This is a genomic window from Pseudomonas sp. RIT357, from assembly GCF_000632245.1.
Taxonomy (GTDB): Bacteria; Pseudomonadota; Gammaproteobacteria; order Pseudomonadales; family Pseudomonadaceae; genus Aquipseudomonas; species Aquipseudomonas sivasensis.
Genome location: NZ_JFYX01000002.1, coordinates 167,856 through 225,526, shown reverse-complemented (window position 1 = coordinate 225,526; position 57,671 = coordinate 167,856). Strand labels below are relative to the sequence as shown.

At 59.2% G+C, this 57,671-nt stretch carries 46 protein-coding genes and 3 pseudogenes (1 of these 49 only partly in view); 21 read left to right on the top strand and 28 right to left on the bottom strand.

The features are described 5' to 3' along the window. Positions 1 to 60: 60 nt before the first annotated feature. From BW43_RS23235 to BW43_RS23245, 3 genes and pseudogenes are all read right to left on the bottom strand, one after another. Positions 61 to 711: a hypothetical protein gene (locus BW43_RS23235; protein ID WP_032884693.1), complete on the bottom strand. Its 651-nt coding sequence runs from the start codon at positions 709 to 711 to the stop codon at positions 61 to 63. 578 nt (positions 712 to 1,289) lie between these two features. Next, on the bottom strand, positions 1,290 to 2,201 hold the full coding sequence (locus BW43_RS23240) for a restriction endonuclease (protein WP_081797595.1): 912 nt from the start codon (positions 2,199 to 2,201) through the stop codon (positions 1,290 to 1,292). Between the two features lie 27 nt (positions 2,202 to 2,228). Further along, a pseudogene (locus tag BW43_RS23245) lies at positions 2,229 to 2,774 on the bottom strand (type I restriction endonuclease subunit R); the annotation flags it as partial. A gap of 587 nt (positions 2,775 to 3,361) precedes the next feature. On the opposite strand from BW43_RS23245, the gene BW43_RS23250 reads away from it, so the two are divergent. The 5 genes and pseudogenes from BW43_RS23250 to BW43_RS23265 all read left to right on the top strand — a co-directional run bounded on the left by BW43_RS23250 (position 3,362) and on the right by BW43_RS23265 (position 9,363). Continuing rightward, on the top strand, positions 3,362 to 4,294 hold the full coding sequence (locus BW43_RS23250) for a chemotaxis protein CheV (protein ID WP_032884688.1): 933 nt from the start codon (positions 3,362 to 3,364) through the stop codon (positions 4,292 to 4,294). A 75-nt stretch (positions 4,295 to 4,369) separates the two neighbouring features. Further along, positions 4,370 to 5,485: an HD-GYP domain-containing protein gene (locus BW43_RS23255; protein ID WP_081797593.1), complete on the top strand. Its 1,116-nt coding sequence runs from the start codon at positions 4,370 to 4,372 to the stop codon at positions 5,483 to 5,485. Positions 5,486 to 5,617: 132 nt separating this feature from the next. Further along, a pseudogene (locus BW43_RS29485) lies at positions 5,618 to 6,880 on the top strand (HAMP domain-containing protein); the annotation flags it as partial. Continuing rightward, on the top strand, positions 6,875 to 7,780 hold the full coding sequence (locus tag BW43_RS29480; RefSeq protein ID WP_371260674.1) for a methyl-accepting chemotaxis protein: 906 nt from the start codon (positions 6,875 to 6,877) through the stop codon (positions 7,778 to 7,780). The pseudogene BW43_RS29485 and the gene BW43_RS29480, both read left to right, overlap by 6 nt. Positions 7,781 to 7,929: 149 nt before the next feature. Continuing rightward, a complete protein-coding gene (locus BW43_RS23265) occupies positions 7,930 to 9,363 on the top strand; it encodes a glycosyltransferase family 39 protein (RefSeq protein ID WP_032884684.1) in 1,434 nt (477 codons plus the stop codon). Between the two features lie 19 nt (positions 9,364 to 9,382). Here BW43_RS23265 and BW43_RS23270 read toward each other — a convergent pair whose 3' ends face one another. Continuing rightward, complete coding sequence (locus tag BW43_RS23270) at positions 9,383 to 9,871, bottom strand: TIGR00645 family protein (protein WP_005791582.1); 489 nt, start codon at positions 9,869 to 9,871, stop codon at positions 9,383 to 9,385. A 165-nt stretch (positions 9,872 to 10,036) separates the two neighbouring features. Between BW43_RS23270 and BW43_RS23275 the strand changes: the two genes are divergently transcribed. Next, positions 10,037 to 11,860: a hypothetical protein gene (locus tag BW43_RS23275; RefSeq protein WP_081797591.1), complete on the top strand. Its 1,824-nt coding sequence runs from the start codon at positions 10,037 to 10,039 to the stop codon at positions 11,858 to 11,860. Between the two features lie 6 nt (positions 11,861 to 11,866). On the opposite strand, the gene BW43_RS0127195 is transcribed toward BW43_RS23275, so the two are convergent. Further along, positions 11,867 to 12,184, bottom strand: a complete 318-nt coding sequence (locus BW43_RS0127195; RefSeq protein WP_032884774.1) for a hypothetical protein — start codon at positions 12,182 to 12,184, stop codon at positions 11,867 to 11,869. A gap of 298 nt (positions 12,185 to 12,482) precedes the next feature. After that, positions 12,483 to 14,921 (bottom strand): Lon protease family protein, encoded by a 2,439-nt coding sequence (locus tag BW43_RS23280; protein ID WP_032884683.1) that lies wholly within the window; start codon positions 14,919 to 14,921, stop codon positions 12,483 to 12,485. A gap of 267 nt (positions 14,922 to 15,188) precedes the next feature. Here BW43_RS23280 and BW43_RS23285 point away from each other — a divergent pair, with 267 nt between their 5' ends. The 5 genes from BW43_RS23285 to BW43_RS23305 all read left to right on the top strand — a co-directional run bounded on the left by BW43_RS23285 (position 15,189) and on the right by BW43_RS23305 (position 19,162). Continuing rightward, positions 15,189 to 15,677 carry a DUF3015 domain-containing protein gene (locus BW43_RS23285; RefSeq protein ID WP_027605327.1) on the top strand — a complete coding sequence of 163 codons (489 nt, stop codon included), beginning with the start codon at positions 15,189 to 15,191 and terminating at the stop codon, positions 15,675 to 15,677. A 92-nt stretch (positions 15,678 to 15,769) separates the two neighbouring features. Then, a complete protein-coding gene (locus BW43_RS23290; RefSeq protein WP_032884682.1) occupies positions 15,770 to 17,623 on the top strand; it encodes a DUF4105 domain-containing protein in 1,854 nt (617 codons plus the stop codon). Between the two features lie 149 nt (positions 17,624 to 17,772). Continuing rightward, positions 17,773 to 18,078, top strand: a complete 306-nt coding sequence (locus tag BW43_RS23295) for a chorismate mutase (protein WP_032884681.1) — start codon at positions 17,773 to 17,775, stop codon at positions 18,076 to 18,078. A gap of 159 nt (positions 18,079 to 18,237) precedes the next feature. Further along, positions 18,238 to 18,594 (top strand): hypothetical protein, encoded by a 357-nt coding sequence (locus tag BW43_RS23300; RefSeq protein WP_032884679.1) that lies wholly within the window; start codon positions 18,238 to 18,240, stop codon positions 18,592 to 18,594. Positions 18,595 to 18,664: 70 nt separating this feature from the next. Then, positions 18,665 to 19,162 (top strand): GreA/GreB family elongation factor, encoded by a 498-nt coding sequence (locus BW43_RS23305; RefSeq protein WP_032884678.1) that lies wholly within the window; start codon positions 18,665 to 18,667, stop codon positions 19,160 to 19,162. Here the strand turns inward: BW43_RS23305 and gdhA are convergent. Beyond that, positions 19,159 to 20,496 carry an NADP-specific glutamate dehydrogenase gene (gene gdhA, locus BW43_RS23310; RefSeq protein WP_032884677.1) on the bottom strand — a complete coding sequence of 446 codons (1,338 nt, stop codon included), beginning with the start codon at positions 20,494 to 20,496 and terminating at the stop codon, positions 19,159 to 19,161. The genes BW43_RS23305 and gdhA overlap by 4 nt on opposite strands. A gap of 349 nt (positions 20,497 to 20,845) precedes the next feature. Beyond that, positions 20,846 to 22,510 carry an energy-dependent translational throttle protein EttA gene (ettA, locus tag BW43_RS23315; RefSeq protein ID WP_032884676.1) on the bottom strand — a complete coding sequence of 555 codons (1,665 nt, stop codon included), beginning with the start codon at positions 22,508 to 22,510 and terminating at the stop codon, positions 20,846 to 20,848. 285 nt (positions 22,511 to 22,795) lie between these two features. On the opposite strand from ettA, the gene BW43_RS23320 reads away from it, so the two are divergent. Beyond that, complete coding sequence (locus BW43_RS23320; protein WP_032884675.1) at positions 22,796 to 26,647, top strand: bifunctional diguanylate cyclase/phosphodiesterase; 3,852 nt, start codon at positions 22,796 to 22,798, stop codon at positions 26,645 to 26,647. 221 nt (positions 26,648 to 26,868) lie between these two features. Next, on the top strand, positions 26,869 to 28,122 hold the full coding sequence (glyA, locus tag BW43_RS23325; RefSeq protein WP_032884674.1) for a serine hydroxymethyltransferase: 1,254 nt from the start codon (positions 26,869 to 26,871) through the stop codon (positions 28,120 to 28,122). 185 nt (positions 28,123 to 28,307) lie between these two features. On the opposite strand, the gene yjiA is transcribed toward glyA, so the two are convergent. From yjiA to BW43_RS23340, 3 genes are all read right to left on the bottom strand, one after another. Further along, the gene (gene yjiA / locus BW43_RS23330) at positions 28,308 to 29,267 is read right to left on the bottom strand and encodes a GTPase (RefSeq protein ID WP_032884673.1); all 960 of its coding nucleotides are present in this window, start codon (positions 29,265 to 29,267) and stop codon (positions 28,308 to 28,310) included. Between the two features lie 148 nt (positions 29,268 to 29,415). Then, entirely contained in the window at positions 29,416 to 29,613 is a 198-nt protein-coding gene (locus BW43_RS23335) for a YbdD/YjiX family protein (protein ID WP_003176208.1), read from the bottom strand. Positions 29,614 to 29,628: 15 nt separating this feature from the next. Beyond that, a complete protein-coding gene (locus BW43_RS23340) occupies positions 29,629 to 31,695 on the bottom strand; it encodes a carbon starvation CstA family protein (RefSeq protein WP_032884672.1) in 2,067 nt (688 codons plus the stop codon). 174 nt (positions 31,696 to 31,869) lie between these two features. Here BW43_RS23340 and BW43_RS23345 point away from each other — a divergent pair, with 174 nt between their 5' ends. After that, complete coding sequence (locus BW43_RS23345; protein ID WP_032884671.1) at positions 31,870 to 32,238, top strand: PilZ domain-containing protein; 369 nt, start codon at positions 31,870 to 31,872, stop codon at positions 32,236 to 32,238. A 4-nt stretch (positions 32,239 to 32,242) separates the two neighbouring features. Here BW43_RS23345 and BW43_RS23350 read toward each other — a convergent pair whose 3' ends face one another. Genes BW43_RS23350 through katB form a run of 4 tightly spaced genes read right to left on the bottom strand, consistent with a single transcriptional unit; the run spans position 32,243 to position 36,524 of the window. After that, complete coding sequence (locus tag BW43_RS23350; protein WP_032884772.1) at positions 32,243 to 32,968, bottom strand: hypothetical protein; 726 nt, start codon at positions 32,966 to 32,968, stop codon at positions 32,243 to 32,245. Between the two features lie 16 nt (positions 32,969 to 32,984). Continuing rightward, on the bottom strand, positions 32,985 to 34,352 hold the full coding sequence (gene radA, locus BW43_RS23355) for a DNA repair protein RadA (protein ID WP_032884669.1): 1,368 nt from the start codon (positions 34,350 to 34,352) through the stop codon (positions 32,985 to 32,987). Between the two features lie 35 nt (positions 34,353 to 34,387). Continuing rightward, positions 34,388 to 34,927, bottom strand: a complete 540-nt coding sequence (locus tag BW43_RS23360) for an ankyrin repeat domain-containing protein (RefSeq protein ID WP_032884667.1) — start codon at positions 34,925 to 34,927, stop codon at positions 34,388 to 34,390. 55 nt (positions 34,928 to 34,982) lie between these two features. Then, positions 34,983 to 36,524 (bottom strand): catalase KatB, encoded by a 1,542-nt coding sequence (katB, locus tag BW43_RS23365; protein WP_032884665.1) that lies wholly within the window; start codon positions 36,522 to 36,524, stop codon positions 34,983 to 34,985. Between the two features lie 287 nt (positions 36,525 to 36,811). Here katB and mscL point away from each other — a divergent pair, with 287 nt between their 5' ends. Further along, a complete protein-coding gene (gene mscL / locus BW43_RS23370) occupies positions 36,812 to 37,228 on the top strand; it encodes a large-conductance mechanosensitive channel protein MscL (protein WP_032884664.1) in 417 nt (138 codons plus the stop codon). Positions 37,229 to 37,274: 46 nt separating this feature from the next. Here the strand turns inward: mscL and BW43_RS23375 are convergent, their stop codons facing one another. After that, positions 37,275 to 38,051 carry a ferredoxin--NADP reductase gene (locus BW43_RS23375; RefSeq protein WP_032884663.1) on the bottom strand — a complete coding sequence of 259 codons (777 nt, stop codon included), beginning with the start codon at positions 38,049 to 38,051 and terminating at the stop codon, positions 37,275 to 37,277. A gap of 371 nt (positions 38,052 to 38,422) precedes the next feature. Between BW43_RS23375 and BW43_RS23380 the strand changes: the two genes are divergently transcribed. After that, complete coding sequence (locus BW43_RS23380) at positions 38,423 to 39,133, top strand: LuxR family transcriptional regulator (RefSeq protein ID WP_032884662.1); 711 nt, start codon at positions 38,423 to 38,425, stop codon at positions 39,131 to 39,133. Positions 39,134 to 39,289: 156 nt separating this feature from the next. Then, complete coding sequence (locus tag BW43_RS23385; RefSeq protein WP_032884661.1) at positions 39,290 to 40,414, top strand: class I SAM-dependent methyltransferase; 1,125 nt, start codon at positions 39,290 to 39,292, stop codon at positions 40,412 to 40,414. A gap of 69 nt (positions 40,415 to 40,483) precedes the next feature. Here BW43_RS23385 and BW43_RS28105 read toward each other — a convergent pair whose 3' ends face one another. The 3 genes from BW43_RS28105 to BW43_RS23395 are packed head-to-tail and all read right to left on the bottom strand — an operon-like array spanning position 40,484 to position 43,112. Beyond that, positions 40,484 to 40,651 carry a DUF2474 domain-containing protein gene (locus tag BW43_RS28105; RefSeq protein ID WP_081797589.1) on the bottom strand — a complete coding sequence of 56 codons (168 nt, stop codon included), beginning with the start codon at positions 40,649 to 40,651 and terminating at the stop codon, positions 40,484 to 40,486. 12 nt (positions 40,652 to 40,663) lie between these two features. After that, positions 40,664 to 41,671: a cytochrome d ubiquinol oxidase subunit II gene (cydB, locus tag BW43_RS23390; RefSeq protein WP_032884660.1), complete on the bottom strand. Its 1,008-nt coding sequence runs from the start codon at positions 41,669 to 41,671 to the stop codon at positions 40,664 to 40,666. Between the two features lies 1 nt (position 41,672). Beyond that, positions 41,673 to 43,112 carry a cytochrome ubiquinol oxidase subunit I gene (locus tag BW43_RS23395; RefSeq protein ID WP_032884659.1) on the bottom strand — a complete coding sequence of 480 codons (1,440 nt, stop codon included), beginning with the start codon at positions 43,110 to 43,112 and terminating at the stop codon, positions 41,673 to 41,675. A 317-nt stretch (positions 43,113 to 43,429) separates the two neighbouring features. On the opposite strand from BW43_RS23395, the gene BW43_RS23400 reads away from it, so the two are divergent. Together BW43_RS23400 and BW43_RS28720 are read left to right on the top strand one after the other, a co-directional pair. Beyond that, positions 43,430 to 44,677: an MFS transporter gene (locus BW43_RS23400; protein ID WP_032884658.1), complete on the top strand. Its 1,248-nt coding sequence runs from the start codon at positions 43,430 to 43,432 to the stop codon at positions 44,675 to 44,677. A gap of 182 nt (positions 44,678 to 44,859) precedes the next feature. Continuing rightward, positions 44,860 to 45,048, top strand: a pseudogene (locus tag BW43_RS28720) (MFS transporter); the annotation flags it as partial. Positions 45,049 to 45,189: 141 nt separating this feature from the next. Here the strand turns inward: BW43_RS28720 and BW43_RS23405 are convergent. The 4 genes from BW43_RS23405 to BW43_RS23420 form a co-directional block, all read right to left on the bottom strand. Beyond that, complete coding sequence (locus BW43_RS23405) at positions 45,190 to 47,373, bottom strand: xanthine dehydrogenase family protein molybdopterin-binding subunit (RefSeq protein WP_032884657.1); 2,184 nt, start codon at positions 47,371 to 47,373, stop codon at positions 45,190 to 45,192. Beyond that, positions 47,370 to 48,359 (bottom strand): xanthine dehydrogenase family protein subunit M, encoded by a 990-nt coding sequence (locus BW43_RS23410; protein ID WP_032884656.1) that lies wholly within the window; start codon positions 48,357 to 48,359, stop codon positions 47,370 to 47,372. Before BW43_RS23410 ends, BW43_RS23405 begins: the two co-directional genes overlap by 4 nt. Continuing rightward, positions 48,356 to 48,862 (bottom strand): (2Fe-2S)-binding protein, encoded by a 507-nt coding sequence (locus BW43_RS23415; RefSeq protein ID WP_032884655.1) that lies wholly within the window; start codon positions 48,860 to 48,862, stop codon positions 48,356 to 48,358. The genes BW43_RS23410 and BW43_RS23415 overlap by 4 nt, the downstream gene beginning before the upstream one ends. A gap of 96 nt (positions 48,863 to 48,958) precedes the next feature. After that, a complete protein-coding gene (locus tag BW43_RS23420) occupies positions 48,959 to 49,405 on the bottom strand; it encodes a DUF4879 domain-containing protein (protein WP_032884771.1) in 447 nt (148 codons plus the stop codon). A gap of 188 nt (positions 49,406 to 49,593) precedes the next feature. Between BW43_RS23420 and BW43_RS23425 the strand changes: the two genes are divergently transcribed. Then, the gene (locus tag BW43_RS23425; RefSeq protein WP_032884654.1) at positions 49,594 to 50,889 is read left to right on the top strand and encodes an NCS2 family permease; all 1,296 of its coding nucleotides are present in this window, start codon (positions 49,594 to 49,596) and stop codon (positions 50,887 to 50,889) included. Then, positions 50,886 to 51,965 carry a tRNA (uridine(54)-C5)-methyltransferase TrmA gene (trmA, locus tag BW43_RS23430; RefSeq protein ID WP_032884653.1) on the top strand — a complete coding sequence of 360 codons (1,080 nt, stop codon included), beginning with the start codon at positions 50,886 to 50,888 and terminating at the stop codon, positions 51,963 to 51,965. The genes BW43_RS23425 and trmA overlap by 4 nt, the downstream gene beginning before the upstream one ends. A 143-nt stretch (positions 51,966 to 52,108) precedes the next feature. Here trmA and BW43_RS23435 read toward each other — a convergent pair whose 3' ends face one another. From BW43_RS23435 to BW43_RS23455, 5 genes are all read right to left on the bottom strand, one after another. Then, entirely contained in the window at positions 52,109 to 53,425 is a 1,317-nt protein-coding gene (locus BW43_RS23435; RefSeq protein WP_032884652.1) for a TolC family outer membrane protein, read from the bottom strand. Next, complete coding sequence (locus BW43_RS23440) at positions 53,422 to 54,741, bottom strand: HlyD family type I secretion periplasmic adaptor subunit (RefSeq protein WP_155989937.1); 1,320 nt, start codon at positions 54,739 to 54,741, stop codon at positions 53,422 to 53,424. The genes BW43_RS23435 and BW43_RS23440 overlap by 4 nt, the downstream gene beginning before the upstream one ends. 2 nt (positions 54,742 to 54,743) lie before the next feature. Continuing rightward, complete coding sequence (locus BW43_RS23445) at positions 54,744 to 56,480, bottom strand: type I secretion system permease/ATPase (RefSeq protein ID WP_032884650.1); 1,737 nt, start codon at positions 56,478 to 56,480, stop codon at positions 54,744 to 54,746. 176 nt (positions 56,481 to 56,656) lie between these two features. Next, the gene (locus BW43_RS23450) at positions 56,657 to 57,280 is read right to left on the bottom strand and encodes a heme acquisition protein HasA (protein WP_032884649.1); all 624 of its coding nucleotides are present in this window, start codon (positions 57,278 to 57,280) and stop codon (positions 56,657 to 56,659) included. 103 nt (positions 57,281 to 57,383) lie between these two features. After that, a protein-coding gene (locus tag BW43_RS23455; protein ID WP_032884648.1) for a TonB-dependent receptor crosses the window boundary here: on the bottom strand, positions 57,384 to 57,671 show its final stretch. The gene runs 2,463 nt beyond the window's last position; only the last 288 of its 2,751 coding nucleotides appear in the window; the start codon falls outside the window, past its right edge — the gene reads right to left on this strand; it ends in the stop codon at positions 57,384 to 57,386.

Below are 57,671 nucleotides of genomic sequence, written 5' to 3'. Positions count from 1 at the left end.
CGCCAGCGCCATGGAAGTCATTTCAACTGCAACTGCAACAGTTGCAATTGAAATTATCGGTTACCGCATTTTTGCGTCCAACGCTGCCGTGTTGGAATCGGCAAATATCTTCTGAAGGTTGCTTTCACTCAGCCCACGAGTGGCAGGATAACGATCAAGTATCTCTGCGATGACATCCGCCTGATCGTAGACAGGACGTCCCGGCTTGAGCACCAGATCAAGAAGAGCGGCTATTGTCAGGTATTGGGAAGGCTTCACATCGGCTGGTGTTACAACGCCGCCGGCGAACGATTGGACCAGCTCTTCAATGTCCGAAGTTTTGAAAAGCAAATGGCAATTGGCAGGAGAAAATTTGGTAGCCCAGTCGACGCTATGGTAAGCCTCTGCCTCGGCGCGCTCGATTTGGCGCACCTCACCCGAGATTTCAAGTGCTATCTCGCGATTGCCAGCCGCCTCTATTATCCCTCTCGGATTGATGATCTGACCTTTACCGACGCCATAGACAGTAAAGAACCGCTGACCCAGCTCATCTATGAGACCTTCAGCGCACTCGCCCTTCAAACCATCAACGTTCAGATATGCGGCGCACCGGCCAGCATCGCATTGCGCCAGCAAGTCTTTGTCCGAAAGCTGAACGCCGGCCTCATCCTTTAACCAAAGCAGTGCTTGATCTACACTCAGCCACTGCAAACCAATCAGATCTTTCCGCACGTCGGGCGTCCTCGTCGAATAACTACGATGCGGAGCCTACCGCATTTTCTCCTTGGTCCTTGCTTCCTATGCGCAGTTTAGAAAGCGTCAAAGGATGGGGTTGAGTGTCGTCCATCTATTGGTCACTAGGCCGGATGTATTCCAAAATGCATTCCAAGCGCCATCTACAAAATATAAATATATCTACAAATCATACAGTTAGTGATCGGATTCAAATTACCCCGGCTCCACCACTTCAACATCTAAAGACGTCCACGGACGTCTTTTTTTGTGCCTGAAATCCAGTGAAATCAGGGCTTTCGCCGCCATTACCTTCCGTAGACGACTTTTGAGCTTCACCGGTTTTGGTCTTCCCAGCTTCCCGAAGCTAATCTTGGGAATACCAAATGTGGAATGGAGTTCTTCTCGTGCGCACTCAAATTACACGTATTTCCGACCGCCAGCTCAAAGCCTGTGAAGCGTGTGCACCCGGCTCCGAATGATCAAGACCGCCTACAGGTAAGGCGAGCAATTGAAGCACTTCACATACAGCAACACCACCGAGTTGCCTTGACTGCTCCTGCAGGCCAGGTTCCAAGTCACTCGCCCGAGAAGTAATCACTGTCGAGTTGCTTCACCTCGTAAACATCCTTAACGCTCACGCCTAGGTTGTTATCTACCATCAATCGCGCCAGCTCAACACCGTCGATCAATACCACTTTGATGTCCAGCCCCAGCGCCGCAATGCGAGCCCCTTCAGAGAACTCAGAGGTAGTGATGAACACGCCCTTACGCGCACGCTGGCGAGTCAGTGCGCCGATAAACTTGTCAATCTCCGGGCGATGCACCGTATTGGCCCAGCGCTTGGCCTGCAGATAGATAACATCGAGGCCAAGCTTGTCTTCTTTGATGATGCCGTCGATACCGTCATCATTGGTCGCTTGGGTAGCCTTACCAGCCTCTTTACGCGAACCGCCGTAACCCATTGCGATCATAAGATCGACTACCAACTGTTCAAAGAAGCTGGGGGTGGCCAACCGGACTTGCGTCAGCAACTCGTCTGCCAGGGACTGCATGAGGGTCTGATGCGCCTCGGCCAACTGTTCGTCTGGCGTGGTTTCGGAAATACCCACGTTCAGCAGGGAGGGAGCGTCAACTGATTGCGGTTTGGCCGTATGGAAGTCCGCAAACTCAGGAAACTGCTTCAACCAGCTCACAGTGATGCGCTGCGGACCATTGGTCAAAGCATCAAGGCCACGAGGGGTAATTTGCACCATGCCTTTGGCCGGAATGCATAGCAGCCCGGCCTTATTCAAATAGGTACGAGCCCAGCCCACTCGGTTGTTGATCACCGTCTGCTGACCAGAGGGTAGGCGCTCCTTGCGTTCGTCCTCGGTCAATTGGAATTGATCAGCGACCCTCTCGCGCAACTCATTGAGCGGCAGCGGCGCACCGCTCTGCACGGTGCTCAACACTGGGCGCATCACACTTTGAAAATCCGGAATTGCCACTGTTTCTCCTTAATTTTAGCGGCTGCTTTAGGCGCCGCCCACGCGAGCCTCATCGAAGGAAGCCGCGGTCTTGAGCATCTTCAAAATCACCAGCGCAAACGCGCGGCTCTTCGTTTCGTTATCCAGTACTTCCAGCGAGAGTTTCTCGTGTTCAGTCATAGCATCTAACACTGTATCGAGGACGCGTTTGGGAAAAAGGCCGTGCATCACTTGATCCACCGAATGGTTGTTCACCTGGGCCATCACATCTTCCTGACGGCTGATACGCTGGGCGATGCCAGTAAGGAACTGCAGCTGGTCGTCGTCCCTCACTTCGGCACCAAAGATATCGTTAAGCGCCTCAATGATTTCGGATAAGCGCTTCTTCTCCGGCTCATGCGGCTTACCGCTCCCCACGTCACTGCCGGGTTTGACGGTGTATTTGCCCGTCTCTTCGTTCAGGCGAAGCAGGTGTTCGGCGCGCTTACTCAGACGGTAGTGGCTCAGTTGCAACTCACCCACATCCACGTCGTCCTCTAGCAGGCGATCTACGCGCAGCAACGGGTACAGATGCTTGGCGTACACGCACAGCTGCAAGTTTACCCCGTAGAGCTCGCGGCCGGTCACAGAGGCGATGGCCTATTTTCACTCGGTTCCCATGACTTAAAGGTGCTACGGCCGTACTCAAACGTATGGCCAGCAACGATACGTCTGCTGCAACGCGTTCTCAAAATCGGGATTAGCAATCTATGTTGGCTTAGCCGACAAGAAATGGATCAGCCCGCCTAGCCATTTGAGTAGCGGGTTTTCTAAAACGACTGATCGTCTCAGTCCTACCTCCCCCCCTCCCCTCACTGAAACCATGACCACCAGCCAGCCCTTCGAACTCGACAGTACTCACCGCCACACGCCGCTAGCCGAAAGCTGGACGTGGAACACATGAGGCGCCATAACTTTGCTGAATCCTGGCTTCCAATCTTAATCATTCTCAACACTTAAACTAGCAAGTTAGCCAACTAACTAATTCAAACATCCACTTGAATTGCTCATCATCCGCTTGGCTATCGCTTTAACGATTAACCTAAAAAGTATTTCGCTTTCACATATATTTTACATTCCCCTACATATGATAATGTCATTACGACATCAACGCTGTTCCAACCAGAATCAAAGGGGTGTGTATGGCAGGTGTAATGGCATCCGTTAACAGCCGTACACAACTGGTCGGTCAGAACAGACTGGAATTATTGCTATTCCGCTTTAACGACCAACAGCTGTATGGCATTAACGTCTTTAAAGTCAGAGAAGTTATTCGCTGCCCTAAGCTATCTCTACTACCAAAGTCTAATAACAACATTTGTGGCGTTGCGAATATCCGTGGTGCTTGCATCCCCATTCTAGACCTTGCAATGGCTACCGGGCTGCCCGGCATCACAGATAAAGAAAGCGCTTTTATCATACTTACGGAGTACAACAACCGAGTTCAAGGTTTCTTGGTGTATGCAGTTGAACACATCGTTAACTTGAACTGGGAAGACATTCATCCGCCTCCCAAGGGCAGCGGTGACAACAATTACCTGACGGCGGTTACCCGTACCGATGATCGTCTGGTTGAAATCATCGATGTAGAAAAGGTGCTGACGGAAATCTCGCCCTCGTCCGAGGAAATTTCGATTGGTGTGGTGGATGACGCGGTCAATCAACAGGCTCGACACCTGCGAGTGCTGACCGTGGATGACTCGATGGTTGCGCGTAAACAGGTGACCCGCTGCCTGGAGACAGTGGGTGTCGAGGTCGTCGCCTTGAACGATGGTCGCCAGGCGCTGGATTACCTTCGGGCCATGCTTGACGAGGGGCGCAACCCGGATGAGGAGTTTCTGATGATGATTTCAGATATCGAAATGCCGGAAATGGACGGTTATACGCTGACCGCCGAAATCCGCAGCGACCCACGCATGGCCAAGTTGCATATCGTGCTGCACACGTCCCTATCGGGCGGTTTCAACCAGGCCATGGTCAAGAAAGTCGGGGCCGATGACTTCCTCGCGAAGTTTCGCCCGGATGACCTGGCAGGTCGCGTAGTCGCACGAATCAAGGCCGTGAGCCCTACCTGAAAGGCAAAACGACACTGCTCAAGCCAAGGAGGCTGATGAACAACGTATAAAAAGACCATCAACAGAGGGCATACCATGTTGAAGTGCAATGAACTCGATCTTCAGGCGCCTGATGGCGAGGCAAAGCCATTCTGGCGGGGCGGTGAGCCGTCGCAGGCGCCGTGCGCCTTGGGCTGCGGCGCTAAACCGGTCGCTACGGCCCCAGCGGCTGCGCCAGCAGTCCCAGCCATCCCCACATCGATGCAAAACGAATTAGTCGCCGCACAGGAAATCTGTAGTCGCGCTAAAACCGCCGTTGTCGAGATGTTCGGCCATGCCCGCATGGGCCGGGCACTGGAGCTTGAGCACATCAGTGCATTGGTGGAAGACATTTCGAGCTCTATCGCCCGCCACCCTAATGCCTTTATCAGCCTGGCACGCCTGAAAAGCATCGACGACTACACCTACATGCATTCAGTCGCCGTGTGTGCGTTGATGATTGCCCTCGGCAATCAATTGGGCCTCTCTACCGCACTGATTCGTCGCGTCGGCATGGCCGGGCTGTTGCACGACATCGGCAAAATGGCCATACCGGGCGCCATTCTCAACAAGCCTGGCCGGTTGAGCACTGACGAATTGCAGTTGGTGCGTACCCATCCACTGGAAGGGGAAAAAACCCTGCAAGCGACCTCGCAGATGTGCGAAATGGTCGTGGATGTGTGCCTGCATCACCACGAAAAAGTCGACGGCACCGGCTACCCCCATCAGTTGGTAGGGGACCAGATCAGTCTGGTGGCTCGGATGGCTGCGGTGTGCGATGTCTACGACGCAATCACCTCGGACCGCTCCTACAACCAGGGCTGGGACCCCGCCGTCGCCATCCAGCAAATGTCCACATGGGAAGGGCATTTTGATGACGAGGTATTCCGCGCGTTTTTAAAGTCCGTGGGTATTTACCCGGTCGGTTCTATCGTTCAATTGAAAAGTGGCAGTATCGGTGTAGTGATAGAACAACATCCCGAGTCGTTACTGACACCAAAAATCAAAGTGTTCTTTCTGCCCGTTCTAAATATTTATGTAACGCCGAAAATAATAGACCTGAGTGATCCCGAACAACCCGATCGAATTGTCGCGCGGGTACCGCCCCAGCGTTACGGTTTTAAAAACACCGAACGTTTATGGCTCGACGAAGAGATGCCCAAAGAGCATTAAGTAACTCCAAGCGCTGTACAGCATGTCCATGCCTAAGCAGCCAATGATAAAACACTGTGCCTTGTGCAAAAGAAGTACCGAAATGTCGACATTCGATGATGTTGACGACTATTAGCATGGGCAGGAAATATCATGAAATTCAACTCATTGCAGACTCGAATTTGCTTCACCGCCGGACTCTGCCTGTTTATCTCGTGTGCGAGCCTGGTCTCATATGGCCTTTATTCTTCAAGCGCCAATCAAGCGTATGTCGGCACTGAAGTTTCAGCCCTGATTGAAAGCGCCACTATCCGCGAAGTGCAAAACCTGGCTGAGTCGCGTGCCAATGCCATCCAGGCAAAACTGCAGAACGCCTTGGATTCAGCACGCACAATGGCCAATACGCTGGGAGCGAGTAAAAGTGCGCAGAGCCCACTGACCCTCAGCCGTGAGCAGATCAATACGATGCTGCTCAGCGTGCTCAAGGACAACCCCGACTTCAACGGCACGTATTCATGCTGGGAACCGGATGCGCTGGACGGCCAGGACCAAGCCTTTCGTATCAATGAGGGCGGTAACAACCCGTTGACCGGTCGCTTCACCCCCTACTGGACACGCAGTTCAGATGGCCATATCGCCGTGCAACCGCTGGTTGAGTACGACTCCGATGCCCGCCACCCCAATGGCGTGTTGAAGGGCGGCTGGTACTCAGGCCCACGGGACACCCAGAAAGAAAGCGTGCTGGACCCACTTCCCTACGTGGTGCAAGGCAAAAATGTGTGGCTGACCACGCTATCGGTACCTATCACTGCCAATGGCAAGTTCTACGGCGTGGTCGGGGCTGACTTCGATATCTCGTTTATCCAGAAACTCAGCGAGCAAATGTCCGCAGATCTGTATGGCGGCAAAGGCTCCGTGTCGATCCTGAGCAATCAAGGGCTCGTGGTGGCTGACAGTAAACGCCCGGAATTCATTGGCCAGTCACTGAAAGGCTTGTTGCCAGGCACTTGGGAAAAGGTGTTGGCGAATGTGCAAAAAGGCCAGGGAGACAGCCGGCTCAATCAGGACTCCCAGGAAATCGAAGTACAGATGCCGATCAATCTGGGGCGCACCGGCAAGCCGTGGGCGATTTTGATCCATCTGCCCAAGGCGGTGGTCATGAGCCAGGCCTTGGCCCTGGAGCAGGAACTGCAGTCACGCGGCGTCAAGAGCAGCATCTGGCAGGTCTCGGTCGGCGTAGGTGTCTCCTTGCTGGCATTGCTGGCGCTGTGGTTTGCCACTGCGAAAATCGTCGGCCCGATTCGTGAAGCTGCGGCTCTGGCCGCGAATATCAGTCTGGGTGATTTCTCTCGCCGGCTGGTGCAGAAATCTGATGACGAAGTCGGCCAATTGTCCTTTGCCTTGAACGATATGTCGGAAAGCCTGCAACGCCAGGTGCGTGTGGCCGAGCGTATTTCCGAAGGGGACCTGGATTTGGAAGTACGCCTGTCCTCGCCCAACGACACCCTCGGCAAATCGTTGGAAAAAATGGTCGGTAACCTGAACACCCTCATTTCCCAAGTGCAGGCCAGCGCCACGCAAATCACCGGCAGTTCCGCGCAGGTCACCGAGTTGAGCCAGTCGCTGTCCGACGGCGCGTCCAATTCTGCATCGTCCATCACCGAAATCAGTGCCGTTATGACCCAGATGGCAGCGCAGACTACCGACAACGCCGCCAATGCGAAGAAGGCGGACGAGCAATCCCAGGCCTCGCGCGCCGACGCCGGGGAAAGTGACAAGTTGATGAGTGAATTGATCGCGGCCATGGCGGAAATCGACAATTCGGGCAAAGACATCACCGCGATTATCACCACCATCGACAACATCGCCGCTCAAACCAACCTGCTGGCGTTGAACGCAGCTATCGAGGCCGCACGTGCCGGCGAACTGGGGCGTGGTTTTGCGGTGGTCGCCGACGAAGTCAGGAGCCTCGCCGCCCGCAGCGCCGAAGCCGCCCAGCAAACCGCCGCGTTGATTGCCGACTCCTCGACCAAAACGCAACGCGGCATGATCATCGCCGGGCGCACCGCCGACTCGTTGAGAAATATCGTTACTGGCACCAGCACGGTTTCCAGCCTGGTGTCGTTGATCTACCAAGCCTCCAGCGAACAGGCTTCCGGCCTGCAACAGGCGAGCATCGGCCTGGAGCAGATCGACGAAGTCACTCAGCAGAACCAGGCAAACTCCCAGCAATGTGCAGTGGCAGCCAAGAACCTGTCGGAACGGGCCAACTCCATGCAACAGGGCCTGAGCCGCTTCAAAGTCAAAGCCTCGTAATGCCTCACGCGAAGCCAGGGGGTCGTCAACCTCCTGGCCCAGCGACATAACCCACGCCCATTCATGAAATATTAAGAATCACCTCCCTATACTCATCGATTGTGAGCCGTTCCCTCAAACGATCCCCCTTCTCTCGGTAGCCAGACTCCATGACGCGTCCCGCTCCTCTGCTGCTCCTGCTTGCTGGTCTGCTGTTCTTCTTGGCCCTGGGTAACCATGAACTGCAAGGCTCCACCGAGGCCCGTGTCTCGGGCATTGCCATGGCCATGCACTTGGACAATGACTGGGTCGTACCGCAACTGTTTCGTGAGCCCTTCCTGGAAAAGCCGCCCCTAAGCCTGTGGCTGGACGCCGGAGCGATTCGCCTGTTTGGCGGCACACCTGGGGCGGTACGGCTGGCTTCGGCATTTGCCGGTCTGTTCAGCGTGATGCTGCTCTATGGAATGCTGCGCAGGTTCGGACGCCCAAAGGCACTGGCGTTTTGCGCAGCGCTGATCCTGGCGACCATGGCCAGTTACTGGGGCAATGTGCGCGGCGTGGGTGAAGACTCACTGCTCAGCCTGGGCGTGACCACCGCGCTGCTGGCGTTCTACCAAGCCGTGCGACCCGGACGTGAGGGTTCCAGTGCGTGGGCATGGATGCTGTTTACCGCCGGCATGGTGATCGCCACCCTGAGCAAAGGCGTGCTGGGCCTCGCGTTGCCGGGCATCGTGATCTTTGTGTACCTGACCAGCATCAGCCTGATGGACAAGCGCCTGCGTATCGGCGAGTGGCTCAAACCGGGCGTGTTCACCGTGCTGGCGTTGGTGCCGTTGATGATCTGGCTGGGCTTCCTGTTCCAGCGCGGCGGGATGCAGGCCGTGGGCGAAGTGCTGTGGACCAACAGCGTCGGGCGGTTCAGCGGGTCGTTCGTCGAGGCTGGGCATTACGAGCCGTTTTACTACTACTTCGCGAAGCTGCCGCAAGCGTTCCTGCCCTGGAATATCCTCGTGTACCTGGGCCTGTGGCACTTTCGAAAAAGCCTGGTGCGCGATCGCTACCGCCTGTTTTTCAGTGTCTGGCTGGTGGCGCAATTCACTCTGCTGACTCTGGCGTCCAGCAAGCGCACCGTTTACCTGATGGCACTCACGCCAGCCGCCGCCGTGCTCGCAGCAGAATATGCAGGTGTGCTGTTGGAATGGCTCAAGGTGCGCAAGCCGGCGCTGTACCGCTACCACCGGGGGGTGATCATCGGCGTGTTCAGCCTGGCAATGGTCAGCTACCTGACGGCTGCGTTCTGGTTCGCACCCAAAGCAGACAAGCGCGAGTCTTTCGTACCCGTGATCAGTCAGGCCAGGGCGTTTCAAACTGAAGGTAAGAATGTGGTGATGTTCCAGCCCAATGAGCGCATCGCCGGGGCGAGCGTGTTCTATCTGCAGGCCTACTTGCCGATCCTGCAGACCGAAGCTGAATTACACAGTTTTCTCACGGCCAAGCCCGGCAACATTGCATTGCTGGACAACACCCGCCAACTGAGCGGGAAGATCACCGTGATCAAGGAGATGAAGATCGGTCGCCAGCCTTACTACTTCATCGAGCAGTAAGGCCAGCGCACGCAGGGCATCAGTGCTTGGTGAGCTTGTCCAAGTAGCCCATGGCAAAGGCCGAGACCACGAAGGTCATGTGGATGATCACGTACCACATCAGGTGCTGGGGATCGACGTTCTTGGCGTCCATGAAGATGCGCAGCAGGTGGATCGAGGAAATCGCCACGATGGACGCCGCCACTTTCATCTTCAGCGACGAAGAGTCCATGGTGCCCAGCCAGTTGAGCTTTTCCTTGTTTTCATCGATATCCAGCTGCGACACGAAGTTCTCGTAGCCGGAAATCATCACCATCACCAGCAAGCCACCCACCAGCGCCATGTCGATCAACGACAGCAGCAGCAGGATCACTTCCGCTTCCAGCATGGTGAAAATGTTGGGAATCACGTGAATGATTTCCTGGAAGAATTTCAGCGCCAGGATCAATAAACCCAGGGATAACCCCAGGTAGATCGGCGCCAGCAGCCAGCGTGAAGCGTACATAGTGTTTTCGATAAAGCGTTCCATGGGGTCTCACACAGCTTGGCTAAAAATGGCGGCGAGTATACCAGCCGCTACAAGACACCTGTAAGCGCGAGAAAACTGACCCAGGCGGCATCTGTAAGAGAATTTTTCTGCTAGTGTCGAGCCCATCTCAACTCGGCTCGATGACGTCGGACAGGAAAAACTCAGATGATGGATGTGCGATCCCCTTTGGCCAGCATTGGCCTGTGCGCGGCATTGCTGCTGGCCAGCGGCTGCTCCCCCAGCGACGAGCAGAAGCAGACGACCCTCGAAGAGAAAACCGCCAAATTCGAACAGTCCCTCGACAGCATCCAAGACCCCAAACTGCGTGACGCCGTCGCCGACCTCGGCGGTTCGCTGCTATTGCTGGAACGGGCGCGGGTCAAACTGGCCACCAAGCCCATCGAGGCCGAGTACGGCGAAGACAACCTGGCCCTGCTCAAGCACTACCCCACGCCCCAGGCGCTGGTGGATACCTATATCAATGGCCTGTTCGTACTGCGCAAGACTTCACACTCCGACTACCTGACGGATTTGCAGCCGGTCTTCCCGTTCAGTTTCAACATGCCCGACCAATTCCCCTTCCCCCATGGCCTGGAATGGCAGTCGGTCACCTTGAGCAACAACAAAGTCATCCCCTTCCAGCCGGAATGGTCGGAGACAGACCCCGGCATTCAGTTAAGCCCCAGCAGCTCCAACCTGACCAACCCCGATGACCTGACGGTGACCTACCCCTTCATCGACGGCATCGAGACGGAAAACAAGAGCCAACCCCAGCCTGTCACCCTAAAAGGCGCGGTCGAAGTCATCGCGCCGGGCAAGGTGCTGACGTTCGACCTGTCGAAAAAGGACGTGGGTCACAAACGCACTGAGGGCAATATCACCCTCAATTTGCTGCTGCTGGAGAAGAACTACGCCGAAATCGAGCTGACCAACAGCGAGCCACTGGCCCCGCAAGTCGGCGACGAGTCGCCAAACCCTCTGCTGGTGCAGGCGCGCGACACTACCGGGCAATTCCTCACACGCTCAGGTTCGATCAACGAAAGTGCCGCGCAAGTGGCCTTCTACGAGAAACAGTTGGCCGAGATGCAAAAGCAGAAGGCCTGGTCGGAGGGGTTCGAAAAACAACTGACGGATGAACAGAAAGCTTTCGAGCATAAGCAGGGCAGTCATTACGCCAAGGTGTATTTCAACGGCCTGATCGATACCCTGCAGGTCAACGTGATGGACTTTTCCACGGCATCCGTTACCCGCAAGGACCTCGACTTGCCGGTGTTACGCTTCGACAAAAACAGCCTGGAAAAGACCGTACAAGCCTTGCCGATGCCGGTCACCGTCTACGACGACAGCGCTGCCAGCTGGCTCAAAGACTCGGCAATGACCGAAGAACAACTGAAAAACAGCGTCAGCATCAGCCAGTCTGTCGAAGACGCCAGTGCCGCGCATATCGTGTTCGACCACCCGTTCACCTTTAATGACGACCTGGTCGGTGCAGAGCGCAACAGCAGCGAATCGCCGATTACCTTTTTTACGGCGGACGAAAAAGGTGAGCGCGGCGACCCCATCGAGCTGCCGACCGAAGCGTTCGAGCTGAATCCGGCCCGTGGCACTCTCACCTACGACCTCACCCTGTTCCCGGAAAACCCGGCGTTTGTGGTGGGCTCAATCCCGCTGTTTTTGGCGACTATCGAGAAAGGTGAGTTAGACGTGGCCAAGCTGCCCAAGGGCTTGTCGCTCAAGGACAATGCGCTGATCGTCGATCAGAAAGAATTCCCGGCCGACAGCTGGCGCTTCTATGCCAAGGACGCCAGTGGCCAGTACCTCAAGGAAATCCTTGGGGTGAGCCACCGCGCCGAGGAATACGGCACGGCGATGTTTGACGTGCATTATTTCTACGGCCGACCGACCGCACTGGAAAGCTACCAGCGCACCGACCTGAACACCGTGCAGTACGGCTTCGAGGTCAAGCTGGACAAGCCCGACAGCAAGTGACCGCCACTACAGCGCAAGCGGCTCATGGTTGCCATTGAGCTGCCGCAGATGGGCTTGCATATGCAGGCACCAAATCTGTGGGTCGCCCGCCACTTCATAGCCGTGCATGGTCAGGCTATCCACAATCGATTCCAGGATGGTTTGCGCCGCAAAAGGCCCATGAAACGGGCCTTGGGACTTGATGGTGGACGGCTGTTCACCGGACATTCCGGCGGCAAATAACAAGGTCCACATCCCGTTATCCCCCGCGAGAGGGCGAATGGAGCATTCGATACGGGTGACCAGGCCAAAGCACTGGCGGGTAAGACAAAGGTTGCGCGGCATGGCGGCGACCCTCGGCAGATCGGTGTTCAGCCCGGCCTGGGGCAAGGCTGTTTCTATCCAGCGACTCCTGTGAATATCCCTAAAGCAGAGAATAGAAGAAAAACCCGACAAACCAAGGCCGTAGGGACCAACGGACATTAGTCCCTCAGATGGAAGTCAATTTAGTGACGCAACCAGTTCCAAATGTGGAAGGGGGCTTGCTCCCGATGCAGTGTGTCAGTCGACATCTACATGACTGACCTATCGCAATCGGGAACAAGCCCCCTCCCACATGTTTGACCCGGCCTGGCCTCAGAACTCAGGTGGGCTTGGCTTCGGCCAGCGCCTGCTGCGCCAACTCCTTCTCCGCCTCTTTCAAGTCTTCCTCGCTGATCATCTCGGCAATCGCACGCAAACGCTCGACCACTCGCGCATTGACGGTCCCTTCCGGGAACTGCCCCTCGGCGTCCGGCTCACCCGCGTCTTCACCCACCAACAGGCTCAACGCCTCATCGGCCTGGCGCACAGCGTAGATATGGAACTGCCCGGCGCGCACAGCCTGCAAGACCTTCTCATCAAGCATCAACGTGGCCACGTTGGCCTGAGGAATGATCGCCCCTTGCTCACCGGTCAAACCGCGCGCTTCACAGAGACGGAAGAAGCCTTCAATCTTCTCGTTGACCCCACCTACCGCCTGCACTTCACCAAACTGGTTGATCGAACCGGTGATGGCAAAACATTGCTTGAGCGGGGTTTTCGACAGGGCCGAGATCAAGGTGCACGCCTCGCCCAGGGACGCACTGTCGCCGTCCACATAACCGTAGGATTGCTCCAGCGCGATGCTCGCCGAGATCGCCAGCGGGAATTCCTGGGCATAACGGCTGCCCAGGTAACCCGTGAGGATCATCACGCCCTTGGAGTGAATCGGCTGACCGAGGTTAACCTCACGTTCGATGTCGACAATGCCGCTGCCGCCCGGGTACACCGTGGCGGAAATCCGCGCCGGTACGCCGAATGCCGAGTCACCGACTTCCAGCACCGTCAGCCCGTTGCACTTGCCCACGGCCGCACCGGCGGTGTCGATCAGGATCACCCCGGCGAGCATGTCATCCAGGATCCGTGCCGACACGCGGCCGGTACGGGTGGCCTTGGCTTTGAGGGCGCGCTCGATATGGCCGGCATCGGTCATCTCATCGCCGGCCAGGTGGCGGATAAAGTCCGCCTCGCTCACCAGTTGAAACAAGTCACCAATACGCGCCGACAAACGGCCCTGATGCTCCGCCAGCCGCGCGCTGTAAGTCGCCAGCCGCGCCACCGCGTCCGACGTCAACGGCGCCATGCCCTCTTCCGATGTTCGGGTTTTGAGCAACTGGGCGAACTGCTCCAGGCTTTCGTCGACCATCGGGATGTCTTCGTCGAAATCCACCAGCACCCGGAACATCTCCTGGAAGTCCGGATCGGCGTCCTGCAACGCGTAGTAAAGCTGGCGCGAACCGATAATGATCACCTTGACCTGCAACGGAATCATTTGCGGGTTGAGGGTCACGGTAGCCAGACGGCCCAGCTCGCCCAGAGGCGATTCCATCTTCAACTTGCGCGATTGCAGGGAGCGCTTGAGGGCGTCCCACACGAACGGCTCGCTGAGCATTTTTTCGGCTTCGAGGATCAGGAACCCGCCATTGGCACGGTGCAAGGCACCCGGTCGCAGTTGGCGATAGGTGGTGTAGAGCGCGCCCTGATCGGTGCTGTACTCGATACGGCCAAACAGGTTGTCGTACGTCGGGTGCGGTTCAAACACCACTGGGGCGCCGCCGTTGACCGGGTGCCCAACCACCAGGCTCGGGCAGTATTGCTCTTCGAGCAGCTTGCGGGCCTGGGCGTCGGTCTTGGCGTCGTCGACCAATTGCTCGACCACAGTTTTCAGCAGGTACACCTGCATCGCCTGCAAGTAACCGCAGACAGCTGCGTTCTCGGCGTATTTTTCCGACAGTGGCGCAAGCAAAGGTTGCAGGGCCAAGGTGATGGTTTCTTCGTTGAACTGGCGCAGTTGGTTGTTGGACTCACGCTTCCACTGCGGCAGGCTGGCCAACTCCTCGTTGAGGCGCTCTTCCAGCTCGGAAATATCTGTGTGGAAACGCTCGCGATCTACTTCCGGCAGTTGCGAAAACTCGGCTTCGTCCAGCGCCTTACCGTCGAGCATCGGCGTGAACGCGATGTTGGAACTGTCGCGGTACAGCGCCACGTCCTTTTCCAAAGCCAGGCGTTCGATCACATCGAGGGCCTTGTCGTAACGCTGGTTGAACGCGCGGTCGATGGCGCTTTTGCGCTGTTGATAAGTCGGGTGCTCAAAGACCGCCGGGAAGGTGGCCACCAGGTTGTCGACCAAGCCGTTGATATCGGCAATGAACGCCGCCGCAGCACCGCCTGGCAATTCCAGGGCGCGTGGTTCGCGGGGTTCATCGAAATTATTCACATAGACCCAGTCCGCCGGGGTCTGCAGGCGCTTGCCTTCGGCCTTCAGGTAGCGTTTGACGAACGAGAAGCGACCGGTGCCCGGCTCGCCCATGACAAACACGTTGTAACCGGGGCGTGGCATGGCCACACCGAACTGCAACGCTTCAACTGCGCGTTCCTGGCCAAGCACACCGCGAAAGGGCTCCAAATCATTGGTGGTCGAGAAGCTGAACTGTTCAGCGGAAAAAGGACGAGTCAGCGCTTCGGGCGCTAGACGCAGGCTGGCAGCAACAGGATCAGGCATCGGGCTTCCTTACATCAGGCGGGGCAGATGACGGCATTCTGGCTCCCCGTTGCGCGCTCTGGCAAGGCGAGCCTTTGTGAAAGCGTAGACACCGAATGAGTCCTACAAAAAAATCGCGACATCTCTGATTGTTTTATAAAAACACACGGAACCCTTGGAACGTGCCTAAACTCCAAACTGCGCGGGTTGGACTAATAACCGATCCCTAGGGCGCTATGAAGTGCCTGAACCCTTGTCCATTGGTTTGCACACAAAGAGAACAAAGCTATGAAACGGATCCTTCTCGGTACTCTCTTCACCGTCGTCTCCCTCAATGCAATGGCTGAAGCACCAGGTGGCCCGAACTGCGGTTGGGGCAACATGTTGTTCGAAGGCCAGCGCGGCACTCCGGCTCACTTCCTGGCTTCCACCACCAACGGTACTTCGGGTAACGCCACATTCGGCATGACCTCGGGCACCAACGGTTGCAGCACCAACAGCGCGCTGACCTACGGCGGCAAGTCCTGGATTGCCATGAATGGCATGATGAACGAGCTGTCCGAAGACATGGCCAAGGGTAATGGCGAAGCACTGACCACTTACGCGGTGGTACTGGGCGTTGCTCCGGAAGATCGCGAACACTTCGCTGCAGTGGCTCACGAACACTTCCAGCAAATCTTCAGCAAGGCCGATGTGACCGCTGAAGACGTGCACAACAACACTCTGGCTGTACTGAAAGGCGATGCCCGTCTGGCGAAATACGCTACCCAGGCTTAAGCTCGACCTGCCCGCGCCTCCCCAGGCGCGGGTTTTATTTTTGGACCCGCTTCCCCTTTGGGTCTCTCTAATTTCCGACTTAAGTTGCCCCTATGCTCAAACGCTTTGCCTGGATGGCACTCTTCGCCTGCGCCCCGCTGTACGCAGCACCGCACCTTGATGATCAACGTTTGCAGCAATTGGCCAACGATCCGTTCTGGCTTTCGCTGGGCCATTACGAAGCCGGCAAAATCAGTGGCTGGCGCAGTTATGTCAGCGAGCAGAAATTTTTCCTCGCCCCCGATGGTGCCCATCACCCGGATGCCGAACTCAAGGCCACCGTTGAAGCACTCTATGCTCCGGCCAGCCTGGGTGAAAAACACGCCCAATGTGTCTACCCCGCACGTACCCGCTGGTTAAAGGATCAGTTGCACCTGACTGACCTGCCCGCCGTGGACTGCACCGAATTCAAGCAATGGTTCAAGGACGTCTCGCCCCATAGCGCGGTGATGATCTTCCCGGCGGCCTACCTCAACAGCCCGTCCTCGATGTTCGGCCACACCCTGCTGCGTATCGACCAGGCCGACGTGCAGAGCAACAAGACCGCGCTGCTCAGCTACGCGATCAACTTCGGCGCCTATATAGAAGGCTCGGACAACAGCATTCTCTACGCCTGGAAAGGCCTGATGGGCGGCTACCCCGGTCTGTTCGCGCTGGTGCCTTACCAAGAAAAACTCTCCGAGTACCGCAGCCTCGAAAACCGCGACCTGTGGGAATATCGCCTTAACCTCACCCAGGTCGAGACCGAGCGCATGGTCGAGCACGTGTGGGAGCTCAAGCAGATCCAGTTCGACTATTTCTTCTTCGACGAAAACTGCTCCTATCGCCTGCTGGAACTGCTGCAAGTGGCCCGCCCCGGCCTGCGCCTGACCGAGCAATTCCCGCTGACCGCCATTCCCACCGACACCGTCAAGGCGGTGAAGGACGCGGGCCTGGTCGAGAAGATCGACTACCGACCGTCCCGCGAGCGAGAGTTGCTGGAGCGCGCAAAGCCGCTGGACAGCGACGAGCAGCAATGGGTGCTCAAGGTCAGCGATGACCAGCAGCAACTACAAGAGCCTGCTTTTAAAGCCTTACCCCGCGAACGTCAGGCCCTGATCATCGACGCCGCCTATCGCCTGGGCCGCTACCGTGCCAATGGCCTTGAACGGGACACCGCACGCTCCCAACGCAGCTTCGAACTGCTGCGCGCGATCAACCAGAACCCCGCGCCCGATCTAAAGATCACGCCTCCCGGCCTGCCGGAAAACGGCCATGAGTCGCGTACCTGGCAAGCTGGCATCGGCACCCGGGGCGACAAAGCCTTCGGTGAATACGGCCTGCGCATGGCCTACCACGACCTCAACGACAACGCCGAAGGCTTCCCCCTCGGCGCCCAGATTGAAATCCTGCAAATGAAACTGCGCCAGTACGAAGGTAACCACTGGCAATTGCAGCAACTGGACCTGGCTACCATCCGCTCCCTGACCCCACGCAACGCCCTGCTGCAACCCTGGTCCTGGCAAGTCACGGGCGGCCTGGAACGCGTGCCGGGCAAACACGACGACGAAACCCTGGTCGCCCACGTCAACGGCGGCGCTGGCGGCACCTGGCAACTACGCGACGACATGCTCGGCTTCGCCCTCGGTACCGTGCGCGTGGAACACAACAACGACTTCAACGAAGCCATCTCCCCCGCAGCCGGCTTCAACACCGGCGTGCTGTGGAAAAACCCGCTGGGCAACTTGAGCCTGGAAGCCAAGGGCGATTTCTTCACCAATGGTGAGGTGCGGCGCAGCATCAGCCTCAACCAACAGTGGGAACTGTCCCGTAACCTGGGCCTGCGCCTGAGCGCGCAGCGCGAGTACAGCCACCTGTCGACGCCAGTGAATGAAGTGATGCTTGAAGTGAAGTGGTATCACTACTGACCAAAGCCTGGTGAAAATCAAAAATGTGGGAGCGGGCTTGCCCCCAATGGCGGTCTTTCAGTTAAGCATTGACTGACACTCTGCTATCGGGAGCAAGCCACCTCCCATATTTTGTTAGCATTGCCCGCACAATCAGGAGTTCACTCGACATGGCCGTTACCTGCACCACCCTTGAAGACGTTCGAAACAACATCGACCGCCTCGACCAGCAAATCGTCACCCTGCTGGCCGAACGCGGCCGCTACGTATCACAGGCAGCACGCTTCAAAAAAGACACCGATGGCGTCAAAGCCCCACAGCGGGTTGAGCAGGTGATCACCAAGGTGCGGGAATTATCGGAGACCGTGGGCGCAAACCCCGAGGTAACCGAGCAGGTCTATCGCGCAATGATTGCGGCATTCATTGAGCAGGAATTGGCGGAACACAGGGCTTTGGCGAACAGCCAGGCCACATAGGCTCTTGTGGTGAGGGAGCCCAGCTTCCTCATCACCGGTTCGGCAGTCACCGACCGATCTCATCGTGCTCCACACCTTTCTCACACCCCTTTCACACCTCCCCGACAAATCCCTATCTAGACTTGCCCTATCAGCCGTTAAACGGCCAGGGAGCAAGCAATGTGGCGGTATGCAGTAATACTGTGTGCGATGGTGTGGCTGGCGGGTTGTCAATCGACTCATCAGGAATTGCTGGCCAGAGGTTATCCACCGGCCTTCGCCGATGGATTTGACGATGGCTGCAGCAGCGGTCGCCAGGCCGCCGGGGTGATTTCCGGGGAGTTTCGCAAAAATGTCCCGCGCTACCTGAAAGACCGGACATACGCCGAAGGCTGGGAGGACGGCTTTCGCCAGTGCAAGGCCATGCGTGAAAACGAAGAACTGCGCGACTACAAGGACAATCACTGGGACGACCGTGAGCGCGCCTGGCAGCACGAGAAGGATCGCGATGCCGCTCGGGCCTATCGCTCGCAATAGGTCGCTTTCAGACATCCATCGAAACTAAAGCGCAGCGAACATGGCCCAAGCTCCATAGAGGGAGAACGTCATGAGCCGAGCTTTTGTAAATGAGGATAACGCCGCCGCCCAGGCTGATCAGCCAGTGGAGCGTCAGGTCAGTGAGCAACCCAATCACTTGACCGCGCAAGGGTTGGCGCAGTTACAGGCCAAGGTTGCGCAGTTGAAGGCTGAGCACAGTGCCGAATCTGCCAAGGGTGAGCAGGCCGATAAGCAGCGCCAGGCCGATCTTGAGCGGGATTTACGCTACTTCAACCAACGCGTCCAGAGCGCCCAGGTCGTGGCGCTGGCCACCGGCACCGACAAGGTGCAGATCGGCAGCTGGGTGACCTTCGCCAATGAGCATGACGAGCAACAGCGCATCCAGTTGGTCGGTGAAGACCAGGCCGACGCCAGCACAGGCCTGATCAACTGGGGTTCACCCCTGGGCCGCGCGTTGCTGGGCGCCCAGGTGGGTGATGAGGTGCTGTGGAAGCGCCCCGTCGGCGATCAGCTGATCGAAGTGCTGCGTATCGAAGCCGAGACCTAGACGATGCCTTGGGCCAGCATCGCGTCGGCGACTTTCACGAAGCCTGCGATGTTCGCGCCCTTCACGTAGTTGATGCGGCCGTTTTCTTCGCCGTAGTGCACGCAAGCGTGGTGGATCGACTGCATGATGTTGTGCAGCTTGCTGTCCACTTCACCAGCGGTCCACAGCAAGCGCATGGCGTTCTGCGACATTTCCAGGCCACTCACCGCCACGCCGCCGGCATTGGATGCCTTGCCCGGTGCGAACAGAATGCCCGCCTCGATAAAGATATCCACAGCCTCAAGCGTTGTAGGCATGTTGGCGCCTTCGGCCACGCAAATACAGCCGTTGCGCAGCAAGGTGCGGGCGGCGTCGGCGCCGAGTTCATTCTGGGTGGCGCATGGCAGGGCGATATCGCAGGCCAGGTCCCACGGCGTTTGCCCCTTGCGGAACTCCAGGCCGAAACGCTCGGCCAGTTCGCTGATGCGCCCACGCTGAACGTTTTTAAGCTCCAGCAGCGCCGACCACTGTTCTTCGGTCAAACCACTTTCGGCGTACAGGGTGCCTTCGGAGTCAGACAAGGAAATCACCTTGCCGCCCAGGTCCATCACCTTGCGCGCCGCGTATTGGGCGACGTTGCCTGAGCCGGAGACCGCCACACGCTTGCCCTCGACCCGTTTACCGTCGCGCTTGAGCATCTCTTCGGCGAAGTACACGCAACCAAAACCGGTCGCTTCCGGACGGATCAGACTGCCGCCGTAGGTCATGCCTTTGCCGGTCAACACGGAGGTGAACTGGTTGCTCAGGCGCTTGTACTGGCCAAACAGGAAGCCGATCTCACGTGCACCCACGCCGATATCGCCAGCCGGCACATCCACATCCGCACCGATATGGCGGTACAGCTCGCTCATGAATGCCTGGCAAAAACGCATGACTTCGGCGTCGCTCTTACCTTTTGGATCAAAGTCCGAGCCGCCTTTGCCGCCGCCCATTGGCAACGAAGTCAGGGAGTTCTTGAAGGTCTGTTCGAAGGCGAGGAATTTCAGCACGCCCAGGTTCACCGACGGGTGGAAACGCAGGCCACCTTTGTAGGGACCGATGGCGCTGTTCATCTGGATACGGAAACCGCGATTGACCTGGACCTTGCCGTGATCATCGACCCACGAAACCCGGAACGTTATCGCTCGTTCCGGCTCGCAGATGCGCTCCAAAATACCCGAGGTCAGGTAATGGGGATTGGCTTCAAGAAACGGCCACAGACTGCGTAGGACTTCTTCTACAGCCTGGTGGAATTCTGGCTGGTCTGGGTCGCGTTTTTTGAGGCGGGCAAGGAAGGATTCGACGGATTCGATCATGAAAAGTCTCGGCAAATTGATTGTTTTTAAGGGAGATTGAGCCGGACTTTATCAATTCATGTCGCACCGCGACAGGGCAAAATGTCGCTTTTGTGAATTTAAATGGTGCATTGGATATAAATAAACACAGGAAACAGGGGTTTTTCGCACCTAAAAGGGGATTGCCAAGGCGGGTTACGCACCAGTCGGGAAATAGCTATCGGGGGCAAGCCCCCTCCCACATTTTGAATGTGTTCACAAATCAAATGTGGGAGGGGGCTTGCTCCCGATAGGGCCATCAAAAACACTGCAAAACCCCAGCGCAAAAAAAAGCGGAGCCCGAGGGCCCCGCTTTTTTCAACCAGCCGGATCAGGCCAGTTTTTTGTGCCGTACACGGTGCGGCTGGGCAGCAGCTTCGCCCAAACGCTTTTTACGGTCCGCTTCGTACTCGGTGTAGTTACCTTCGAAGAACACCGCTTGGGAGTCGTCTTCGTACGCCAGGATGTGGGTCGCGACGCGGTCAAGGAACCACCGATCGTGAGAGATCACAATGGCGGCGCCAGGGAAGTCCAGCAGGGCTTCTTCCAGGGAACGCAGGGTTTCAACGTCGAGGTCGTTGGACGGTTCGTCGAGCAGCAGCACGTTGCCGCCCTCTTTCAAGGTCAGGGCCAGGTGCAAGCGACCGCGCTCACCGCCGGACAAGTCCTTGACGAACTTCTGCTGATCGCCGCCCTTGAAGTTGAAGCGGCCAACATAGGTGCGCGACGGAATTTCATAGTTGCCGATGCGGATCTGGTCAGAGCCGTCGGAGATTTGCTGGAACACGGTCTTGCTGCCGTCGAGGTCATCACGGCTCTGGTCCACACAGGCCAGTTGCACGGTTTCGCCGATCTCGATGCTGCCCGAATCCGGCGTTTCCTTGCCCATCAGCATGCGGAACAGCGTGGATTTACCCGCACCGTTACCGCCGATAACGCCGACGATCGCGCCTTTTGGCATGGAGAACGACAGGTTGTCGATCAACACGCGGTCGCCATAGCCTTTGGAAACGTTCTTGAATTCGATGACCTTGTCACCCAGGCGCGGACCGGCCGGGATATAGATCTCGTTGGTTTCGCTGCGCTTTTGGAATTCCTGGGACTGCATTTCTTCGAAGCGTTGCAGACGTGCCTTGGATTTGGACTGGCGGGCCTTGGCGCCTTTGCGCACCCACTCCAGTTCTTCCTTCATGGCTTTTTCATGGGCCGATTGCTGCTTGGATTCGGCGGCCAGACGATCGGACTTGGCTTCCAGCCAACCGGAGTAGTTGCCCTCGTACGGGATACCGGCGCCACGGTCGAGCTCAAGAATCCAGCCGGCCACGTTGTCCAGGAAGTACCGGTCGTGCGTGATCGCAACCACGGTGCCCGGGAAATCGTGAAGGAAATGTTCCAGCCAGGCGACGGAGTCGGCGTCCAAGTGGTTGGTTGGTTCGTCGAGCAGCAGCATGTCGGGGGCCGACAGCAGCAGGCGGCACAGGGCCACACGACGCTTTTCACCACCGGACAGGAATTCGACCTTGGCGTCCCAAGCAGGCAAGCGCAGCGCATCAGCGGCGACTTCCAGTTGGCGTTCCAGGTTATGACCGTCACTGGCCTGCAGAATGGCTTCGAGCTTGGCCTGTTCGGCGGCCAGCTTGTCGAAGTCGGCATCCGGCTCGGCGTAGGCGGCGTAGACTTCGTCCAGGCGCGCCTGGGCGTTTTTGATCACGCTGACCGCTTCCTCGACCACTTCACGCACAGTCTTGGTTGGGTCCAGGATTGGTTCCTGCGGCAGGTAACCGATGTTCAGTTCCGGCATCGGGCGGGCTTCGCCTTCGAACTCGGTGTCGACGCCGGCCATGATTTTCAGCAGCGTGGACTTACCCGAACCGTTGAGGCCGAGCACGCCGATTTTGGCGCCGGGGAAGAAGGACAGCGAAATATTTTTCAGGATTTCCCGCTTCGGCGGAACAACTTTTCCCAGCCGATGCATGGTGAAGACGTATTGAGCCATGGTGAACCTAGCGTCAGTGACTGATGAATTAAGCGGGCGAAGCCCGTGCCAAGCCATGCGCCGCGCGGGCCGTTGACTATCATCAATGCCAGCGAGCGAAAAAAGCCTGAGTATCTGGGGCTGGAACGCCCCCGCGTAACCGGCAAAGCTACCTCAATGCGCTTGGTCAGTCCAGCCAAGCAGGGCTGGCACTTTGCCACAAGTCAAGGCATGCTAGCCGCCCTCCGGGCGTCCGGCTTATAGTGCACGTCGCGCGCCAGTCCAGCCAAACCGCAGGATCACAGCTTGTCCAAAGTCACGCCGCCAACTCCCTTGCGCGCCGCTCATATAGCGCCGGGAGCGCCCCTGCACGGCACCCTCAAAGGCGCATTGGCGACGCTCGTCCTCATGCTGCTCGCCTTATTGTTCTGGCAACTGCTGGACCAACTGCAGCAAAACCAGAAAAACCAGCAGCAATACACCATCGACTACAGCGCCGACCTGGCTGAGCAGATCAGCCTGAACATGGCCCTGAGCGCAAAAATCGCCTTGAACCTGCTACCGATGGTGGAGCCGCCGCGCGACATTGAACAGCAACAGGCCCTGACGCGCACGCTGCAGCGCTCGCTGCCGGAGCTGCGCAGTATCGCCCTGCTCGCGCCCAGCGGCGCGATGATCAGTGACAGCGCCAACGACAGCCAGGACAGCGCCTGGCTGGAAGAACTGGTGCAGCGCAGCCACGGCCAACCGTATTACCTGAGCAATAACGAAGACGGCACCATCATCTATCTGCTGCTGCACCAGCCCAGCGGCGGCTCAAGAATGTACTGGGCGCTGCGCCTGGCACCTAACTACTTGGTCAACCTGACCCGCCAGGACAGTCAGGGCCAGCGCCCCATGTGGGCCATCGAGAACAGCCTGAACCACCGCGTCGTCAGCCGTGACAGTGGCATGCCGGCGCAATGGTCCAGTGCCCTGACCCCGGATGACTTGAATAAAAGCGTGCTGGTCACCCCCCTGAGCAAAAGCGACTGGCAGTTGCGCGGCATGTTCGACCGCGCAGCCGTGCTGGAACAACTGCTGCCGGCGTTTATCGGCAAATGCCTGTTGGGCCTGGCCTTCTCGCTGATCCCCGTAATCGTGCTGCTGAATATGCGTCGCCGCCAGCGCCAGGTGCATGAAGGCCGGCGGCGTTATCAGGATATTTTCGAAGGTACCGGCGTCGCCCTGTGCGTCCTGGACCTGTCAGGCCTGAATGCGTTTTTTGCCAAGACGCACTTGCAGACCCGCGAACACCTTCACGCCTGGCTGCAAAACAAACCTGAAGAATGCAGGCAACTGCTCGCCGAGCTGCGCATCACCGAGATCAACCAAGTGGCGGTGCGCCTGCTCAACGTGGACTCGTGCGAGAAGGCTTGGGAGCGGCTGATCGATGATTGCCCACGCAACAGCACGTCCATCGGCCATCAAATACTCGAAGCGGTCCTGACCCAGCAGAGCCAGCTTGAACTGGAGATCCAGCTCAATGATGTGGTCGGCAACGAGCAATACCTGTGGCTGGTGATGCGCCTGCCGGAGCAGCAGGACGATTTCAAGGCGGTGATCCTCAGCATCAGCGACATCACCAGCCGCAAGCTGATCGAACTGTCGCTGGTGGAGCGTGAGAGTTTCTGGTCGGACGTGGTGCGCACCGTGCCTGATCACCTGTATGTGCAGGACGTGGTCAGCCAGCGCATGATTTTCAGCAACCACCATTTGGGGCAAACCCTCGGCTACGTAAAGGCCGAACTGCAGCAAATGGGCGAGTACTTCTGGGAAATCCTGCTTCACCCTGAAGACGCCGAGTATTACCACGATTTGCGCCAGCAACAGCGCCAGGCCGGCTACGCGACGCAGTTGCACTGCCAGTTGCGCTTCCGCCATCGCAATAACCAATGGCGGCGCTTTGATATTCGTGAGCAGGCCCTGGCCCGTGATAAAACGAGCCAAGTCACCCGCATCATTGGCGTCGCCAAGGACATCACCGACCAGATCGAAGCCAGCGAATCCCTGCGCGACAGCGAACAGCGCTATCGCATGCTCGCCGAAAGCATCAGTGACGTGATCTGCTCCACCGACAGCAAACTGGCCCTCAACTACATCAGCCCGTCGGTCAGTGCGGTGCTGGGGTATGAAGTGGACTGGGTGTTCAAGAATGGCTGGCAGTCGATCATCGCCAACCCTGCGCAATTGGCGGGTATTTACAGCCTGATGGAACAGGTCAGCCGTGCGCTGGGCGACACCGATGCGCTCAATAAGCTGCGCGATGAAGTGCAGACCCAGCTGTTCCTGTTTGACTGCCTGCGCGCCGACGGGCGTAAAGTGCCGATCGAACTGCGCCTGGTACTGGTGTGGGACGAGCATGGCGCCTTCGAGGGCATTCTGGGCGTCGGCCGCGATATCAGCCAACAACGCCGCGCCGAGAAAGACCTGCGCATGGCGGCCACGGTATTTGAGCATTCCACCTCGGCGATCCTGATCACTGACCCGGCGGGCTATATCGTGCAGGCCAACGAGGCATTCAGCCGAGTCAGCGGCTACGAAGTGGCGGACGTACTCGACCAGTTGCCGAACATGCTGACCGTGGATGAACAGCAGGAAGCCCACCTGCGCTACGTACTCAAGCAATTGCACCAGCACAGCACCTGGGAAGGCGAAGTGTGGCTCAAGCGCCGCAACGGCGAGCACTACCCGGCGTGGGTCGGCATTACCGCCGTATTCGACGACGAAGGCGACCTCGCCAGTTACGTATGCTTCTTCAGTGATATCAGCGAGCGCAAGGCCAGCGAGCAGCGTATTCACCGCCTGGCGTATTACGACGCCCTGACCCACCTGCCCAACCGCACACTGTTCCAAGACCGCCTGCACACCGCGTTGCAGTCTGCCGAGCGGCAGAAGTCGTGGGTGGTGCTGATGTTCCTCGACCTTGACCGCTTCAAGCCGATCAACGACTCCCTTGGCCACGCCGCCGGCGACCGCATGCTCAAGGAAATGGCCACTCGCCTGCTCGGCTGCGTGGCCGAAGACGACACTGTCGCGCGCATGGGCGGTGACGAATTCACCTTGCTCCTGCAACCACGGGTCAGCCGTGAAATGGCGCTGAACCGCGCGATTCACGTGGCCGAACAGATCCTCGCCAGCCTGGTGAAACCCTTTGTGCTGGAAGGCCGCGAGTTCTTTGTGACCGCCAGTATCGGCATCGCCCTCAGCCCTCAGGACGGCAACGAGCTGAGCCAACTGATGAAAAACGCCGACACCGCCATGTATCACGCCAAGGAACGCGGCAAGAACAACTTCCAGTTCTACCAGGCCGACATGAACGCCAGCGCCCTGGAACGCCTGGAGCTGGAAAGCGACCTGCGCCACGCCCTGGAGCAGAACGAATTCGTGCTTTATTACCAGCCGCAGTTCAGCGGTGATGGCAAACGCCTGACCGGCGCCGAAGCCCTGCTGCGCTGGCGCCATCCGCGTCGCGGGCTGGTGCCGCCGGGGGACTTTATTCCGGTGCTGGAAGAGTTGGGCCTGGTGGTGGACGTCGGCGACTGGGTGATCAGCGAAGCCTGCCGCCAGCTCAAGACCTGGCATCAAAACAAGGTGCGCGTGCCGAAAGTCTCGGTGAACATCTCGGCGCGGCAGTTCTCCGACGGCCAACTGGGCACCCGCATTGCCACCATCCTCAAAGACACAGGGCTGCCGCCGGCGTGCCTGGAGCTGGAGCTGACCGAAAGTATCCTGATGCGCGAAGTCAACGAAGCCCTGCACATCCTCGACAGCCTGAAAAACCTGGGCCTGAGCATTGCGGTGGACGATTTTGGCACGGGCTATTCATCGCTCAACTACCTCAAGCAGTTCCCCATCGATGTGTTGAAAATCGACCGCACCTTCGTCGATGGCCTGCCGTCCGGCGAACAGGACGCGCAGATCGCCCGGGCGATTATTGCCATGGCCCACAGCCTCAACCTGGCGGTAATCGCCGAGGGCGTGGAAACCCATGAGCAGTTGGATTTCCTGCGCGAGCATGGCTGCGATGAGGTGCAGGGTTATCTGTTCGGACGACCGATGCCGGCGAATCGGTTCGAGGCGCAGTTCAGCAATGATGCCCTCTTCATGTTCGACTGATGGTTTGTGGTGAAGCCACTGGCCTCATCGGGGGCAAGCCCCCTCCCACAGGGGAATGCGTTTCAAATGTGGGGGGACTTACCCCCGATGAGGCCGGCAATGACACCGCTCATCCCTAAGTGAATCCCACTTGTCCGCGACTTGATGTCCTTTCATATGCCATCTAAAACCCATTGGGTTAGAATGCCCTCCTTTTCTGCCCCCGATCCTTGAGGACCGCCATGTTCAGCCGTGATTTGACCATTGCCAAGTACGACGCCGATCTCTTCGCCGCCATGGAGCAAGAAGCCGTGCGCCAGGAAGAGCACATCGAGCTGATCGCTTCGGAAAACTACACCAGCCCTGCGGTCATGGAGGCTCAAGGTTCGGTTCTGACCAACAAGTACGCCGAAGGCTACCCAGGCAAGCGCTACTACGGCGGTTGCGAGTACGTCGACGTGGTTGAGCAACTGGCCATCGACCGTGCAAAAGAACTGTTCGGCGCCGATTACGCCAACGTCCAGCCACACGCCGGCTCCCAAGCCAACAGCGCCGTGTACCTGGCCCTGCTGCAAGGCGGCGACACCATTCTGGGCATGAGCCTGGCACACGGCGGTCACCTGACCCACGGCGCCAGCGTTTCCTCCTCCGGCAAGCTGTACAACGCCGTTCAATACGGTATCGATGCCAACGGCCTGATCGACTACGACGAAGTTGAGCGCCTGGCGGTTGAACACAAGCCAAAAATGATCGTGGCCGGTTTCTCTGCCTACTCGCAGATCCTGGACTTCCCACGCTTCCGTGAAATCGCCGACAAGGTTGGCGCCTACCTGTTCGTGGACATGGCTCACGTGGCCGGTCTGGTCGCCGCGGGCGTCTACCCGAACCCGGTTCCATTCGCTGATGTGGTAACCACCACCACCCACAAGACCCTGCGCGGTCCACGTGGCGGCCTGATCCTGGCTCGCGCCAACGCCGAGATCGAGAAGAAGCTGAACTCCGCTGTATTCCCAGGCGCCCAGGGTGGCCCGCTGGAGCACGTGATCGCCGCCAAAGCGATCTGCTTCAAGGAAGCACTGCAGCCTGAGTTCAAGACCTACCAGCAACAAGTGGTCAAGAACGCCCAGACCATGGCCAGCGTGTTTATCGAGCGCGGCTTTGACGTAGTGTCCGGCGGTACTGAAAACCACCTGTTCCTGCTGTCGCTGATCAAGCAGGACATTTCCGGCAAAGATGCTGACGCTGCCCTGGGCAAAGCCTTCATCACCGTGAACAAGAACTCGGTACCGAACGACCCACGTTCTCCGTTCGTCACCTCGGGCCTGCGCTTCGGCACCCCGGCTGTGACCACTCGTGGCTTTAAAGAAGCAGAGTGCAAGGAACTGGCCGGCTGGATCTGCGACATCCTGGCAGACCTGAACAACGAAGCCGTGATCGACGCGGTCCGTGAGAAGGTCAAGGCCATCTGCAAAAAACTGCCGGTATACGGCGCTTGATTGCAGTTGCTTGAATAAAAAGCCCGGCTCTTAAGCCGGGCTTTTTTATACCAATTGTCCAGTTTGAAATGCGCCCAAGTGTGGGAGGGGGCTTGCCCCCGATAGCAGTGTGTCAGTCACATATAGGTTTACTGACCCACCGCCATCGGGAGCAAGCCCCCTCCCACAGTTGACTGCATTACACATCAGGGTTGGTAGACTTTGGCAAAGCCTTCGCGGATTTTGTCTTCCGGCAATTCATCGGCAATAAACACGATCACACTCTCCCGCGTTTCCCCCTCGGCCCATTCGGTGTCCCAATCGAACCCGTAGAGCTTCAGCACGCCCTGAAACACCATGCGGCGGTCTTCGCCGGCAATGTTCAGCACGCCCTTGTAGCGCAGCAGTTGCTTGCCGTGGTCTTCCAACAGCTCATTCATAAACTCGCTGAGGCGGTCGATATCCAGCGGCTGGTCGGTGCGCAGCACCAGGCTGGAAATACGGTCGATGGACGGCGCCTTGCTCACCGGGCGCAGGCTCATGCCGGCGTTTAGGTTGAAGCCGCGGACATCGAGCAGTTCAGCCAAATCAATCTTGCCGTGCTCGACCACGCGAATCGGCGCGCGGCGGTTGATGCGGGTGAGGCGATCACTGAGCGCCTCGAAGGTGGCGTCGTCCACCAGATCACGTTTGCTCACCAGCAGGCGATCGGCAAAACCGATCTGGGCCTGGGCGATGGTCTGCGTCAGGTGGTGCTCGGCGTGGGCCGCGTCCACCAGGGTGATGATGCCGTCGAGGATGTAGCGCTCGCGCAGTTCTTCATCGATGAAAAAGGTTTGGGCCACCGGCGCCGGATCGGCCAGGCCTGTGCACTCGATCACCAGGCGATCGAAGGCGATCTCGCCGCTGTCCAGGCGCTCAAGCAGCAGATAGAGAGCCTTGGTGAGGTCGGTGTGGATGGTGCAACACACGCAGCCGTTGGACAGGGTCATGACTTGCACCGGTTCTTCGCCCAACAACTGGGTGTCGATACCGGCATCGCTGAATTCGTTTTCGATCACGGCGATTTTCAAGCCGTGTTCGGCCTTGAGCAGATGGCGCAGCAAGGTGGTCTTGCCGGCGCCGAGAAAGCCGCTGAGTACGGTCACTGGAATGGGAGAGGACAAAAAATTCTCCTTGAAGGAACACTGAAACAAATGTGGGAGGGGGCTTGCCCCCGATAGCAGTGTGTCAGGCACTTATCTGTCACTGACACACCGCTATCGGGAGCAAGCCCCCTCCCACAGTAGATCACCACCAGCCCGAACTAACGGGTCAGCAGCACTTGGGCCCACCCTTGCCGCCGTATCGGGCCTCCTGACGTTCCCGGAAGAACGCCTTGTAGTCCATCATCGGCTTGTCTGGGTGCTTGGTTTGCATATGCTCGACGTACGTGTCGTAGTCGGGCATGCCGACCATCAAGCGCGCGGCCTGACCGAGGTATTTACCGAGGCGACTGATGTCATTGAACATGTTTGCAATCCTCGGTTATGCGTCAGGTACTGCCTGGAACGGGGCTTCTTTATCCGTACGCTCTTTGTTGCCCCAGGCGGCGACGCCAACCTTGAGCGCATAGAACAGGATGCTGAACACCACGAACAGGAACAGCGCCGTCAGCGTTGCGTTGGTGTAGGCGTTCCAGATCACGTGCTGCATCTGGTCGATACTCTTGGCCGGGGCCAGGATCTGACCGTTAGCCAGCGCGTCACTGTACTTCTTAGCCAGCGACAGGAAACCAATCGCCGGGTTGGCGTCGAACAGCTTGATGAAGCCTGCGGTGGTGGTGCAGATCAGCAGCCATACCGCCGGCAGCATGGTCACCCAGATGTAGCGTTGGCGTTTCATTTTGATCAGCACAACCGTCGCCAGCATCAGCGCGATACCGGCCAGCATCTGGTTGGAGATACCGAACAGCGGCCACAAGGTGTTGATACCGCCCAGTGGGTCGATCACACCTTGGTACAGCAGATAACCCCACATCGCCACGCAACCGGCGGTAGCGATCAGGTTGGCGGTCCAGGATTCGGTGCGTTTGAGCGCCGGCACGAAGGAGCCAAGCAAGTCTTGCAGCATGAAGCGACCAGCTCGGGTACCTGCGTCAACAGCCGTCAGGATGAACAGCGCTTCGAAAAGGATCGCAAAGTGGTACCAGAACGCCATGGTGTTTTCACCCGGCAGTACGCTGTGCAGGATCTGCGCGATACCCACCGCCAACGTCGGTGCACCGCCGGCACGGGCCAGGATGGTGGTTTCACCGATGTCATGGGCCACGGCCGACAGCGCCTCAGGAGTAATTGCAAAACCCCAGCTGCTGACGGTTTGTGCCACGGTAACCACATCGCTGCCGACTACGGCGGCTGGGCTGTTCATAGCGAAGTAGACGCCAGGCTCGATCACCGAAGCGGCAACCATGGCCATGATGGCAACGAACGACTCCATCAACATGCCGCCGTAACCGATGTAGCGGGCGTGGCTTTCATTGGCCAGCAACTTGGGCGTGGTGCCCGAGGAGATCAGCGCATGGAAACCCGAGACCGCGCCACAGGCGATGGTGATGAACAGGAACGGGAACAGGCCGCCCTTCCACACTGGGCCGGTGCCGTCGATGAACTGGGTCAGGGCCGGCATTTTCAGGTCTGGCATGGTGACCAGGATGCCGATTGCCAAGGCGATGATGGTGCCGATTTTCAGGAAGGTTGAGAGGTAGTCACGCGGCGCCAGGATCAGCCACACCGGCAGTACCGCCGCGACAAAACCGTAACCGATCAGCATCCAGGTGATCTGGATCCCAGTGAACGTGAAGGCCTTGGCCCAGACCGGATCAGCGGCAATTTGCCCGCCCAGCCAGATCGAGCCGAGCAGCAACAACACGCCGATGATCGAAATTTCACCAATGCGGCCCGGGCGGATGTAGCGCATGTAGATGCCCATGAACATCGCGATCGGGATGGTCGCCATCACCGTGAATATGCCCCAAGGGCTCTCGGCCAGGGCCTTGACCACGATCAGCGCCAGCACCGCGAGGATGATGATCATGATCAGGAAGCAGCCGAACAGCGCGATGGTCCCCGGAATACGGCCCATCTCTTCACGAACCATGTCCCCCAGGGAACGGCCGTTGCGACGGGTCGACAGGAACAGAACCATGAAGTCCTGGACCGCGCCGGCCAGCACCACGCCGGCAATCAGCCAGAGCGTGCCGGGCAGGTAGCCCATTTGCGCCGCCAGTACCGGACCGACCAGCGGGCCCGCACCGGCAATGGCCGCAAAGTGGTGACCGAAAAGGATGTGTTTGTTGGTCGGCACATAGTCCAGACCGTCGTTGTTGATCACTGCGGGGGTAGCCCGCCGTGGATCGAGTTGCATCACGTTGTTAGCGATGAACAGGCTGTAGTAGCGATAAGCAACCAGGTAGATGGCCACAGCAGCGACCACAATCCACAAGGCGTTGATCGCCTCGCCTCGGCGCAAGGCCACTACGCCCAGGGCGCACGCTCCTACGATTGCCAGCACCAGCCAGGGTAGATGGCGTAGCAGGCTATTATTATTTTTCATTTTTATATTCCAGCCAGGGTGGACAGAAAGGACAGCCGTTCGGAGTTTAGCGCTGTTGGCCTTAAAGGCCACCCCCCTACGTTGGTCTAGAGCCTTGCAACGAAGAAAAAACCAGAAAAAACGGCCCAATGATGGCGCAGGGCTACAATCCTTTTATCCACAGAGGGTTTCACCATGACCGAGCAAGCGTCTGATCGTCGCCGTTTTCGCCGGATTGCCTTTGATGCCAAGACCGAACTTCGGCAAAACGGCAACGAATGGCCAGTGCAACTGGTGGATTTATCGCTTAAGGGGCTGTTGGTGCAACGGCCTGAAGAGTGGAAGGGAAATAAGGCGCTGCCGTTCGCGGTCGACATACGCCTGGATCCCAAGGCGCATATAAAGATGCAAGTACGGCTAACCCACGAAGCAGTGGGTCAACTGGGGTTTGTGTGCACAGACATCGACCTGGACTCGATCAGCCACTTGCGGCGGCTGATCGAGTTGAACCTGGGCGATCAGGAGGAACTGGAGCGAGAGCTGGGCGCGCTGCTGGAAGTGTGATGGCTCAGGGGAACGCACTACGTGCGGGAAAATCACTTTCCATGTCCCAGTAACCCTTCTTCTGACTTGAGGCGCCGTGCCACTGCCCGTCGACAAACCGATAGGTCTGATAACGGGTGGCAAAGTCATCCTCACCGTCGCCGTCCATAAATGATGACACCTGCAGCAGTTCATCCGCGCCGCCGTTGGCTGGCGTTGCGATCATCCACGCAGCCTTGCCGGTATGAGCCAGGGTCAGCGCCTGGACTTTGCCGTCGGCGCCCTGGTAACTCAACGGCTTGAGTTGCTGCTTGCCGGGCAGCAGTAACTGCGTGGCAGGCCCGCTGTAGCTGCCCATGGGGGCGGTCTGATCGATGGTCAAAAAATACACAGGCTCGGGCAGCCCTTTGAGCGGGGCTTTCTTGACCTCGGCCAAGGGGTAGCCGAGGTCTTCGTGAGCTATCACCTCGCCAGAGGCCGATACCCACCGCACCTGGGCTTCGAGCAGCGGGTTTTCGACCAAATCGCCGGGCTCGTCGAACGAGTCTTCATCCAGTCCACTGCCCCAACTGTCCTTGTGCAGTTGGGGGCTGATGCGCTGGTCTTCGAGCACCTGCAGCACACTGCCGTCTGGCGTCGCCAGCGTTTGCGCCAGGCGATAGCCCGTTGGCAGCTCCGCCCAGGCCATGGCGGGCAAGCTGGCCAAGGCGATAAACAGGGCGACTACACCCCAGTGATTCGATCGTTGCATCGCGTCCATCCCTGAATTATTCGAAAAGTGCATCCAATGCCTGTTCCAGGCGCGTGACCCCAATCACCTGCAATCCTGGCGGCATTTCCTTCGGCGCGTTGCCCTTGGGCACAATCGCGCGTTTGAAGCCGTGCTTGGCCGCTTCCTTCAAGCGCTCCTGACCGCTCGGCACCGGACGCACTTCGCCGGACAGGCCGACCTCCCCAAATACCAAGAGGTCGTGCGGCAGAGGCCGGTTACGCAAGCTGGACATCACCGCCGCCATCAAGGCCAGGTCGGATGCGGTCTCCAGCACCTTGACCCCACCCACCACGTTGAGGAACACATCCTGATCGTGGGTCGGAATGCCGCCATGGCGGTGTAACACCGCCAGCAACATCGCCAGGCGGTTCTGATCCAGCCCCAACGTGACCCGGCGCGGGTTCGCCAGATGGCTGTCATCCACCAATGCCTGGACTTCCACCAACATCGGTCGGGTGCCTTCCCACGTCGCCATCACCACACTGCCTGGGACTTCTTCCTGGGCACGGGTCAGAAAAATCGCCGAAGGGTTGGAGACTTCTTTCAGTCCCCGGTCAGTCATGGCGAATACACCCAGTTCGTTCACTGCGCCGAAACGGTTTTTCACCGCCCGCAGCAAGCGCAGTCGACCATCGGACTCGCCTTCGAAATACAGCACGGTGTCGACCATATGCTCCAACACTCGCGGCCCGGCCAGCGCGCCTTCTTTGGTCACGTGGCCGACCAGGAAGATCGCCGTGCCGCTCTGCTTGGCATACCGCACCAGTAGCGCTGCACTTTCGCGCACCTGGGACACACCACCCGGCGCCGATTGCAACTGCTCGGTGAAAATCGTCTGGATCGAGTCGATCACCATCACCTTTGGCTTTTCGATACGGGCCGTGGCGATGATGCTTTCGATGCAAGTCTCGGTCATGACCCGCAACTGATCCTGAGGCAAGCCAAGACGGCGTGCGCGCATGGCCACTTGTTGCTGGGATTCTTCACCGGTGACATATAACGCCGGCATGCGGCTGGCGATGCTGCACAGGGTTTGCAGGAGGATGGTCGATTTACCGATGCCAGGGTCGCCGCCGATCAGCACCACCGAGCCGTCCACCAGGCCGCCGCCCAGCACACGGTCCAGTTCACCTGAGGCGGTGGAGAAACGCGGGATTTCTTCGACGCTGACTTCGGCCAGGGTCTTGATCTGCGCCTGCTGCCCAGTCCAGCCGGCGCGGCCCGTGGGCGCCGCAGCGCCGCCGCTTTCGATCATGGTTTCGGTCAGGGTGTTCCACGCACCGCATTCGCCGCACTGGCCGGCCCACTTGGGAAAGGTCGCGCCGCACTCCGTGCAGCCGTACATGCGCTTGGCCTTTGCCATTTGAGAACCTCCAACCGAAAAACCGCGATGATAGCTCAGCGCGGCGCCGGGGTCCGGATTTCACCGCTGGCCAATCGCGAAGCACTGTTGCCGATCGGGTCTTCGGCGTTGAGGTCAGCGCCTTTGGCTTTCAATTCATCAAGCAATTCGACGCGCTTGAACAGGCCTGCATACATCGCGGCCGTCTGCCCGGCGCCGTTGCGTTGGTCGGGGTTGCAATCGGTGGCCAGCAGGCGCTGGGCAATGTTCAGCTCGCCTTTGAAGATCGCGCCCATCAGCGCGGTGTTGCCACGTTTGTCCTGTACACAGGCGTCGGCACCGGCACTGAGCAAACGCTCCACAAACCGGCCCTGGCCGTGATAGGCGGCGAGGATCAACGCGGTGTAGCCCTTTTCGTCCTGGGTGTTGAGGCTGTAGCCAGACTCAATAAAGGTGTTGAGCATATCGAGGTCGCCACGGCGGGCGGCGTCGAAGTAATAATCCTGCAACTGTGCCTTGAGTGCTGCCGGTTCGGGGGATTCGGCATGGGCGACAAAGGCCAGCATGGCCATCAGCAAACCGATAGAAATACGCATGGGTTTCTCCTGCCATGGGTCGACGCCCGAACCGGCGCGTCGACCGTCACCAATGTCAGTCAGTCAATTTTTCAGCCAGCGCCTTGACGCGGGCCAGGTCACCCTTCGCGACCTTGGCCACGCCGGTGCCGTATGCCGGGTCCGCTTTGTAGAGGAACGACAGGATGATGTGCTTGCTCTCGTCATCCGTGGTGGCCAGTGAGCCGCCGAAGTTGTCGATCAAGTCCTGCTGCTCTTTTTTGGTGTATGAGCGATACAGATCACCGGCCTGCTTGAAGTTCTGCTCGCGCTGAATCTTCGCCTGCTGGGTGCTACCAGACAGTGCCGTCTGGCTGTAGCGCGCGGTTTGCGGCTCTTCGCGGTTTTCCAGGCGGCTTGGCTGGTAGTTCACGCCGCTGGTGGTCTTGCCGAAGTTCATCGCGCCGTCCTGGTTACCGTTGTTGACGGTGACCCGTGGGGCATTGATCGGCAGTTGCAGTGCATTGGCACCCAGGCGGTACATTTGGGTGTCGGCGTAGGAAAACACCCGGCCTTGCAGCAGGCGGTCTTCCGACGGTTCGATGCCGGGCACAAGGTTGGCCGGGGCCATGGCGACTTGCTCGGTTTCCTGGAACACGTTCGCCGGATTGCGGTTCAGCACCATCTGCCCGACTTTGCGTTCAGGCACGTTCGGCCAGATCTTGGTGGCGTCCAACGGGTCGAACTCAAACTTGGCCAAGTCTTCCGGCTTGAGCACTTGCACATACAAGTCCCACTTGGGGAAGTCGCCCTTGTTGATATGGGTGACCAAGTCATTAGTCATATGGCTGTAATCACGACCTTGCACTTCGGTGACTTGCTTTGGATCAAGGTTCTTAATGCCTTGCAGGCTCTTCCAGTGGAACTTGACGTAATGCACTTCGCCTTTGGTATTAATCAATTTGTAGGCATGTACGCCATTACCGTCCATTTCCCGATAACTGGCGGGCGTGCCAGAGTCCGAATACAACTCGGTCAGCGTGCGCGTGGCCTCGGGTACATGTGAGAAGAAGTCAAAGCGACGGGAGTCATCATCCAAGTTCGTGCGCGGGTCAGGCTTGAACGCATGCACCATGTCCGGGAACTTGATGGCGTCACGAATAAAGAAAGTTGGGAAGTTATTGCCGACCAAGTCCCAGTTACCGTCAGCGGTGTAGAACTTGGTGGCGAAACCGCGCGGGTCACGCAGGGTTTCCGGGGAGTGGTTGCCGTGAACGACGGCCGAGAATCGCACAAATACCGGGGTGGCTTCGCCAGCGGCGAAAACTTTGGCCTTGGTCAGGTCGCTCAGGTTATCAGTCACCGTAAACGTGCCGTGGGCGCCGGTGCCCCGGGCGTGCACCACGCGCTCCGGAATGCGTTCGCGGTCGAAGCGCTGCAACTTCTGAATGAGCTGCACGTCTTGCAGCAGCACCGGGCCATTGGCGCCGGCGGTTTGCGAATTCTGGTTGTCGCCGACGGCCGCGCCGTTATCTCGCGTCAGGTTGGCGGCTTGCACCGAAAGAGAAAGCAGACTGGCAGTCGCCAGCAACAGCGCATGTCGCGCCAGCACTGGACTGCGGCTCATTGGGTTGTTCATCGAGGTTTCCTCTGGTTTTTTTAGTGCACATTCAGTTGTGCTTGCCAGAGGCTAGTGACCTGGGAGTCAGAAGATAAATAGAAAAACCCCACCAGGGCGATTAAGAAATTAATGTGGTAACCCACTGAAACAGCGAGTATTTCGCGCGCGATTGGTGGCACTTTGCAAACTATTTGCGTTTTAATGTGTCGATTAAAATTAACAGTATTAACAGTTGTGTCGCACAAGCCCTATACGACTGACTTACACTGTGCTTCACCCTTCTCATCTGTAACAAGGAATAACCTATGAGCGTGATCAGTGAGTTCAAGGCCTTCGCGGTCAAAGGTAATGTGGTCGACATGGCCGTCGGTATCATCATCGGCGCAGCCTTCGGCAAAATTGTTTCCTCGTTTGTCGGCGACGTGGTGATGCCGCCCATTGGTCTGTTGATCGGTGGTGTGGACTTTGGTGACCTGGCGGTCACCCTCAAGGCGGCCCAAGGCGATGTTCCCGCCGTCGTGCTGGCCTACGGCAAGTTCATCCAGAGCGTGATCGATTTTGTCATCGTCGCCTTTGCGATCTTCATGGGCGTGAAGGCCATCAACCGCCTCAAGCGCGAAGAGGCCGTAGCACCTAGCCTGCCGCCGACGCCGACCAAGGAAGAACTGCTGCTGGGGGAGATCCGCGATCTGCTCAAGGCACAGAACGACAAGCCGCTTTAACCCGGATCGGCTTAAAAAAAGGCGCCTGCTTGAGGCGCCTTTTTTATTACCAGTAGTTTTCCACCGCCACCTGCCCAGGCCTGCGGCTCAGGCTCAGTTGCATGTCACGCTGCTTGAGCAACTGGCGGGTGTCATCAACCATCTGCGGGTTGCCGCAAATCAGCACGCGGGAATGCTCCGGGCTCAGCTCTACACCCGCTGCGCGCTCCAGCTCACCGTTTTCAATCGAGGTAGTAATGCGCCCACTCAATGCGCCTGGATGGTGCTCGCGGGTAACGAGTGGAATGTAGGTCAGTTTGTGCGCGGACTCGGCAAGGTACTCACGCTCACCCAGCTCCTTGATCAGCGATTGATAGGCCAGTTCCTTGGCTTCCCGCGCGCTGTACACCAGCACGATCCGCTCGAATTTCTCCCACACTTCGAAGTCCTGCAGGATCGACAAAAACGGCGCGACTCCGGTCCCTGTCGCCAACATCCACAAGTCACGGCCATCGACGAACCGGTTCAAGGTCAGGAACCCCGTAGCCTGGCGTTCCACCATCAAGGTATCGCCCACGCGCAGGCGGCTCAGCTCGCTGGTGAACTCGCCTCCAGGGACCACAATCGAGAAGAAGTCCAAGTGCTCATCAAACGGCGAGGAAACTATCGAGTAAGCACGCCACACCATAGTGCCGTCCGCCTTGGTCACGCCCAGACGCACGAACTGACCCGCAGTAAAACGGAACCCAGGGTCGCGAGTGGTTCGCAGCGTAAACAGGCTGGGGGTCAGCGATTGCACATCGAGCAAGGTCTGGCGGGTAAATTTCTCAGCACTGGCCGTCATGGGGGGCTCCGTTCTACAGGTGCCCTAGTGTCCCTCAAAGTCGCGCACGGAAACACCGGTGGTTTGTAGTGGCATCGCGCAGCCCCTAAGTAGTGGCAATTTGGTGGCAATCAAACCCATTGGCTATTAGTCCCTCTGCTCTAGCTACAAGCCCACTCTAAGTTGATCATTCAACTCACTAAAAAATCGAAAAAAACCAACTAAGCGCCGTTACACCCCTTTTGCTGTCCTTAAAAAATCTTCTTAAACCCCCTGCGTTCAAGAGCGAAATTTTCCTCTTGCACCGTAAGTATTGTCCTACACTCCTTTCCGTGCATTTGGGAGTTCAGGAGGTATCCCATGTCATGTAGACCCCACATGGAGAGTTAACAATGGTTAACTGGCGTAACACACGTCTTCCCAAACTGGAAGGCGAAAGCGAGGCCACCACTCTTTTCGAGATAGCCCTCAACCACACCTTCGCACTCGGCTTTCAATACTGTTCCTTTACGATGAGTTCACACCTACCCAACAATCGAACAAAGCCCGTTCGCTTCAATAACTATCCAGATGAGTGGAACAACCTTTACAACCAGGCGCACTTTTTTGACGTTGATCCCGTGGTGAAACATTGCAAAAGCTCTGTGTTACCCATCGTCTGGGAGGAAAAAACGTTTAAAGACTCACCCAACTTGTGGTCTTTGGCTCAGTCGTATGGTGTGCATCTGGGTTGGACCCAGGCAGTGCATGATTTCCAGGGTGTGTTCAGCATGCTTACCCTGGGTCGCAGTAAAGGTGCGGTGACTCCGGAAGAGCTCTACGAAAAAGCTGGCCAGGTCCTGTGGCTTTGCCATGCGATGCATGCGGCCGTGGCGCAGACTTACGCGGCCAGCCCCAGCATCAACCCTGCGAAAAAATTGACCTCGCGCGAGACCGAAATCCTCAAATGGTCAGCCATGGGCAAAACTGCCGCAGACATTGCCACCATCCTGTGCCTTTCCGAACGTACCGTGGGCTTTCACATCTGCAGTTGCTTCAAAAAGCTGGGGGTCAACAACAAGATCGCCGCCGTGCTCTGTGCCTCGAAAGCAGGGCTGTTTTAACCGCCCTTGAAACACCGCATGTAATCCCCGTAGAAAAAAAGTAACATTTACGCCCAATTCTGAGTGCAGGGCCCCTTGGGGGCCCGCCTGTAGTTCACTCAGACGGTTGCGCAGGTCACTGCCGCCGCCCATCGATTACCCAGAGCCTCCCCCGCCATGCCCCTGCTCGACAGCCCCTTCGCCCAGCTCGATCTGATCCGCCAGCCAGAGCAACATAACGATCCGCTGCAAGCCTTCGATGCGGCCGACGAATACCTGCTCAGCCACCTGGCCGGACAACAGCCGAGTGCAGCGACGCGCGTGCTGGTACTCAATGATAGTTTCGGTGCCTTGGCGGCCAGTCTTGAAGGCCAGATGCAGGTCACCTCCAGCGGCGACTCGTTTCTCGCCGCCCAGGGCCTGGAGAAAAACCTGGTACGCAATGGCAAGGCGTTTGATGGCGTGACTTTCGTGCCTGCCCACCAAGTGCCGACCGGCCCTTTCGACCGAGTCCTGATCCGCGTCCCCAAAACCCTGGCACTGTTGGAAGAACAGCTGATCCGCCTGCAAGGCCAACTGGCACCGGGCGCAGAGGTCATCGCCGGGGCGATGGTCAAGCACCTGCCCCGTGCGGCCGGTGAGTTGCTGGAGCGTTACATCGGGCCGATGCACGCCTCCCTTGCGGTAAAGAAGGCACGGTTGCTGATTGCCACTCTAGAAGATCGCCCCGCGGCAGTCTCGCCCTACCCAACGCGCTATCAGCTTGAAACTCCCGCTATCGAACTGCTCAACCACGCCAACGTGTTCTGCCGTGAAGGCCTGGACATCGGCACCCGCGCCTTCCTGCCGCACCTGCCCAAAGGCCTGGGCAGTGCGCGCGTCGCGGACCTGGGCTGCGGCAACGGCGTGCTGGCGATTGCCAGCGCGCTGCAAAACCCGGACGCCCATTACACCTTGCTCGACGAGTCGTACATGGCCGTGCAATCAGCCCTTGAGAACTGGCAAGCCGCCCTCGGCGAACGGGAGGTGACCGTGCGTGCTGCCGATGGCCTGGCCGGCCAGGCCTCGGACTCTCTGGATGTGGTGCTGTGCAACCCACCGTTCCACCAACAACAAGTGGTCGGCGACTTCCTCGCCTGGCGCATGTTCCAGCAAGCGCGGGAAGCGCTGGTGGTGGGCGGCGCGCTTTATATAGTCGGCAACCGCCACCTGGGTTATCACAGCAAATTGGCGCGACTGTTCCGCGGTGTCGAGCAAGTGGCCGCCACGCCGAAATTCGTCATCCTCAAAGCGCGCAAATAAAAAAAGCCCTGCCTTTCCAAAGGAAAAAGCAGGGCTTGAAAACCGGGCCGCAAAGCCCGGATCGGGATGTCAGTGGGTGGTCAGGCCGGCCGCATTCATGAACATGCGCATCAGGCTGGCCACGACGAACAGTGCCAGCACACTGCCGGTCCAGATCATCGCCAGCCACCCCAGACGCCGCCACAACGGCTGTTTCTCGCCCTCTTCAATCTCGTGCAACGTAGGTTTGCCGGACATGCCACAACCCTCCTAGTGATAGCCGTCTTCGTGGGTGACCTTGCCGCGGAACACGTAGTAGCTCCAGAAGGTGTAGCCCAGGATGAACGGGATAATGAACAGCGTACCCACCAGCATGAAACCCTGGCTTTGCGGCGGTGCGGCCGCGTCCCAGATCGATACGGAAGGCGGAATGATGTTCGGCCACAGGCTGATCCCAAGGCCGCTGTAGCCGAGGAAAATCAACACCAGCGTCAACAGGAACGGCGTGTAGTGGGCATTACGCGCCACCGCGCGGATCAACCCGTACATGGTCACCAGCACCAGGATCGGCACCGGCAGGAACCAGAACAGGTTCGGCAGGGTGAACCAGCGCGTCGCGATTTCCGGGTGCGCCAGCGGCGTCCAGATACTGACGATGCCAATTACCGCCAACACAACGAATGCCAAGGGCCGCGCCAGGTTGTGCATCTTCTCCTGCAACGGGCCTTCGGTTTTCATGATCAACCAGGTGCAGCCGAGCAAGGCATAGGCCACGATCAACGCCACGCCGCAGAACATCGTGAACGGTGTGAGCCAGTCCAGTGAGCCACCGGCAAACTGGCGGTCCACCACCGGAATCCCGTCGATAAACGCCCCCAACGCTACGCCCTGGAAGAACGTGGCCGTCAGCGAACCGCCGATAAACGCCTTGTCCCACAGGTGGCGCTTGTGGTCCTTGGCCTTGAAACGGAACTCGAAGGCCACGCCACGGAAGATCAGCCCGATCAGCATCAGGATCAGCGGCAGGTATAGCGCCGACAACACCACCGAATAGGCCAGCGGGAAGGCGCCAAACAACGCTGCGCCACCGAGTACCAGCCAGGTTTCGTTACCGTCCCAAACCGGGGCGACGGTGTTCATCATCACGTCGCGGTCGACTTTGCCCGGAATAAACGGGAAGAGGATGCCAATGCCGAGGTCGAAGCCGTCCATCACGACGTACATCATGATGCCGAAGATGATGATCACGGCCCAGATCAGCGGAAGATCAATACCCATCTCAATGCCCCTTGTGCTGGATGTCGACGTGGTCGTCATCGTTGCCGTCATCGGCAGCCGACAACGGACGGGCCGGTGTGCGTTTCTGGCCAGGGCCACCGTGGGTCGGTTCAGTACTTTCGTGGGTCACAGGGCCTTTGCGTACCAGGCGCATCATGTAGCCCAACCCGGCGCCGAACAGCGCGAAGTACACCACCACGAACAACACCAGGGTAATCGTCATCTGCGCCAGGCTATGCCCGGATGAAGCGTCCGCCGTGCGCATCAACCCGTAGACCACCCACGGCTGGCGGCCGATTTCGGTGGTGAACCAACCGGCAAGAATCGCGATCAGGCCGGACGGGCCCATCCACAGCGCCAGGTACAGGAACGGTTTGGACGTATACATCTTGTCGCCGCGACGCAGCCACAGGCTGAACAGACCGGTGAAGATCATCAGGAAACCCAGGCCGACCATGACCCGGAACGACCAGAACACGATGGTCGAATTGGGACGGTCCTCAGGCGGAAACTCCTTGAGCGCTGGCACTTGTTTGTCCAGGGAGTGGGTCAGGATCAGGCTGCCCAGGTAAGGAATTTCCACCGCGTATTTGGTTTTTTCGGCCTTCATGTCGGGCCAGCCAAACAGAATCAGCGGGGTCGGCTCATTGCCTTTGTTTTCCCAGTGGCCCTCAATCGCCGCGATTTTTGCCGGCTGATGCTTCAGGGTGTTGAGGCCGTGGAAGTCACCGATCACCGCCTGGATAGGCGCCACGATCAGCGCCATCCACATCGCCATCGAGAGCATTGTGCGGATCGCCGGGTTGTCCTTGCCGCGCAGCAGGTGCCACGCCGCCGAGGAGCCGACAAAGAAGGCCGTGGCAACAAAGGCCGCTGTGGCCATGTGCGCCAAGCGGTAAGGGAACGATGGGTTGAAGACAACGGCGAACCAGTCGGTTGGAATCACCCGGCCATCGATGATTTCAAAGCCTTGTGGCGTCTGCATCCAGCTGTTGGACGACAGAATCCAGAAGGTCGAGATCAACGTGCCCACGGCCACCATCACGGTGGAGAAGAAGTGCAGCTTGCGCCCGACCTTGTTCCAGCCGAACAGCATCACCCCAAGGAAACCGGCCTCAAGGAAGAAGGCGGTGAGCACTTCGTAGGTAAGAAGCGGCCCGGTGACGGCGCCGGCAAAGTCCGAGAAGCGACTCCAGTTGGTGCCGAACTGATACGCCATGACCAGGCCCGAGACCACGCCCATGCCGAAGTTGACCGCAAAGATCTTCGACCAGAAATGGTAGAGGTCACGGTAGGTGTCGTTGTGGGTCTTGAGCCACAAGCCTTCCAGCACCGCGAGGTAACTGGCCAGGCCGATGGTGATCGCCGGGAACAGGATGTGGAACGAGATGGTGAACGCGAATTGAATTCGGGCGAGATCTAGCGCCTCCAAACCGAACATAAGTCTTCCTCTGTCAGGTAATACCGGCTGCTGGCGGAAGCCTGCACCCACTGCCCCCACGGATATGGAGTGTGGCGAATTTCAATTCGTTTCTTTTTTTACCAGCCACGTAGGGATTCTGGCCTTGCGGCCGCCAGATCAATCCCCACGGAGGTTTTGATCTGGATCAAGCATTACTGAAAGAGTAGTCCCATTTTCTGTGTCCAGTTATGTGGTCTTTTGCCGCGTGACAGACTGCCTCAGCCCAGCTCTAGCAACTATCTGTTACAACTTAATGCTAATCTCGCGGCTCCCTCTCGCCTCGACCCGAATTCCCGATGCCTAGTGAACCCGTGTTGCTGTTGCGTCATCACCGCCCTTTCATCGCGTTCTGGCTGGCACGGATTTTCACCGCCAGCGGCTTCCAGATGCTCACCGTGGCCATCGGCTGGAACCTGTACCAACTGACCGGCAATGTGCTGGACTTGGGTCTGGTCGGGTTGGTGGAGTTCGTGCCACGGGTGCTGTTCATGCTGCACACCGGACACGTGGCCGACCGCTACGAGCGGCGCAAAGTCGCAGCCATCTGCCAGACCGTACAGGCGCTGATTGCCCTGTCCCTGGCCATCGGCGGCCTGACCGGCAACGTGACCCGCGAGATGATTTTTATCCTCGCCTTCCTGCTCGGTGCCGCGCGCTCGTTTGAATTGCCCACCACCCAGGCGCTGCTGCCGAGCATCGTGCCCAGTGCGCTGTTCCCGCGTGCGGTGGCGTCTTCACAGTCGGCCCAGCAACTGGCCACCATCGTCGCCCCGGCGCTCGGCGGTTTGCTTTATGCGTTCGGCAGCGTCTGGGTGTATGGCCCCACGGTGGTGCTGTACATCATCGCCTGCGTGCTGACCCTCAACCTGCCCGCCCGCCAGACCCCGCTGAACAAAGGCAAGGCCACCCTGGATTCGCTGCTGGCCGGCATCCGTTTTATCCGCAGCCGCCCGGACATCCTCGGCGCTATTTCCCTGGACCTGTTCGCCGTGCTGCTGGGCGGCGCCACCGCGTTGCTGCCGGTGTTCGCCAAGGACATCCTGCTGACCGGCGCCTGGGGCCTGGGCCTGTTGCGTTCGGCACCGGCGGTGGGCGCACTGTTGATGTCGTTGTGGCTGGCGCGCTTTTCGGTGGACCGCAAAGTTGGCAGGGTAATGTTCACCGCTGTCGGCGTGTTCGGCGTGGCGACCATTGCTTTCGGCCTGTCCACCTCGTTCTGGTTTTCCCTGGCAGTGCTGGTGGTGCTGGGCGCGGCGGACATGATCAGCATGGTCATTCGCGCCTCCTTCGTGCAGTTGGAGACGCCGGATGAAATGCGCGGCCGGGTCAGTGCGGTCAACGGGCTGTTTATCGGCGCGTCCAACCAGTTAGGCGAGTTCGAGTCCGGTATCACTGCGCACTGGTTCGGCACCGTGCCCGCCGTGGTCATGGGCGGAATCGGTACGCTGGTGGTAACCGGAGTGTGGATAAAACTGTTCCCGACACTGGCGAATCGGGATCGTATGCATGTGCCGGTGGAGGAAAGCATCAAGCCCGCTGCATGATTCAATGTGGCAATAAGGTCAATGTGGGAGGGGGCTTGCTCCCGATAGCGGTGGATCAGCCAACTTATGCTTAGACTGAAACTCCGCCATCGGGAGCAAGCCCCCTCCCACGTTTGGATCTTCAATGTTTGCTGGACCGCGTCAGAGCACCTTATCCAGGGTGATCGGAAACTCCCGCACCCGCTTGCCGGTGGTTAGGCGAGTTCGAGTCCGGTATCACTGCGCACTGGTTCGGCACCGTGCCCGCCGTGGTCATGGGCGGAATCGGTACGCTGGTGGTAACCGGAGTGTGGATAAAATTGTTCCCGACACTGGCGAATCGGGATCGTATGCATGTGCCGGTGGAGGAAAGCATCAAGCCCGCTGCGTGATTCAATGTGGCAATAAGGTCAATGTGGGAGGGGGCTTGCTCCCGATAGCGGTGGATCAGCCAACTTATGCTTGGACTGAAACTCCGCCATCGGGAGCAAGCTCCCTCCCACGTTTGGATCTTCAATGTTTGCTGGACCGCGTCAGAGCACCTTATCCAGGGTGATCGGAAACTCCCGCACCCGCTTGCCGGTGGCATGGTAAATCGCGTTGGCTACCGCCGCCGCTACCCCGACAATGCCGATCTCGCCAACACCCTTGGAACCCAGTGCATTGACGATCTCGTCGTGCTCTTCGACAAATACCACGTCAATCTCGCCGATATCGGCATTCACCGGGATGTGGTACTCGGCCAGGCTGTGGTTCATGTAGCGCCCCAGTTGATGGTCGATCTGGGTTTCTTCGTGCAATGCCATGCCGATTCCCCACACCACCCCGCCGAGAATCTGGCTGCGGGCCATCTTCGGATTGACCACACGCCCGGCCGCAATCGCGCTGACCACACGCCGCACTTTGATTGTTCCCAGGTCTTCGTCCACCTGGACCTCGACGAACACCGCCGAGTGGGTGGCGGTGGCGTAACCCTCGCGTTTTTTGTCCGGCTCGCTGTCGACCTGCACTTCCAATGCGTCTTCGCCACTGTCCTTGACCAACTGCGCCAGCGACACACTCACGTCACCGGTGTGCAGTTGGCCGTCTTCAAAGCGAACGGACTCGGCGTCCTTGAACACCGGGTAAGTCTGGCGGGCAATGCTCAGCAGTTTGGCCGTCAACGCTTCGCAGGCTTGCTGCACGGCAGTGCCCACTGAGGACACGGTAAACGATCCACCCTGCAACGGCGCGGTGGGTAAAGACGAGTCACCGAGTAGAAAATTGACATCGTCGACAGCCACGCCACTGGCCTGGGCCGCGATCTGGGTCATCACCGTGTACGTACCGGTGCCGATGTCGGTGGTGGCGCTACTGACCGTCAATTTGCCCAGCGAATCGATACGCGCCTTGGCGCTGGCCTTCATTTGCATGGCCTCCCACACCCCGCCGGCCATGCCCCAACCGATCAACTGGCGGCCGTCGCGCATGCTGCGCGGCTCCGGGTTGCGCTGCTTCCAGCCGAAACGCTCGGCGCCTTCGCGGTAACACTCGCGCAGGGCTTTGCTCGACCAGGGTTTATCTTCGTTCTGGTTGCGTTCGGCGTAGTTGATCAGCCGCAGTTGCACCGGGTCCATGCCCAGGGCGCAGGCCAGTTCATCCATGGCGCATTCCAGGCCAATCACGCCCAACGCGGCGCCTGGCGCGCGCATGTCCAGGGGCGTGAAGACATCCAGCGGCACCAACTTATAAGTAAGCTGCACGTTGTCGCAGTGATAGAGCATGCCGCTCCATTCCACCACGTGTTCACTGAAGTCCTCAAAGCGCGAGGTCTGGCCAATCGCGGTATGCCCCAGCGCCAGCAAACGGCCGTTGGCGGCGGCGCCCATCTGCAAACGCTGCAGGGTGCGCGGCCGGTAGCCAAAGGTGAACATCTGCTGGCGCGTCAGGGTGACCCGCACCGAACGCTCGAGCGCCAGAGAAGCCATCACCGCCAAAGGCAATTGGTACTGCGGGCGCAGACCAGAGCCGAAGGCGCCCCCGACGAACGCAGCAAAGATGCGCACCTGACTTTTATCCAGGCCGAAGACTTTTTGCACATAGGCCTGGCAGTTCTGCGGGCCCTGAGTCTTGTCGTGGATATGCAGGGTGCCATCCGGCTGAAACAGCACGGTGCTGGCGTGGGGTTCCATGGGGTTGTGGTGTTCGATGGGGGTGCTGTAGTGCAGATCGAGGCTGATGGCCGCGCCGGACCATTCAGCCTGGAAGTTGCCGCGCGGCTTGGGCGGGGTTTGCGGCGAGGGATAGGCCAGTTCCTGCTGGGCGAGCAGATCGGTCTCGAAGTCCTCGCACTCATAGTCGATATGCACCAGCGAGCCGGCGTGTCGCGCCAACTCCAGGTTATCGGCGATGACCAATGCCAGGGGCTGGCCGCTGTAGAGCACGCGGTCGTTGTAGAGCGGCCGAAACGGCGAGCCATCCGCCGCATCGTCATCGGCGAAGGCGTCGTCATAGCTGGCGATTTTCGGGCGGTTGAGATGATGGATAACATCCACCACACCCGGCAGCGCTAACGCTTTGGACGCGTCGATGTTGATAACACGGCCTTTGGCGATGGTGCTGGACACCACGCTGCCATGAAGCAGGCCAGCCTCAGGAAACTCACCGGCGTACCGCGCCTGGCCTGTGACCTTGAGCAGACCGTCGACACGGTTCAAGGGTTTACCGATAGCGGTCATGGCTGTTCTCCTGCAACGGCGGCGTCGCTCAGCGCGCGGATAATTGCGCGGCGCGCGAGCTTGATCTTGAAGCCGTTATGTTCCAGCGGCTCGGCGTCTTGCAGCAGCACGTCGGCGGCGTTGCTGAAGGTTTCGCGGCTGACGGTCTGACCAATCAGCGCGGCCTCTACCGCGCGGTCACGCCAGGGTTTGTGGGCCACGCCGCCGAGGGCCAGGCGAGCGTCAACGATAGTGTCGCCGTCCAGTTCAAGGGCGGCGGCGACTGAGACCAAGGCAAACGCGTAAGACGCGCGATCGCGAATCTTCAAATAGTGGCTGTGACGTGCCAGATGGTCGGCGGGCAATTCAATTGCAGTGATCAGCTCATCGTCGGCCAGCAGATTGTCGCGCTGCGGCGTATCGCCAGGAAGACGATGGAAGTCGGCGAACTCGATGACCCGTGCGCCGCCGCGTCCCTCCACATGCACCCGCGCCTCCAACGCAGCCAAGGCGACGCACATGTCCGACGGATGAGTGGCCACGCACTGCGCGCTGGCGCCAAGAATCGCATGGATACGGTTCAACCCGCTGCGGGCCGGGCAACCACTGCCGGGTTCGCGTTTATTGCACGGCACCGTGGCGTCGTAGAAGTAGTAGCAACGGGTGCGCTGTAGCAAGTTACCGCCGGTACTGGCCATGTTGCGCAGTTGCGGCGAAGCACCTGCGAGGATGGCTTGGGACAGCAGCGGGTAACGCTCTTCAATCAACGGGTGCCAGGCCAGATCGGCGTTGCTCACCAGCGCGCCGATCCGCAGGCCGCCATCGGCGGTTTCTTCAATTCCATGCAGTGGCAGGCCGGTGATATCGATCAGGTGTTCGGGACGGCTGATGTTTTCTTTCATCAGGTCCAACAGGTTCGTACCACCGGCAATAAAACGCGATGCGCCGCTGGTCAGGTGCACGGCCTCCTGTACGTCGACAGGTTTGCTGTAGTGGAAGGGATTCATTGCTCACCTCCCAGGCCGTCTTTGATGGCATCGCGGATATTGGTATAGGCACCGCAGCGGCACAGGTTGCCGCTCATCAATTCCTGGATTTGTGCAGTGTCGTGGGCACGGCCTTCATTGGCCAGGCCGACGGCGGAGCAGATCTGGCCCGGCGTGCAGTAGCCGCACTGGAAGGCGTCGTGTTTGATGAAGGCTTGCTGCATGGGGTGCAACTGGTCGCCCGTTGCCAAGCCTTCGATGGTGGTCAGCTCGGCGCCATCGCACATCACGGCCAGGGTCAGGCAGGCGTTTATGCGCTTGCCATCGCGCAGGACGGTGCAGGCACCACATTGGCCGTGGTCGCAGCCTTTTTTACTGCCGACCAGGTCGAGTTGTTCCCGTAGCAAGTCCAACAACGTGGTCCAGGGCAATACGTCCAACTGACGATCCTGGCCATTGAGGGTCAAGCGTATGGAGTGGGCGACGAACGGTTGGGCCGCCGCGCCATTGGGGGTCGCGCTCATAAACACCTCACGGGTTGGTGTACATCCGCGGCGTTCAGGAAAGTCGCCGTCTCAGGGGTACGACTTCCCGGGGTTTTGAGCGTTCAAGATGATTGATCAGCGGATATTGAGCAGGGTCTTCAAGGTGTTTCGCGGGGGATTGATCGATGAGTTGCTGTATTCGAACCAGCCCTGGGCTTCCACATTCAGGTCAAACACATAGATGTAGCCCATCAAGGTGCCCCCGCCAGCGCAGGCCTGGCTGACGTTGCCGACCTGGCACACCGGCGTGCGCTGACCGTTGAGCACCGCGCCGTTGAAGAGGCCGACCGGGTTGTTACCCAGGCCCACTTCCATCACCGACACCTTGGTCGGCCCTCGGTGCGTGCACATCTGCGTGGTGCTGGTGCGCTCTGGAATGGTTTCGGTGCACTTGGCCGATTCGACCCTGAACACGCGCACTTCGCTCAAGGCCGGTGCAGTCGCGCCCCAGACCGGTGCCGCACCCAGCCACAGGCCGAGACAAGGGATCAGGGCTAGACTCCACGCGTTGGCTTTTTTCATGCTGTCGGTGACCCGGTATTGAACGTCGGCGCAGTATGCCTCAAGGCCATGCGCCATACAGCCTCGGCTGCTGGTATGATGCGCCGCTTTTTCCGATCCTCTCTGAAACCACAGGCGTTTGGCGCAGTTTGTGCTTTGACTTAGAGGTCAACAAATCACGACGCAAGATAGCGTCACAGGGAGCAGGCATGCTGGAAAAGCTGTTTCAACTCAAGGCACACAACACGAACGTGCGCACCGAGATTCTCGCGGGCATCACGACATTCCTGGCCATGGCCTACATCCTGTTCGTGAACCCGAGCATCCTCGGCGAAACCGGCATGGATAAGGGCGCGGTATTTGTCGCGACCTGCCTCGCGGCGGCCATCGGCTCGACCGTGATGGGCCTGATCGCCAACTACCCGATCGCACTCGCGCCGGGCATGGGCCTCAACGCCTTCTTTACCTACACCGTGGTGCTGCACATGGGCCACACCTGGCAAGTGGCGCTGGGTGCGGTGTTTATTTCGGCGGTGCTGTTCTTCCTGCTGTCGATCTTCCGCATCCGTGAGTGGATCATCAACGCCATCCCGCTTCCCCTGCGTTCGGCGATTGCCGCCGGTATCGGCCTGTTCCTGGCGTTGATCGCCCTGCACAACGCCGGAATCGTGGTGAGCAACCCGGCCACCATGGTAGGCCTGGGCGACCTGACAAAAGCGGCCCCGATCCTCGCCACCCTCGGGTTTGTGCTGATCGTGGCACTGGAAGCCCTGGCCGTGCGCGGCGCGGTGCTGATCGGCATTCTTGCGGTCACTATCGCGTCCATCGTCCTGGGCGTGACCCCGTTTGGCGGCGTGACCTCGATGCCCCCTTCGCTGGCCCCAACCTTCCTGCAGCTGGATATCAAAGGCGCACTGGACATCGGCCTGGTCAGTGTGATCTTCGCGTTCCTGTTCGTTGACCTGTTCGACAACTCCGGCACCCTGATCGGCGTCGCCAAGCGCGCCGGCCTGATGAGCAAGGACGGCCACATGCCGAAAATGGGCCGCGCCCTGATCGCCGACAGCACCGCCGCCATGGCCGGTTCGCTGCTGGGCACGTCGACCACCACCAGCTACATCGAATCCGCCGCGGGCGTGAGCGCCGGTGGCCGTACCGGTTTGACCGCCATCGTGGTGGCGATCCTGTTCCTGCTGGCGCTGTTCTTCTCGCCGCTGGCCGCCAGCGTACCGGCGTTTGCCACGGCGCCGGCACTGCTGTTCGTGGCGGTGCTGATGACCCAGGGCCTGGCAGAAATCGACTGGGATGACATTACTGTTGCAGCGCCGGTGGTGGTCACCGCCCTGGCGATGCCCTTCACATACTCCATTGCCAACGGCATCGCCTTCGGTTTCATCGCCTGGACCGCCATCAAGCTGCTTTCGGGCCGCTACCGTGAGCTGAACCCAGCGCTGGTGATTCTGTCGATTCTGTTCGTGATCAAGCTGGGCTGGTTCAACGCATGACTTTTGACGCCACAAGCTACACCGTTCAACTGCAAGACAAGGTCACGCGCTTGCGTGACCTGCTGGCGCCGTTCGACGCGCCCGAGCCACAGGTATTCGACTCACCGCTGCAGAACTTCCGCCTGCGGGCGGAGTTCCGCCTGTGGCGCGAAGGCGGAGATCGCCACTACGCCATGTTCTCCCAGGACGACAAGCGCACGCCGATCCTGATCGAAGAATTCCCGATTGCCAGCCAACGCATCAATCAGTTGATGCCGCAACTCAAGGCCGCCTGGCAAGCCAGCGCCGCCCTGAGCCACAAGCTGTTCCAAGTGGAGTTCCTCACCACCCTCGCCGGCGATGCGATGATTACCCTGTGTTATCACCGCCCGCTGGACGAGCATTGGCACACGGCGGCGAACAAGCTGGCAGCTGATTTGAATGTCAGCATCATCGGCCGCTCCAAGGGCAAGCGCGATGTGATCGGCCACGACTACGTGGTGGAAAAACTCGATGTGGGCGGGCGCACCTTCAGCTACCGCCAACCCGAAGGCGCGTTCACCCAGCCCAACGGCACGGTGAACCAGAAGATGCTCAACTGGGCATACGAAGCCTTGGGCGATCGCCCGGATGACTTGCTGGAGCTGTACTGCGGCAACGGCAACTTCACCCTGCCGCTCGCCACCCGCGTACGCAAAGTGCTGGCCACCGAAATCAGCAAGACCTCGGTGAATGCGGCCCTGAGCAACCTCGATGAAAACGCGGTAGATAACGTCACGCTGGTGCGACTCTCTGCCGAAGAACTCACCCAAGCGCTGAATGAAGTGCGCCCGTTCCGTCGCCTGCAGGGCATCGATCTGAAGAGCTACGAATTCGGCAGCGTCTTCGTCGACCCGCCCCGGGCCGGCATGGACCCGGACACTTGCGAATTGACCCGTCGCTTCGACAACATTCTCTACATCTCCTGCAACCCGGAGACGTTGGCGGCGAACATTGCGCAGTTGCATGACACGCACCGCATTACGCAATGCGCGATGTTTGACCAGTTCCCGTGGACGCACCATATGGAATCCGGGGTGTTGCTGACTCGTCGGTAATTCCAAGGCTGGTAGCAGTTCAACATGTGGGAGGGGGCTTGCTCCCGATGGCGGTGGGTCAGTTGAAGGTTTGCTGATTGACGCACTGCTATCGGGGGCAAGCCCCCTCCCACATTGGCTTGGTGTATTGGCAAATAGCGTTGTCAGGCCGACGGTTGGAAATACCCCGCCAACGCCCGCAAGTCCTGCTCGCTGAGCAGTCCCGCGTAATACTTCAACTGAATCCTGGCCAGCAAATACGCATGTCGAGCGTTCGCCAGGTCGCGGCGGGCGGTGAACAGTTGCTGTTCGGCGTCGAGCACGTCGAGGTTAACGCGCTCGCCACCGCTGACGCTTTTCTTCGTCGCGGTGACCAGTGCCGTGGCGGAGCTGACGGCCATTTCATAAGCCCGCACTTTTGCCGCGCCGCTGGTATTGAGGTTGAACTGCTTGCGCAACTCCACCAGCGTGGCCGAGGTTTGCGCGTCCAGTTCGTACTGGGCCTGGCTCAACTGATTGCCCGCCTGACGAGTAGAAGCCGACACCGAACCGCCGGCAAACAATGGCAAGCTGACCTGAATGCCGACGCTGTTGGTGTCGTACTGCTGGTTGTAGCTGCTTTCCGAATCGGAACGGGTCTGGCGGCTGCTGGCGTACAGGCTGACCTTGGGCATGTGCCCGGCGCGTTTGCGCTCCACTTCGTAGGACGCCACGTCCAACGCGTGATGCTGGGATTTAAGCTCCGGATTGTTGGCCATTGCCATTTCCCGCCAGGTCTCGAAACGGTTCGGCTCCAGGGGCGGGATATCGAATTGACGGGTCAGCGGCGCCAGCTCTTCGATCTGCAGCGGTTGGCCGACGATGGCTTCCAACTCTCGCAGGGCGCTGTCCTGGGCATCCAGGGATTCGATTTCTTCAGCCTGGGCCAGGCTTAGGCGCGCTTGGGTTTCCAGCACATCGGTACGTGTCCCCTCGCCACCTTTGAGCAGGCGATCGTTGAGTTGCAGGCGTTCGGCAAATGCGCGTTTCTGCGCGCGGCTCAACTCGATGCGTTCCTGGGCCAGCAACGCCTGGCTATAAGCGCTGAGTACCCGCACCGCAAGTTCCTGGCTTTTGCCGCGAAAGCGCTCATCGGCCATCAGCGCCTGGGCCGTGCCTTGGCGAAACCGCGCGTAGGCTTCGTAGTCCAGCAGTGGTTGCTGCAAGGTCAGGGTCGAGGCATAGCTGCGGTAGTCGCGGTCGCTGGTGACATCACCTGCGGTCACCTGCGACTCGTTGCGCGAATTGTTGTAGCTCCACGACAGATTCGGCAGCAACGCCGCCCGACCTATCACGCGATTCTCTTCACCGGCCTCACGCGCCTGGATGGCGGCCTGAAAAGTCGGGTCATTGCGCAGCGCCAGGTCGTACGCATCCAACAACCCCAGGGCCTGCGCAGCCGGTGTAAAGCTCACGCACAAGGTAAACAGCAGCGCCTTCATTCTTCCACCAAGGCCATATGGGTGCGGTCCAGCAAAGGTTTGAACAGGTAGTTGAGCATCGACCGCTCACCGGTCTTTATGAACGTTTCCACCGGCATGCCGGGGCGGATCTGTGCGCCGGCGAGTTGCTGCATACCCGCCGTGCTGACTTGGGCACGCAACGTGTAATAAGGCTCGTCGGTGCGTTCATCGACCTGGCGGTCGGCGGATACCAATGTCACCTCACCCGCCACCCGCGGCGTGGTGGCCTGGTTGAAGGCCGAGAACAGCAGTTCCACCGGTAAACCGGGGTGCACTTTGTCGACCATCTGCACCGGCACCCGCGCTTCCACCAACAGCGGCTCGCCCTGGGGCACGATGTCCATCAGCGCCTGACCGGGCTTGATCACGCCGCCTTCGGTATACACGTCCAACCCCACCACCACGCCGGACGCCGGGGCGCGGACCACGCTGTTGGCCAGTTCGAACTCGGCCGACGCCAGGCGATTACGCAGGTCGTCGCTGCGGGTGCGGGTTTCGGCCAACTGGCTGCGCAGGTCTTTCTGGAAGTCTTCGCCGAGCTGGCGGATACGCAGGCGCAGCTCCAAAACCTGACGCTGCAACTGGCCGATGCGGCCATAGTCCTCGGCGATGGTGCCGTCGATCTGCGAGTAAAGGCGCTCGCTGTCGAGCAGGCGATTGCGCGGGATATAACCGTCCCGCGCCAGTTCGCGCAGGCCTTGCAGTTGCTCATTGAGCGCCGCCCGTTGCTGCAGTTTGCTCGCTTGGGAATCCCGCGTGCCGCGCAACTGCGCTTCGGCCCCGGCGATGGTTTCGCGCAGGCCTTGTTGCTCGGTGGCCAGCGACTGGGCGCGGCTGTTGAACAGTTGCCGTTGCAGATTCAGGGTGTTGGTCGCCTGCGGCTCATTCAGCAGTTCAGGGCCGAAGGTGATCGCAGACAACCCTTCGCTTTCGGCATTCAACCGCGCCTCGGTGGCCAAGGACGCGAGGTACTGGCTGCGCAGCGACTGCATCTGCCCGCGCAACGGGGTTTCTTTCAAGCGCAGCAACACTTGGCCGGCGTTGACCACCTCACCGTCGCGCACTTCGATACGCTCGACGATGCCGCCGGTAGGGTGCTGAACGGTTTTTCGATGGCCCGAAACCATCACCTTACCCGACACCGCGACGCCCTTGTCCAGGGGGGCCAGCGCAGCCCAGCCGATAAACCCGACAAATCCGCCGAGCACCAGCAGCCAGCCCAGGCGCGAATATTTTTTGTCATCCAGCGCCAGCACGTTATGGGATGCGTCGCTGATCAGCATCGGTTTGCTCATGCTCATGCCTGTTTTCCTTCGCCGAGGCGGTAACTCATGCTCATGGTCGACACCGGTTTGCTGACTGCCGGTTTCTGCCGCGCCTCCAACACCCGCGCCGTTGGACCGAAGGCCTGCAACTGGCCGTCCTTGAGGATCAGCAATTGGTCAGTGAGGCTCAGCACATTGGCTTTGTGGGTAATCAGGATCACGGTGCGACGCTGCTGCTTGAGCTGGGCGATGGCCTGGAGCAGGGCCTGCTCGCCCACTTCATCGAGGTTGGCGTTGGGTTCATCCAGCACGATCAGCGCGGGCAAACCGTACAGCGCACGCGCCAGGGCCACCCGTTGTTTCTGGCCGCCGGACAAGCCTGCGCCGCCCTCACCCAACTGCGTGTCATAGCCTTGGGGCAGTTGCAGGATCAGGTCGTGTACGCCGGCCATCTGCGCGGCGGCGAGGACCTTGTCGGCATCCAGCTCGGTAAACCTCGCGATGTTGTCGGCGATGCTGCCGGCAAACAGTTGGATGTCCTGGGGCAGATAGCCGATGTGCGGGCCGAGTTGCTGCTTGTCCCATTGGGTCAGGTCGGCGCCGTCCAGGCGCACCTTGCCGGCCAGTGGAGCCCAGGCGCCCACCAGCACCCGCGCCAGGGTTGACTTGCCGCAGCCTGACGGCCCGATCACCCCCAGCACGTCACCCGCTGGCAGGTTGAAGCCCAGATTAGCCAACGCCGGCCGACGGCTGCCGGGGGCGCAGGCGCTGAGTTGCTCGACGCTCAATTGCCCCTTGGGCGCCGGCAGGCTCATGCGCGCCGGGCGCGCGGGGTTGTCCGCCAACATCTTCGATAGCCGATCAAAGGCCAGGCGCGCCGAGCCCCATTGCTTCCACACGCCGATCAGTTGGTCGATGGGGGTGAGCACCCGGCCCATCAGAATGGAACCGGCAATCATCATCCCCGGCGTGATGTCGCCCTGCACCGCCAGCAACGCGCCCAGGCCCAGCACCAGCGACTGCAACGCCAGGCGCACGCCCTTGGACCAGGCACTGACAGCGGCGGTCTTTTCACTCGCCAGGTTCTGCTGCGCGAGAAACGCCTGGTGCTGGTTGAACCAACGCCCGCGCAACGTGGCAAGCATGCCCATGGCTTCGATGGTGTCGGCATTGCGCAGGTTGGCGGTGGCTTGCTGGCTCGCGCTGATAGACAGTTGGCTGGCCTGGGCCATCGGCGCCTGGCTCACATGATGGTTGATCCACGCCAGCGCGATCAAAATCACCGCGCCGCCCAGCGCCAGCATTCCGAGCCAAGGATGGAAGAGGAAGATCACCAGTAGGTACACCGGAAACCACGGCGCATCAAAGAACGCGAACAACGCCTGTCCGGTAGCGAACTGGCGCAGCGTCGTCAGGTCATTCAGTGCCTGCCCCGCCGCCTGGGTGCCGCCCTTGAGTTGTGCCTCGAACGCGGCGTCGTACACCCGCTGGTTCAGGCGCATGTCCATCTGCGTGCCGAGGCGGATCACCACTTGGCTGCGCACCCACTCCAATGCGCCCATCAGGCCGAACAGGCCGAGGATCATCAGCGTCAGCATCAACAGGGTCATCTGATTGCCCGAAGCCAGCACTCGGTCGTACACCTGCAACATGTAAAGCGCCGGGGCCAGCATCAGCAGGTTGATCACCGCCGAGAACAGGCCGATGTTGAAGAAGCCACTTTTATAGGCCGTGAGGGCGGCCAGGGTTTCGTTGCCGGCGTGGCGCATCTGGAGGTTCTCGTGGGGTTAAACGTGCAAGGTCGCCGCGTTGACAGGCGATACGACGCTGCGCAGAATTTGGCACCGCCGTCGCCGGAAGAGTTAGAAGGCTTGGGCGACGGCGGTGTGTCATGCGGCGAATGGGAGAGCGATCTTCCATTCGCTTTTTTCATGCGGCGAAGGCGTTAGGCGGCGAGTGCCCAGTCCTGTGCCACGTCTTGCACACCCACCAGCGCAACGTCGGTGGTGGCCGAGGATGCGGCATGGCTGGCGACAGCGGCGCTGATCTCGTCGAAGGTGCTGTTGAGGTCTTCGCCGATTGCGCCCAGCAGGTCTGCGAGAACGGTTTCCAACGCGGACGTGTTGCCCTGCATCAGGCCGTAGATCACGCTCTGGACCTCGTTACCGACGCGACCGGCATCCGACGCTGCGCTCAGGTCGAGGCCGTTGAAGGCGACCTTGAAGTCGGTCAGGCTGAAGTCGCTGCCGCTACCGCCGCCCAGGCCAGTGCCCAGTTGAACGTTATCCAGCTCGCCCCACAGGAAGTGGTTTTGGTTGCTGCTCGCTGGCAGCAGTGGATTGAATACATAGTGCAGGCCATTGCTGGTGTCGCTGTCGGCAATGAAGGCGTAGTCGGAGCTGTTGGCGCCGTGGGTAGCGTACTGGTCACCGGCGAGTGAGCCGTTGCTGAAGCCACCGGTGTTGCTGTTGCCGTGACCGGCTGTGTTGAAGCCCAGGGCCCAAGCGCTCAGGTATTCCGAGACGGTTACATCACTCAGGATCGAATCGTAGCTAACAGAAATAGTCATCACTAAACCTCGTTAAACAACGCTATTGATGAGTACGCACAAGCGGCGCACTTTTTTACCCACTGTTGGGTAAAACCATTGATCACGTACCGCTGCACGTAGATCAGAACTTGTATTCCAACATCCCGCTCAACGTCCGGCCGCGCGCCAGGCTCAAGTTGTTGGCGTCGCCCATGGCGACGAAATAGGCTTCATTGGTGGCGTTTTCCAATGCCAGCGAAATGTTCAGGTGGTCAGTCATCCAGTAACTGCCGTACAGGTCATACAGGGTGTATTGAGGCCAGAGCGCCTGGTCGATCAGGTCGTAACCCTGCTGATTGAGGTTTTCCCCATTGCCCGCGCTGTAGCGCACACGCACACCGGTATCCAGGCGCTTGTCCAGGAAGCGCGC

Bases quoted from the DNA above. Each gene is read 5' to 3' on its own strand.
- BW43_RS23290 (WP_032884682.1), top strand. From the start codon at position 15,770: ATGCTCAAACGCTTTGCCTGGATGGCACTCTTCGCCTGCGCCCCGCTG.
- katB (WP_032884665.1), bottom strand. From the start codon at position 36,524: ATGAACAACCCAATGAGCCGCAGTCCAGTGCTGGCGCGACATGCGCTG.
- glyA (WP_032884674.1), top strand. From the start codon at position 26,869: ATGTTCAGCCGTGATTTGACCATTGCCAAGTACGACGCCGATCTCTTC.
- BW43_RS23255 (WP_081797593.1), top strand. From the start codon at position 4,370: ATGTTGAAGTGCAATGAACTCGATCTTCAGGCGCCTGATGGCGAGGCA.
- BW43_RS23285 (WP_027605327.1), top strand. From the start codon at position 15,189: ATGAAACGGATCCTTCTCGGTACTCTCTTCACCGTCGTCTCCCTCAAT.
- BW43_RS0127195 (WP_032884774.1), bottom strand. From the start codon at position 12,184: ATGCCGCGCAACCTTTGTCTTACCCGCCAGTGCTTTGGCCTGGTCACC.
- BW43_RS23405 (WP_032884657.1), bottom strand. From the start codon at position 47,373: ATGACCGCTATCGGTAAACCCTTGAACCGTGTCGACGGTCTGCTCAAG.
- ettA (WP_032884676.1), bottom strand. From the start codon at position 22,510: ATGGCTCAATACGTCTTCACCATGCATCGGCTGGGAAAAGTTGTTCCG.
- BW43_RS23440 (WP_155989937.1), bottom strand. From the start codon at position 54,741: ATGAGCAAACCGATGCTGATCAGCGACGCATCCCATAACGTGCTGGCG.
- BW43_RS23425 (WP_032884654.1), top strand. From the start codon at position 49,594: ATGCTGGAAAAGCTGTTTCAACTCAAGGCACACAACACGAACGTGCGC.
- BW43_RS23375 (WP_032884663.1), bottom strand. From the start codon at position 38,051: ATGACGGCCAGTGCTGAGAAATTTACCCGCCAGACCTTGCTCGATGTG.
- BW43_RS23265 (WP_032884684.1), top strand. From the start codon at position 7,930: ATGACGCGTCCCGCTCCTCTGCTGCTCCTGCTTGCTGGTCTGCTGTTC.
- trmA (WP_032884653.1), top strand. From the start codon at position 50,886: ATGACTTTTGACGCCACAAGCTACACCGTTCAACTGCAAGACAAGGTC.
- BW43_RS23415 (WP_032884655.1), bottom strand. From the start codon at position 48,862: ATGAGCGCGACCCCCAATGGCGCGGCGGCCCAACCGTTCGTCGCCCAC.
- mscL (WP_032884664.1), top strand. From the start codon at position 36,812: ATGAGCGTGATCAGTGAGTTCAAGGCCTTCGCGGTCAAAGGTAATGTG.
- BW43_RS29480 (WP_371260674.1), top strand. From the start codon at position 6,875: ATGTCGGAAAGCCTGCAACGCCAGGTGCGTGTGGCCGAGCGTATTTCC.
- BW43_RS23295 (WP_032884681.1), top strand. From the start codon at position 17,773: ATGGCCGTTACCTGCACCACCCTTGAAGACGTTCGAAACAACATCGAC.
- BW43_RS23335 (WP_003176208.1), bottom strand. From the start codon at position 29,613: ATGTTCAATGACATCAGTCGCCTCGGTAAATACCTCGGTCAGGCCGCG.
- BW43_RS23400 (WP_032884658.1), top strand. From the start codon at position 43,430: ATGCCTAGTGAACCCGTGTTGCTGTTGCGTCATCACCGCCCTTTCATC.
- gdhA (WP_032884677.1), bottom strand. From the start codon at position 20,496: ATGATCGAATCCGTCGAATCCTTCCTTGCCCGCCTCAAAAAACGCGAC.
- BW43_RS23435 (WP_032884652.1), bottom strand. From the start codon at position 53,425: ATGAAGGCGCTGCTGTTTACCTTGTGCGTGAGCTTTACACCGGCTGCG.
- BW43_RS28105 (WP_081797589.1), bottom strand. From the start codon at position 40,651: ATGTCCGGCAAACCTACGTTGCACGAGATTGAAGAGGGCGAGAAACAG.
- BW43_RS23450 (WP_032884649.1), bottom strand. From the start codon at position 57,280: ATGACTATTTCTGTTAGCTACGATTCGATCCTGAGTGATGTAACCGTC.
- BW43_RS23395 (WP_032884659.1), bottom strand. From the start codon at position 43,112: ATGTTCGGTTTGGAGGCGCTAGATCTCGCCCGAATTCAATTCGCGTTC.
- BW43_RS23280 (WP_032884683.1), bottom strand. From the start codon at position 14,921: ATGCCTGATCCTGTTGCTGCCAGCCTGCGTCTAGCGCCCGAAGCGCTG.
- BW43_RS23380 (WP_032884662.1), top strand. From the start codon at position 38,423: ATGGTTAACTGGCGTAACACACGTCTTCCCAAACTGGAAGGCGAAAGC.
- BW43_RS23340 (WP_032884672.1), bottom strand. From the start codon at position 31,695: ATGAAAAATAATAATAGCCTGCTACGCCATCTACCCTGGCTGGTGCTG.
- BW43_RS23270 (WP_005791582.1), bottom strand. From the start codon at position 9,871: ATGGAACGCTTTATCGAAAACACTATGTACGCTTCACGCTGGCTGCTG.
- BW43_RS23250 (WP_032884688.1), top strand. From the start codon at position 3,362: ATGGCAGGTGTAATGGCATCCGTTAACAGCCGTACACAACTGGTCGGT.
- BW43_RS23305 (WP_032884678.1), top strand. From the start codon at position 18,665: ATGAGCCGAGCTTTTGTAAATGAGGATAACGCCGCCGCCCAGGCTGAT.
- BW43_RS23300 (WP_032884679.1), top strand. From the start codon at position 18,238: ATGTGGCGGTATGCAGTAATACTGTGTGCGATGGTGTGGCTGGCGGGT.
- BW43_RS23410 (WP_032884656.1), bottom strand. From the start codon at position 48,359: ATGAATCCCTTCCACTACAGCAAACCTGTCGACGTACAGGAGGCCGTG.
- BW43_RS23275 (WP_081797591.1), top strand. From the start codon at position 10,037: ATGATGGATGTGCGATCCCCTTTGGCCAGCATTGGCCTGTGCGCGGCA.
- BW43_RS23385 (WP_032884661.1), top strand. From the start codon at position 39,290: ATGCCCCTGCTCGACAGCCCCTTCGCCCAGCTCGATCTGATCCGCCAG.
- radA (WP_032884669.1), bottom strand. From the start codon at position 34,352: ATGGCAAAGGCCAAGCGCATGTACGGCTGCACGGAGTGCGGCGCGACC.
- BW43_RS23360 (WP_032884667.1), bottom strand. From the start codon at position 34,927: ATGCGTATTTCTATCGGTTTGCTGATGGCCATGCTGGCCTTTGTCGCC.
- cydB (WP_032884660.1), bottom strand. From the start codon at position 41,671: ATGGGTATTGATCTTCCGCTGATCTGGGCCGTGATCATCATCTTCGGC.
- BW43_RS23350 (WP_032884772.1), bottom strand. From the start codon at position 32,968: ATGCAACGATCGAATCACTGGGGTGTAGTCGCCCTGTTTATCGCCTTG.
- BW43_RS23345 (WP_032884671.1), top strand. From the start codon at position 31,870: ATGACCGAGCAAGCGTCTGATCGTCGCCGTTTTCGCCGGATTGCCTTT.
- BW43_RS23420 (WP_032884771.1), bottom strand. From the start codon at position 49,405: ATGAAAAAAGCCAACGCGTGGAGTCTAGCCCTGATCCCTTGTCTCGGC.
- BW43_RS23445 (WP_032884650.1), bottom strand. From the start codon at position 56,480: ATGCGCCACGCCGGCAACGAAACCCTGGCCGCCCTCACGGCCTATAAA.